We start from the raw sequence: 57293 nt of genomic DNA, 5'->3' as shown, positions 1-57293 counted from the left end.
CCATGTAGCCGATGGAATAGAGGTGCACGAGCGAGGACACGGTCGTCACCACCACCAGCATCACGGCCGTGAGCGTGTCGACGCGTAGCGTCCACCAGACCTGGAGGTCGCCGGAAAAGATGAAAGGCAGCAGCTGGATGCGGGCGTCATGATGCATGAAGCCGACGTCGACGAGCGTCATCCAGGACAGCGCCGCCGACACGAACAGCAGACCCGTCGTGATCAGCTCGGCGCCGCGCGAGCCCGCCGCCGGCGGCTCGACCGGGCCGTGGCCGTGGTCCTCATGGGCGTGATCGTCGTGGCCATGGTCGTCATGGGCGGCCGCGGCATGGGCATCGCCATGACCGTGATCGCCGTGATGCTCGACCTCGTCACCCGAGGGGTTGCGGGCATGCGCGCCGGCCAGGGCGATGAGCCCGGCCAGAATGGCGCCCAGCAGAGGCAGGAATACGATTGCCTGAACCATGACTGAGCTCAGCCCTTCATCAGATTGACGTCCTCAACCGCGATCGAGCCGCGGTTGCGGAAATAGACCACCAGGATGGCGAGACCGATCGCGGCTTCAGCGGCAGCGACCGTCAGCACCAGAAGCGCGAAGACCTGGCCGACGATGTCGCCGAGGAAGGTCGAGAACGCGACGAGGTTGATGTTGACCGAGAGCAGGATCAGCTCGATCGACATCAGGATGACGATGATGTTCTTGCGGTTCAGGAAGATGCCGAGGATGCCGAGCGTGAACAGGATCGCGCCGACCGCCAGATAGTGTCCGAGCCCGATCGTCATTTCACCCACTCCGCCGCGTCAGAGTCCTGGAGCCCCTGCCCCGGCGCCACCTTGCGCATCGCCATCGCCATGTCGGGCGTGCGCGCGTTCTGAACGTTGATGTCCTGCCGCTTCACGCTCGCCTTGTGCCGCAGCGTCAGCACGATGGCGCCGATCATGGCGACCAGCAGCACCATGCCCGAGAGCTGGAAGTAGTGGATGTACTTCGTATAGAGCACGAGCCCGAGCGCCTCGGTATTGGAGACGTTGGCCGGGATCGCCGCCGTGATCGTCTTGGCGACGCCGGGATTGATGACCCAGAAGCCGACGGTGAGCAGCAGCTCGAACAGGAAGATGCCGCCGATCACGAGGCCGACCGGCAGGTACTCGATGAAGCCCTCGCGCAGCTCGGTGAAGTCCACGTCGAGCATCATGATCACGAACAGGAACAGCACCGCGACCGCGCCGACATAGACGACGATCAGGATCATCGCCAGGAACTCGGCGCCCATCAGCACGAACAGGCCGGAGGCGTTGACGAAGGCCAGGATCAGGTACAGCACGGAGTGCACGGGATTGCGCGAGACAATCACCATCACGGCCGAGGCGACACAGACGCCGGCAAAGAGATAGAAGAACAGCGCGGGAAGGATCATGCCCTCACCTCACCGGTACGGCGCGTCGAGCTCGATCGCTTTCGCGATCTCGCGTTCCCAGCGGTCGCCGTTGGCGAGCAGCTTGGCCTTGTCATAGAACAGTTCCTCGCGGGTCTCGGTCGCGAACTCGAAGTTCGGACCTTCGACGATGGCGTCGACCGGACAGGCCTCCTGGCAGAGGCCGCAATAGATGCACTTCACCATGTCGATGTCGTAGCGCACGGTGCGGCGGGTGCCGTCGTTGCGACGCGGGCCGGCCTCGATGGTGATGGCCTGCGCCGGGCAGACCGCCTCGCAGAGCTTGCAGGCGATGCAACGCTCTTCGCCGTTCGGATAGCGGCGCAGCGCATGCTCGCCGCGGAAGCGCGGCGAGATCGGGCCCTTCTCGAACGGATAGTTCAGGGTCGGCTTCGGCTGGAAGAAATAGCGCATGGCGAGGAAGAACGCCGAGACGAATTCCGACAGCAGAAGCGAGCGTGCAGTGGCGTTGACGTTGATACCCATGACGGCCCTCACTTCGGCGCGATGCCGGCGAAATGCAGCACGCCGGCCACCACGACCACCATCGCCAGCGACAGCGGCAGGAACACCTTCCAGCCGAGGCGCATCAGTTGGTCGTAGCGGTAGCGCGGCACGATCGCCTTTGCCATCGCGAACAGGAAGAACATGAAGAAGACTTTGAGCGAGAACCAGATGATCCCCGGCACCCAGTTGAAGGGCGGCAGGTCGACCGGCGGCAGCCAGCCTCCGAGGAACAGGATCGTCGCCATCGCGCACATCGTGACGATCGCGACGTACTCGCCGAGCATGAACAGCAGATACGGGGTCGAGCCGTACTCGACCATGAAGCCGGCGACGAGCTCGGATTCGGCTTCCACGAGGTCGAACGGCGGGCGGTTGGTTTCCGCCAGCGCCGAAACGTAGAAGATCACGAACATCGGGAACAGCGGCCAGACGTACCAGTTCAGGATCGTGAGCTGCGGCAGCCCGATCAGGCTGGCAAGGCCGCGGACATGCTGGGCCTCGACAACGGCCGACAGGTTCAGCGTGCCGGCGCAGAGCAGCACCGTGATGATGACGAAGCCGATCGAGACTTCATAAGACACCATCTGCGCCGCCGAGCGCAGCGCGGCCAGGAACGGGTACTTCGAGTTCGACGACCAGCCGGCCATGATGATGCCGTAGATCGACAGCGACGAGATCGCGAAGATGAAGAGGATGCCGACATTGATGTCGGAGATCACCCAGCCGAGATTGGTCGGGATCACCGCCCAGGCGGCAAGCGCGAGCACGCAGGAGACCAGCGGCGCCAGCAGGAAGACGCCCTTGTTGGCGCCGGCCGGGATGATCGGCTCCTTCAGCACGAACTTCAGCAAGTCGGCGAAGGATTGCAGCAGGCCCCAGGGGCCGACCACGTTCGGGCCGCGCCGGATCTGCACCGCCGCCCAGATCTTGCGGTCGGCGAGCAGGATGTAGGCGATCGCGACCAGGAGGACGACGAGCACCAAGACGCTCTCCGCGACCATGATGATCAGCGGCCAGAGGAACCCGGTCCAGAATGCGCTTTCGAAGAATTCCATCAGATCACGCTCACTCCGCTGCGGTCAGCATGTGCCCGGAGGCGAGGCGCGAGCATTCCGCCATCACGGCGGACGCACGCGCGATTGGGTTGGTCAAATAGAAGTCCTCGACCAGCGGCTTGAACGGTGCCTTCTCGGGCGAACCGCCCTTCCCCGCCAGCTTCTTGATCTGGTCGGCCGAGCCGGCCTCGATCTGGTCAAGACGGATCAGGTGCGGCACGGCCTTGAAGATCGCCTGGCGCAGCGCCGAAAGCGAGTCATAGCCGAGCTTCTTGCCGAGCGCTTCCGACAGCGCCCGGACGATCGCCCAGTCCTCGCGGGCTTCACCCGGCGGGAACGCGGCGCGGCCCGTCATCTGAACGCGGCCTTCGGTGTTGACGTAGATCGCGGACTTCTCGGTGTAGGCGGCCGCCGGCAGGATCACGTCGGCGCGATGCGCGCCGCGGTCGCCATGGGTGCCGATATAAACGACGAAGGTACCGTCAGGCGCGTTGATCTCGTCGGCGCCGAGCAGGAACAGCAAGTCGAGCGTGCCGAACGTCGTCATCTGCGCGGCGTTCAGGCCGCCGCCGGTCGCGGAGAAGCCGATATCGAGCGCACCAACGCGCGAGGCGCTCTCGTGCAGCACGCCAAAGCCGTTCCAGCCGTCCTTGACCGCACCGACGTCGAGCGCGAGCTTGGCGGCGCTGGCGAGAATGGCGGCGCCGTCGTGACGCGAAGCCGCGCCCGCGCCGACCAGGATGATCGGGTGCTTGGCGTTCTTCAGCACGTCCATGAAGGAATGCTTGCCGGCCGCGAGATCACCGAGCGTCTCGGTGCCTGCGCCGAGGTGATCGTAATTGTAGGTCAGATCGACCTTGGCCCCGATCACGCCGACCTTGAAGCCGCCGGCACGCCAGCGCTTGCGGATGCGGGCGTTGAACACGGCCGCCTCTTTCCGCGGGTTCGCGCCGATGATGAGCAGCGCATCCGCCTGCTCCACCCCCACCAGCGTCGGGTTGAAGATGTAGGAGCTGCGGCCGAGCGCGGGGTCGAAGGCGTCGCCGCCCTGCACCGCCATATTGGTCGAGCCGAACTTGGCGAGCAGATCCTTCAGCGCGAACATCTCCTCGACGCCGGCGAGATCGCCCGCGATCGCGCCGATGCGCTTGCCGTCGGTGCGCGCCGCCTTGGCGGCGATCGCGGCGAAGGCTTCGGTCCAGCTCGCCGCGCGCAGCTTGCCGGCTTCACGGATATAGGGCCGGTCCAGGCGCTGGGTGCGCAGGCCGTCGACGACGTGGCGGGTCTTGTCGGAGATCCACTCCTCATTCACGGCCTCGTTGATGCGCGGCAGCACGCGCATCACCTCACGACCGCGGGTGTCGACGCGGATTGCCGAGCCGACGCCGTCCATCACGTCGATCGACTGGGTCTTGCCGAGCTCCCACGGGCGCGCCGCGAAGGCGTAGGGCTTCGAGGTCAGGGCGCCGACCGGGCAGATGTCGACGAGATTGCCCTGCAATTCGGAGGTCAGCGCGTGCTCGAGATAGGTCGTGATCTCCATGTCCTCGCCACGGCCCGTGGCGCCCATCTCGGGCGCGCCGGCGACTTCCGCCGAGAAGCGGACGCAGCGCGTGCACTGGATGCAGCGGTTCATCGAGGTCTTGACCAGCGCGCCGAGATATTTGTCCTCGACCGCGCGCTTGTTCTCGGCGAAGCGGCTGGTGTCGACACCATAGCCCATCGCCTGGTCCTGCAGGTCGCACTCGCCGCCCTGGTCGCAGATCGGGCAATCCAGCGGATGGTTGATCAGAAGGAATTCCATCACGCCTTCGCGCGCCTTCTTCACCATCGGCGAACGCGTCGAGATCTCCGGCGGCTCGCCCTTGGGGCCCGGACGGCAGTCGCGCACACCCCAGGCGCAGCTTGCGACCGGCTTGGGGCCGCCCTTCACTTCGACGAGGCACATCCGGCAATTGCCGGCGATCGACAGCCGCTCGTGATAGCAGAAGCGCGGAATCTCGGCGCCGGCCGCCTCGCACGCCTGAAGCAGCGTGTACTCGGCGGGCACATCGATCTCTTTGCCGTCGATGATGAGCTTGGTCATTCTTCTTACTCCGCCGCGACCATGTTCACGGGATCGCGGACGCCGATATCGTCGATGTCGGCCCTGTGCGAATATTGGTCGATGCGCGCTTCGATCTCGTGACGGAAATGCGCGATCAGCCCCTGGATCGGCCATGCCGCCGCATCGCCGAGCGCGCAGATGGTGTGGCCCTCGACCTGCTTGGTCACCTCGAGCAGCATGTCGATCTCGCGCTTGTGGGCGCGGCCCTCGGCCATGCGGGTGAGGACGCGCCACATCCAGCCCGTGCCCTCGCGGCACGGCGTGCACTGGCCACAGCTCTCGTGCTTGTAGAAATAGGAGATGCGGGCAATCGCGCGGATCAGGTCGGTGGACTTGTCCATCACGATCACAGCCGCGGTGCCGAGGCCCGAGCGCAGCTTGCTCAGACTGTCGAAATCCATCGGCGTGTCGATGATCTGCTCGGCCGGCACCATGCGCACCGACGAGCCGCCGGGGATCACGGCCTTGAGGTTGTCCCAGCCGCCGCGGATGCCGCCGCAATGCTTGTCGATCAGCTCACGGAACGGAATGCCCATGGCCTCTTCGACGTTGCAGGGCCGCTCGACATGGCCGGAGATGCAGAAGAGTTTCGTGCCGACATTGTTCGGACGGCCGATGCCGGCGAACCACGCCGCGCCGCGGCGCAGGATGTCCGGAGCAACGGCAATGGACTCGACGTTGTTGACGGTGGTCGGGCAGCCGAACAGGCCGACATTGGCCGGGAACGGCGGCTTCAGCCGCGGCTGGCCCTTCTTGCCCTCGAGGCTTTCGAGCAGCGCGGTCTCTTCGCCGCAAATGTAAGCGCCGGCGCCGTGCGCGACGTAGATGTCGAACGGCCAGCCGTTGACGTTGTCCTTGCCGACCAGCTTGGCCTCATAGGCCTGGTCGATCGCGGCCTGGAGATGCTCGCGCTCGCGGATGAATTCGCCGCGGACATAGATGTAGCAGGCATGCGCGTTCATCGCGCAGCTCGCGATCAGGCAGCCCTCGATCAGGAGATGCGGATCGTGCCGCATGATCTCGCGATCCTTGCAGGTGCCGGGCTCGGACTCGTCGGCGTTGACGACGAGATAGCTCGGCCGGCCGTCGGTCGATTCCTTCGGCATGAACGACCATTTCAGGCCGGTCGGGAAGCCGGCGCCGCCGCGGCCCCGCAGGCCCGACGCCTTCATCTCGTTGATGATCCAGTCGCGGCCCTTGTCGATGATGTTCTTGGTGCCATCCCAGGCGCCGCGGCGCCGCGCACCCTCGAGCCCCCAATCGTGGAGGCCGTAGAGGTTCTTGAAGATGCGGTCCTTGTCCTCGAGCATATCAGTGCTTTCCGATCAACGAATGGTCTGCTTGTAGGCAAGTCCGGCGGCGCAGACGGCGAAGGTCAGCGCCCAGAGCAGACTGGATTCCAGCGACGCGTTCAGGCTGAAACGCTGCAGCAGGAAAATGAAAGCGGCCGCCACGGCGGCGTGCAACGCGATGAAGCCCCACTTCTTCATGGCACCACTCCCCTGCACCGAAGGCTGCGAGAGACCACCCATCAGGTGCTCTCCTTCAGCGTGGTCGGCCCGGTGATCGGCGCCGAGAACTGGCGGCCGTTCTGCGGACCGGGCTTGGGCGGATTGCCCGAAGCGAAACCGTCGAGCACCTTGCCGAAGCTTTCCTTGGTGAGGTCCTCATAAGTGTCCTTGCCGATCAGCACCATCGGCGCATTCACGCAGGCACCGAGGCACTCGACCTCCTCCCAGCTGAAATTGCCGTCCTTGGACAGGTGGAAGGGCTCGTGATGGATGCGGTGTTCGCAGACGTGGATCAGATCCTCGGCGCCGCGCAGGCGGCACGGCGTGGTGCCGCAGACCTGGACGTGGGCCTTCTTGCCGACGGGGGCAAGCTGGAACATCGTGTAGAAGGTCGCGACTTCCAGCACGCGGATGTAGGGCATGTCGAGCATGTCGGCGATGACGCGGATCGCGGCTTCCGAGACCCAGCCGTCGTGCTGCTCCTGGGCACGCCAGAGGATGGCGATGACGGCGGAGGCCTGACGTCCCGCCGGATATTTCGCGATCTGCTGCTTGGCGAATGCGAGGTTCTCCTCCGTGAACGCAAAGCTCGCGGGCTGGACTTCCTTCGGTGCTAATCGGCGAACGGACATCTCTTCAATCTCTCACTGCATGCGGCGCGCTGTTTTCGCATTCAGGGCTTCGATCCTGTCCTGCCAAAATGCGCTTGCGGTGCCGAAAACGTTGTAGCCGACGTGGGTCGAGACCTTGATGCGGTCGAGGATCGACAGCTCGGTCACGGTCTCCATCCGGTTGCTGCGCGGATCGAACACGATCAGCTTCAGCGGGGTCTGCTCGAGGATGAAGCGCGACACCGCATGAGAGCGGTCGCTGCCGTGCTCCTCGCACATGATGACGCTGTCGGCCTGGAGCAGACGCGCGCCGCCCTTGATCGCCTCGATCTCGACGCCCTCGACGTCGAGCTTGATCAGGTACTTGCCGGTGCTTGCGACCTTGCCGTCCTCGATCAGATTGTCGAGTGCGATGACCGGCACCTCCTCACCGCCCGCGGAGGGATCGCCGGCGATGCTGAAGGCCTCGTGCTTGGTGCCTGACAGACGCGCGGTGCCGCGGCTGGCGCCGATCGCGCATTTCATGGTCTCGAAGCGATTACCGTTGACGCGGGCGTTGTTGGCGAGCTTCGGATAGTTCTGCCCCGACGGCTCGATCGCGATCGCCTTGTGCGAACCGAACGGCCTGCTCGACACCAGCACCGACCAATAACCGTAATTGGCGCCGCAATCGAGCAGCGTGTAGTCGACGTCGACGGAATCGGCGAACAAGAGCTCGAGCTCGTCCTCATAATTGTACGAGCGGTTGAGCAGCTTGCTCCAATAGCCGTCGCCGTAAGGGAATTCGAACACGGCGTCGGGATTGAGCCTGATCGCGATGTTGCGCTCGGGCAGCGTCTTCCGCAGCAAATTCGCGCAGGCGATGTAGCCCATATGCGAGAAGTGCGAGGAGATCTTCGATCCCGTCACCAGCGCCAAGGCAGCCGTCCGCTCCCACAGGTTGGCCCCTTCAAGGGCCCCCGAGGCGCGGTCAAACTGGATTGGCGCCTGCTGCCCCATCACCGATCGACCTCTCCGAACACGATGTCGAGCGAGCCGAGGATTGCCGAGACGTCGGCGAGCAGATGGCCGCGGCAGATGTGATCCATCGCCTGCAGATGCGCAAAGCCCGGCGCGCGGATCTTGCACTTATAGGGTTTGTTGGTGCCGTCGGAGATCAGATAGACGCCGAACTCGCCCTTCGGCGCCTCGACCGCGGCATAGACTTCGCCGGCCGGCACGTGGACGCCTTCGGTGTAGAGCTTGAAGTGATGGATCAGCGCTTCCATCGAGCGCTTCATCTCGCCACGGCGCGGCGGCGCGACCTTGTTGTCTTCGACGACGACCGGGCCCTTGCCTTCAGGCGCGTTCAGCTTCTGGATGCACTGCTTCATGATGCGGATGGACTGGCGCATCTCTTCCATGCGGATCAGATAGCGGTCGTAGCAGTCGCCGTTCTTGCCGATCGGAATGTCGAAATCCATCTCGGCGTAGCATTCATAGGGTTGCGACTTGCGCAGGTCCCAGGCCGCGCCCGAGCCGCGCACCATCACGCCGGAGAAGCCCCACTCCCAGGCTTCCTTCAGCGGGACCACGCCGATATCGACGTTGCGCTGCTTGAAGATGCGATTGGCGGTGAGCAACCGGTCGAGGTCGTCCACGACCTTCAGGAACGGATCGCACCAGGCCTCGATGTCGTCGACCAGCTTCTGCGGCAAATCCTGATGCACGCCGCCGACGCGGAAGAAGGCTGCGTGCATACGGCTGCCCGAGGCGCGCTCGTAGAACACCATCAGCTTTTCGCGCTCTTCGAAGCCCCACAGCGGCGGGGTCAGCGCGCCGACGTCCATCGCCTGCGTGGTGACGTTGAGCAGATGCGACAGGATGCGGCCGATCTCGCAATAGAGCACGCGGATGAGCTGACCGCGGCGCGGCACCTCGATGCCGAGCAGCTTTTCAGCCGCCATGCAGAAGGCGTGCTCCTGGTTCATCGGCGCGACGTAGTCGAGCCGATCGAAATACGGGATCGCCTGGAGGTAGGTCTTCTGCTCGATCAGCTTCTCGGTGCCGCGGTGAAGCAGGCCGATATGGGGATCGACGCGGGCGACGACTTCGCCGTCAAGTTCCAACACCAGACGCAGCACGCCGTGCGCCGCCGGATGCTGCGGACCGAAATTGATGGTGAAGTTGCGAAGCTGTTCGGGTTGCTCGTTCATGATCAGACCTTCGGTCCCGCTTTTTCATCCCCTGGAAGGACCGGATAATCGGCCCCCTCCCACGGAGACAAAAAGTCGAACTTGCGGAATTCCTGGTTGAGCCGGACGGGCTCGTACACAACCCGCTTCTCCTGGTCGTCGTAGCGGACCTCGACGAATCCCGTGGTCGGAAAGTCCTTGCGCAGCGGGTGGCCCTCGAACCCGTAATCGGTGAGGATGCGGCGCATGTCGGGATGGCCGACGAAGAACACGCCGTAGAGGTCGTAAGCCTCGCGCTCGAACCAGTCGGCGCCGGGGAACACCTCGATCAGCGACGGCACCTGCGTGGTCTCGTCGGCCTGGGCCTTGAGCCGGATCCGCGCGTTCAGGGTCGGGGACAGGAAGTGATAGATCACGTCGAAGCGCTTCTCGCGCGACGGATAGTCCGCGGCCGTGATGTCGGTGAAGTTGATGAAGCGGCAGTTCGGGTCGTCGCGGAGGTACTTGACCACCTCGACGATCTTGCTGGCTTCGACATCAACCGTCAGCTGGTTGAAGGCCACCGAATGACCGATGGCGGCGCCCGGAAGCGCGCTAACGATCGTCTGCCCCAGGGCGTCGAGCTTGGCGTCGTCCATGACGTAAAACCTTAGCGTTCGATGGTGCCGGTGCGCCGGATCTTCTTCTGCAGCAGCAGCACGCCGTAAAGCAGCGCTTCCGCCGTGGGCGGGCAGCCCGGCACATAGATGTCGATCGGCACGATGCGGTCGCAGCCGCGCACGACCGAGTAGGAATAGTGATAGTAGCCGCCGCCGTTGGCGCAGGAGCCCATCGAGATGACGTAGCGCGGCTCGGGCATCTGGTCGTAGACCTTGCGCAGCGCCGGCGCCATCTTGTTGGTCAGCGTGCCTGCGACGATCATCACGTCGGACTGGCGCGGCGAGGCACGCGGCGCGAAGCCGAAGCGCTCGACGTCGTAGCGCGGCATCGACACCTGCATCATCTCGACCGCACAGCAGGCGAGACCGAAGGTCATCCACATCAGGGAGCCGGTACGGGCCCAGGTGATGAGGTCGTCGGTCGCGGCCACGAAGAAGCCCTTGTCGGACAGCTCGGAGTTGACCTCGAGGAAGAACGGATCATTGGCCCCGACCGGCCGGCCGGTCGACGGATCCAGGATGCCCTTGGGGGCCGGCGCGATAGCCGGACCTGTGGACGACACGGGGTTCAATCCCATTCGAGTGCTCCCTTCTTCCATTCATAGGCGAACCCGACCGTCAGCACGGCGAGGAACACCACCATGGACCAGAAGCCGGTCGCGCCAAGCTTGCCGAACGCCACCGCCCAGGGAAACAGGAACGCCACCTCGAGATCGAAGATGATGAAGAGAATGGCGACCAGATAGAAGCGGACGTCGAACTTCATGCGCGCGTCGTCGAAGGCGTTGAAACCGCACTCATACGCCGACAGCTTTTCCGGGTCCGGCTGCTGGAACGCCACGACGAAGGGCGCAATCAGCAGCACGAGGCCAATGAGGCCCGCTACCCCTATAAAGACGACGAGTGGAAGATAGTTCTGCAGAATGCCGCTCATGGCGAGCCCTTTTTCCCGCAGCCTCGGGACAGCCACGGATTCGTCCGATTTGGAATTATTCTGAGCCTTAGCGCAGTGCACCAATGGGCGCAAGACACGCTCTTTTTAGGCCCTTTGCCGCCCCCAGAACGGTGAAAATCCCGGAATCACCCCGCGCTGGTATGGAGCAGATCGCCAAGGCCAGCAAGGGCGGCCACCGTTTTGCAGGGCAGCCGTTCTGAGATTGCGGCCGCGCGAGCCAAGGCAGCTTTTTGCCACGCATTGCACGAGAAAAGCACCTGGTTTTTTGGTGCGGCAGCGCACCCAAACCGAGCTGCGGCCGCCATTAGGCCCCGACTGACTGTCACCCCGGCGACATAATGCCGAGCGCCCCGGAGCAAAGACACCTATCCACAGGCGCAAGCGATCTGACGAGCCATGCATCGGGGCCGGACCGGGCCTGCCTGCTGCGAAGACAACTCGGGCTTGCGATATATTGCGGCCCGACCGGTCGCGAGCGCGGCGAGCGGCGACGTGGAGGGCCGTCGCGCGCGCCGCGCTCCGATGAGCTTCGGGCTGGGGGGCATAGCCCGGGTGCTCATCTATCTCGTGGTGGAGGACCGGCGGCACCAGATGTCAGCCGCCCTCACCTGTCCTCACCATTTGTAGGAAACGCTGGCGGTGACGCGCCGGCGGTCGCCGTAGAAGCAGGAGGTGGTCGACGCGCAACTCGCGACATACATCTTGTCGGTCACGTTGATCACGTTGAGCGCCGTCCGCCAGTTCTGCCATTCGTAATGGACCGCGAGATCGCCGAGCACCACCGCGGGAACCTCGAGGGTATTGGCAGTGTCGGCCCAGGACGCGCCGATGTAGCGAACGCCGCCGCCGAAACCAAATCCTTCCAGCGGTCCGTCCTTGAAGGTGTAGTCGGCCCAGCCCGAGACCAGGAGCTCAGGCGTGTTGGTCGGTGTCTTGCCGACGAGCGTCGGATCTAGATCCTTGCTGTTGAAGAGATGATAGGCCGTGAAGGAGCCGATGAACTTCAGCTCCTTCGTGGCATTGGCCACCGCTTCGAGCTCGATACCGCGCGAGGTCACCTCGCCCGTCTGGTTCTGCAGGACTGGAACGCTGCCCGGCAACGTCGTCGCGACGTTCTGACGGACCAGATCGAAAGCCGAGACCGTGAAATAACCGTCGAAGCCTTTTGGCGCGACCTTTACGCCGATTTCGGCCTGCTTGGCGGTCTCCGGCAGAAACAGCTGGTTCTGGGCGTTGAGCCCGATGATCGGATTGTAGCTCGTCGAATAGGAGACGTAGGGTGCGATGCCATTGTCGAAATTGTAGATCAGCCCGGCGCGGCCGCTGAACCTGCTGTCGTTGCGGCTCCCGACCGTGGCGCCGGTGTCACGCGTTTCCTGCGTCGTCTCGACCCAGTCATTGCGGCCACTCAGCACCAGCGTGAAGTTGCCGAGCTTCATCTGGTCCTGAAGATAAGTGCCGGCCTGCTTCTGAGTGATCAGGAAGTTCCGGAACGGAGCGGCCGGCAGTGCGACCTCGGCCGCCCCATAGGCGGGATTGAAGACGTTGATCGCGGGCACGCCACCCCCGAAGGCCTGGTAGTCGTCGATCTGGTATCCCTTCAGGTCGACGCCGAACAGCATCGTGTGCCTGACCGGGCCCGTATTGAAGCGATACTCGAGCTGGTTGTCGAGATTGGCCTGATTGGCAGTGTTCTTTGCATACCAATTGTACCGATTGAGCGTGGCCGTGTTGATATTGGCCCAATCGTTGCCGACATAGCCGCGGTAGGTAATGTCGACATGCGCAAAGCGGGCGTTCTGACGGAACGTCAGGTCCTCGGTGAGATTGCGCGCGAACTGATAGCCGAGCATCTCCTGCTCGCGCGTGAACTTGTCGACGCTGGGATCGCCGACGAAGAAGCTGGTCGGAATCTTGCCGAACGGTGCGTTGGTCACCGTGCCCTGGTAGGGCAGGAAGTTGATGCCGCGGGTGTCCTGCTTCGAGGCCGAGGCCAGCACCGTGAAGCTCGTGTCGGCGTCCGGCTTCCAGGTGAACGATGGCGCGATGAAGTAGTTGTTGTCGGGCGTGAAGTTGACCTGCGTGCCGCCGTTCTGGACCTGGCCGACCACGCGGGCGAACAGCTTGCCGTTCTCGGGGCTGGTCGCGACCGGCCCGCCGAAATCGAAGCTGACATAGGCGTTGCCGAAATTGTTGACGCCGGTCTCGACGTAGCGGATCGGCTCGGCGGGCGGCAACTTGCTGATGACGTTGACGATGCCGCTCGGGCTCGATCCACCGTAGAGCACCGCGGACGGACCGCGCAGCACCTCGACCCGCTCCATGTTCGGCGTCTGGAGCTTCCAGCTCGCATAGGAGGTGTAGAACAGCTGCATGCCGTCGAGGAACAGTCCGATGTCCTCGGACTTGAAGCCGCGGATCAGCCACCAATCGTTGCGGGTGTCCGTGCCAAACGTTCCCGCCCGCACACCGGCGGTGTAGCGCAGGACCTCATCGAGCTTGTTCGGCTTCTGGTCGCGGATCTGCTCGGCGCCGATGACGGACACCGACTGCGGCGTCTCGATGATCGGCGTGTTGGTCTTGGTGCCGGACGAGCTGCGACCCGCGACGTAGCCGTTCACCGGGCCGCGCGGCGTCTCGACGAAGCCGACGTTGCGCTGCAGCTGCGGCCTGTTCCTGTTGGCAGTCTGCTCCGACGACCGCGGCGCGCGGCGCTGAGGGGTCGTGGCGGCGCGGCGGCGCGCTTCCGGCGCGGTGACGGTCACCGGCGGCAGGCTCGCTGCGCCACCCTGCGCGGACGATTGTGCAAGCGATGCCTGCGGCATCAAAACCCAAGCGGACGCAGTCGCCAACACGGCCGACCGCAGCATTCCCAGACTGTTCAACGCGCCACCCCGAAGCTGCATGTTCGATGCGTCATGCCGCCTGTCCCCGGACGGCATGCGCTCACCGGCGACGCTTATGGGAGGGCGCGAGAATTCCCTAATTGAAAGCTTCTTAGAAGGACTCTTAGAAGGGATCCAACCTGTCGAGAGAGCGCTGCGAGATCAGCGTGCGTTCTTCTCGCTCTCGAGCATCTCGGCGGCGATCGCCGTGAGCCGATCGACTTGACCCAGCAGCGTGTGGAACTCGGCTTCGCTCAGCTGTTCCAGCAGGCGCCGGTTGCGCTCCTGCGCGCCGTCGACGATCGCATCATGCGCGGCGAGGCCCGCCGCCGTCAGCGAGATCAGCACTTCGCGGCTATCTTTCGGATTAGCCGATTTCACGATCAGCTTGCGCGAGAGCAGATTTGCCAGCGCGCGGCTGATCTGTCCCTTGTCCTGGCCGACGGCCTCGGCAAGCCGCGCCACGCTCATCGGCGGCCGGCGGCCGAGCGAGGCGACGAGACCGAACTCGACCGAGGACAATCCGGTGAGGCGCTTGTAGCGCAGGATCGCGCCACGCTTGAGCAGATTGGCAAGCACCATCAGCCGCGACGACAGCATCACGGTGATCGGGGCCGACGGTTCGTTCTCGTCTGCGGGCGACGTCGCCCCGCCCCTGCTCTCGGTCTGGCTCATGATCCACCTCTGCCAAGAAAGCCCGAGCCTGCCAAGTCCGAGCCTACAAGTCTGGGCCTGCAAGCCCGAGCCTGCCAAGCCCGGCCGGCCACCTCATCAAATGCGACTAAGACGCATTTGGAAGATCGTTGACATTGTCATCGAACTATCTTTCACTGGATCCAAGGCATCGAAAAGGCCCGGCCATCACGGCCAAAGCGGGAGGACCAGCATGACCATCACCCAGCGGGATCGCGATCTCGGCACGGCCTATGCGATGAAGCCGGCGCACACCCGCACCGAGCTGACCTCGGTCGTGCGCGGCACGCCGATGGGCGAACTGCTGCGCCGTTACTGGCACCCGGTCGGGCTCGTCGGTGACGCCACCGACACACCGAGGAAGGTCCGCGCACTGGGTGAGGATCTGGTGCTGTTCCGCGACAAGCATGGCCGCGCCGGCCTCTTGCACGCCCGCTGCTGCCACCGCGGCACTACGCTCTACTATGGCAAGGTCGAGGAGGACGGCATCCGTTGCTGCTATCACGGCTGGAAGTTCGACACCGAGGGCCACTGCCTGGAGCAGCCCTGCGAGCCCGATGGCGGTCAGTTCAAGGACAAGGTGCGCCAGCCCTGGTATCCAGTCGAGGAACGCTACGGACTGATCTTCGCCTATATGGGCCCGGCCGAGAAACGCCCGGTGCTGCCGGCTTACGAATGCCTGGAGACAATGGACGACGGCGAGTTGGTCGAGGCCGATGATTCCTCGATCGGCGGCGGTGGCCCCGCCATCATTCCGTGCAACTGGCTGCAGCATTTCGAGAACGTGGTCGATCCCTATCACGTGCCGGTGCTGCACGGCTCGTTCTCGGGCCCGCAATTCACCAACATGATGGCGTCGATCCCGGAGGTGACGTTCGAGAAATCGCCGCGCGGCGTCCTGGTCCGCTCCGAGCGCAAGCAGGACGACGGCAAGGTATTCTATCGCGTCAGCGAGGCTGCGCTGCCGACCTTACGCGTCGTGCCGAACCCGCGCGTCGCGCAGTTCGCGCGCGTCGAGTCGATCGGCTGGGTCCTTCCGATCGACGACGGCTCCTTCCGGATCTATGTCGCCGGCCGCGTCCAGGCTCCCGGCGACATCAGCCGCATGCGCTCGAAGTTCAACGGCAAGTTCTGGTGGGACATGACCGAGCAAGAGCACCAGCAATTTCCGGGCGATTACGAGGCCCAGGTCGGCCAGGGCGAGGTCACCGTTCATTCCGAGGAGCATTTCGGCCAGAGCGACCGCGGCATCCTGTTGATCCGGCGCATGCTGAGCGACCAGCTCGATGCGCTCGCCGCGGGCCGCGATCCGATCGGCGTCTCGTTCGATGCCGGCGCGCCTCCGGTCGCATTCGAAGCGGGGAATTACATCCGCGAAGGCTGATCTACCAGCTCCAAACGGAGCTGGACCGACAACGATAACAACGACAGATTGGGGGAAGCGATGGTCGATGTGACGTCACAGATGTCGGTGCAAACGGCTGCCGCGGCAAAGCCCCCGGCGCGGCGCTATTACGTGCTGGGGCTGCTCACCATCATCTACGCGCTGAACTTCCTCGACCGCACGATCTTCAACGTGCTGATCGAGCCGATCAAGAAGGAGTTCGCCCTCAGCGACACCATGATGGGCCTGCTCGCGGGCTTCGGCTTTGCGCTGTTCTATTCCCTGCTCGGCATTCCCATTGCGCGTGTTGCCGACCGGCTCAACCGCCGCAACATCGTGGCGTTGGCCTTTGCGTTCTGGAGCGCGATGACCGCGCTGTGCGGCGCGGCCACCAGCGTAACCTCGCTGGCGCTGGCGCGCATCGGCGTCGGCGTCGGCGAATCCGCGGGCTCGCCGGCCTCGCAATCGATCGTCGCCGACCTCTTCGCCAAGAATGAGCGCCCGCGCGCGCTCGGCATCTACGCCATCGGCACCTATCTCGGCGTCTTCCTCGGCTATTTCATCGGCGGCTACGTCAACCAGCACTATGGCTGGCGGATGGCCTTCTATGTCGCTGGCCTGCCCGGCATCCTGCTCGCACTGGTGCTGTGGCTGACGATCTCCGAGCCGAAGCGCGGCGCGATGCAGGAGAGTTTCGTGCCCGAGCCGCTCGGGCCGACGCTGCGCTTTCTCGCCTCGCAGCGCAGCTTCATCATCGTCCTGATCGGCTTCTGCCTCACCACCTACACGAACTACGCGACCGCGGCCTGGATCCCGCCGTTCCTGGCCCGCGTGCATCATCTGTCGAGCGCCGAGATCGGCACCTATGCCGGCACCTTCAAGGGCCTGGCCGGCATGGCCGGCACCCTGCTCGGCGGTTTCGTCGTGGCGCAGGTCAGCCGCCGCGACGACCGCTGGAAGCTGTGGGCGCCCGCGATCACCTCGGGACTCGCCGGGCCGGTGTTCGCGCTGTGCATGCTGACGCAGGATTTCGCGATGATGGTCGCCATGCTCGCGCTGACCTCGTTCCTGGTCGGCTTCCATCTCGGCCCGATATTCGCGATCGCGCAGACGGTGGCCAAGCCCAGCATGCGCGCGCTCGCCTCCGCGCTGATTGCGCTCACCGCCACCTGCTTCGGCCAGGGCGTCGGCCCGCTCGCGGTCGGCATGGTCAATGACGCGCTGAAGGGCAGTTATGGCGCAGAGGCCGTGCGCTATTCCCTGCTCTCGGCGGCGGTCACGACCACGCTCGGCGCACTCCTGTTCATCTGGGCCGCCCGCGCGATCCGGGACGACATCGGCCGTGCCGCGGCCTGAGACCGGCCCGGTTGGGCCCGCCCGGCGAAACAGGCCGGGCGGCGAGATGAAACCATTTTGCGGAACCCGCGAAACCATCCGGAAACAGATGGTCCTTAAGACATGAGCCCATAGACGGCGGCAAAGCCCGTCGGGAGGCTCAGATGAACCACTCAATTCACTCTGCTGATCGTGCGACCCACCTGAAGATCGTGGTGGTGGCGCTGGTGGCTGGCATCACAGTGGCGGCCTTCGGGATCGCAGCCCGCACCAATGCCGATTACAGCCAGTCCGCCCAGTCCACCCACGTGATCAAGGCCGGCAAGCCGGTGGTGGTGACGAGCGCCGGCACGTCCGAGATTCGCTGAAAGGTCCTCTTCCGGGCTGACCGATGGCCGCCTCCGGGCGGCCTTTTCGTTTTCCAGAGCAATGCTTAGCCGAGATACACCGTGCCAGCGCAACGTCCTTGACTTCACTCAGCCCCGCCTTTAATTCCCCCCTCGTTCCGCGCGCATCGAGCGAACCACGCGGGAGTAGCTCAGTTGGTTAGAGCGCCGGCCTGTCACGCCGGAGGTCGCGGGTTCGAGCCCCGTCTCTCGCGCCATTTTGGCAACCCCTTCATAGTCTTAGCTTGAACTTCTCGACTTCTGCCGCATCTGCGCCGGCGATTCCCTGCCGCTGGCGGGAACTCTCGGCATAGTCAGCCCGCGCCCGAATCGTCTACGTCTCAAAGGACTTAGAGGGATCCCCACACATTCTCGGCATTTCCAGGGATTCCCTGTCATTGGACAACCGGGGAGGCCAGTCATGGCTAAGAAGGATTCGGCCAAGAAGGATTCGGCGAAGAAGGCAGCCGCTCCCGCCACCATCACGCTCAAGCAGCTCGCCGCCGATATCGCCGAGAGCCAGGATCTGTCGAAAAAGCACGCCGAGGCGGTCCTGACCGACATGGTCGACTTGATCGCCAAGCACCTCAGGAAGGGCGACCGGGTCCGCATCGTCGGGCTCGGCATCCTCCAGGTCCGCAAGCGCGCCGCCCGAACCGGCCGCAATCCCGCCACCGGCGAGCCGATCCACATCAAGGCCAGCAAGAAGGTCACCTTCCGCCCGGTCAAGGAACTGAAAGAGGCGATCTGAGGCTACTCTTCGTTAAGCCTGATCCCACCTCCTTCCTGCCGCAACGCGGCCCGCTTTTCTGGTATACCGGCTGCTTCCCTGACCCCGGCGGTTTGACCAGAAATGTCCTCCCTCACCTTTTCGCATACCGTGACCGAGCGCTTCCTGCGCTACGTCACCATCGACACCCAGTCCGATCCGGAATCCCCTCACTCGCCCTCGACCGAGAAGCAGAAGGATCTCGGGCGCGTGCTCGCCGCCGAGCTGAAGGCCATGGGCGTCGCGGACGCGCATCTCGACGATTACGGCTACGTCTACGGAACGATCCCGGCCAACACCGACAAGAAGGTGCCGGTGATCTGCTTCTGCTCGCACATGGACACTTCGCCCGACGTCACCGGCAAGGACGTGAAGCCGCAAGTTCTGAGGAACTATCGCGGCGGCGACATCACCCTGCCGGGCGATGCCAGCCAAGTGATCCGCTTCAATGAGCATCCCGCGCTGAAGAACCAGATCGGCAACGACATCATCACTACCGACGGCACCACGCTGCTGGGCGCCGACAACAAGGCGGGCGTTGCCGAGATCATGGATGCAGCGCACTTCTTCATCAACAATCCCGATGTGAAGCACGGCACCATCAAGATCCTGTTCACGCCGGACGAGGAGATCGGCCGCGGCGTCGACAATGTCGACATCAACAAGCTGGGTGCCGATTTCGGCTACACCATGGACGGCGAAAGCGCCGGCTGCGTCGAGGACGAGACGTTCTCGGCCGACGGCGCCACCATCACCATCAACGGCGTCAGCGCCCATCCCGGCTACGCCAAGGGCAAGATGGAGCACGCGATCAAGATCGCGGCCGCCATCGTCGAGCGGCTGCCGAAGGAAGGCTGCTCGCCGGAGACGACCTCGGGCAAGCAGGGCTTTCTGCATCCGATCGGCATCGAGGGTGCGCTGGAACAGGCGAGGCTCTCGTTCATCGTCCGCGACTTCACCGAGGAAGGGCTGAAGGAGAAGGAGGTCCTGCTCGAGACCATCGTCAAGGACGTGATGAAGGACTATCCGCGCTCGACCTACACGTTCGAGGTGCGGGAGCAGTACCGCAACATGAAGCAGGTGATCGACCGTCACCCGCACGTGCTCGAATACGCTATCGAGGCGATCCGCCGCGCCGGCCTGCGCCCGATGCGCACCGCGATCCGCGGCGGCACCGACGGCTCGCGCTTGTCTTTCATGGGCCTGCCCTGCCCCAACATCTTTGCCGGCGAGCACGCGTTTCATTCGCGGCTCGAATGGGTCAGCCGCCAGGACATGGAAAAAGCCGTGCAGACCATCGTGCATCTCGCGATGATCTGGGAGGAGAAAGCCTGAAACTTCGTGCAGGCGTCCGTTATGGCCGGGCTTGCGCCCGGCCATTTGTTTTGGAACCTACGGCACCGGCATTGCGCGCGGGCTGCGGTGGAAGCGATTTGAGCTCGCCATCCAGTTCGGCAACGGCTCTCCGTCACGATGCCGTCCGCCAGCGACAGCCGCAGCCCAAGCCACCGCGGCGCCGATCAGGGTCGCGGCTGCGACCGAGAAGGCCACGATGATCGCGTTGCGCCGCGCGCGGTTGATGGCCGTCTTCGAGTCTGCGATCAGCACATCGACGCGCCGTTCGGCGTCAGGGGCCGCCAGTCCCGTTACTGCGGCAACCTGCTGCACGAGGTAGGTCCGGTCATCGGCGCTGACGCCGCTGTGGCTGGATGACGTCATGAGGACACGCCCCGCTTCGGCGCGGGCTTCCCTCAGATCCGTGTTTGGCGCGCGGCGAGGCGCGCGGAACAGCTTGTCGAGCTCATAGCTCAGCAGCGGCTCGGCTGCGGAGGTATTGCTCGCCGAGCTGCGCATCGGCGAACGGTCGATCGCAGCAGCGCCAAGAAGCGCCAGCAGAGCTGCGCCAGCCAGCACGGCCAATGCCCAGGCGGTCAGGCCATGCAGCCCGTCGCGCCGCTCGCCATCATCCTCGATCGTTGCAAGCGCAGGCGCCGGTCGCGTCGTCCGGCCAGCGATGTAGCCGCCGAGGCCGAAGCTGATGATCGCCTGGACGATCAGATAGAGCCCGGAGAGCAGCGCCAGCGCCGCCGAGGCATCGCGCCAGGTCGGCGAGGCCGAACTGACACCCAGGCCGACCGCAACACCGAAGCCGACCAGAATGAACGACATTGCGCCGGCGGCGAGAGCGCCTGCGAGCACCGAGCTCCACTGGATGGTCCGGCGGTCGTCGGCAGCCGTGGCACCGCGCTCCATCATGTTGTCGCGTACGAGGGTTTCCATTGCCGTTCTCTCAGCGCAGGCCGAAGAACGACAGGATCGCCATGACCACGACGATCAAGCCGATGAGATAAATCAGTCCGTCCATAGTCCCGTCCTCCTCAGTTTCTCCTGCTCGCTAAATCGCGAGATATGAGGAACGTTCCTAATTCGGCATCAATTGCGGAACGAACCGGCGAGACGGGCGTTGCCTGTTCGAGTCCCAAGGATGAAGATTGTGAGCACGAAGGCCTCAGCCGGTCAGCCCCGGGCTGGGGCCTTCCATTTGCGCTTCCTGTCCTATGTTAGCGACGCCGGCTCTGCGATCATAAAGGATGCCACCGGGGCGGAACCTCCGGATCGGGGAGAGCCGCGTGGACCGCAGAACGGCGTGCCTTCATCAGGCAGATGCATTTCGGGAAAAGGCGATCGCCGATCCCGAGCAGCACGACAGATGGGTCAATGAAGCCATCAAATGGCTGGAGCGGGCGATGGAAGCCGGCCGTTGCGCAATCGTCTCGGCCGAAGCCGGCGACACCGGCGATTTTCCAGAGGTGGCATGCGAAGCAGCAGCCGACGCTCAACTGGGCCTGATCACGCGCCAATGAGACGCGTGTTGGCGTTTGCGGCCAGCACTGCGGCAATTCTTCAAGGGACGTAACAATGTTGCAGGTCGACACTGTTCCCACCCCCATGCTAGGCCGGGCACAGACCGCAACCAGAGTGACGTCGTGCCCGCGAACCGCCAGCCCTCAGGAACTTGCCGCCGGCGCAACTGGCGCGGGCTGCTGTCTGTGCTGATCGCGGCTGTCTACCTGCTGGCGAGCGCGCTGCATGGCTCGCACGACATCGACGTCACCACGCCGGGCGGCGGCTCGGAGATCGCAGCGGTCCTCGATGGCCCCACGGGCCACAGCGACCACAAGGCCATCGGCGGACATCATTGCCATGGCTGCTTCTCGCTGACGGTGACACAGCCGGCGCCGGCGGCCGTTTCGGTCGCGCTTGCATCCGCATCCAGCCCGCAGCCTGCACCCCGGCTCGCCGGAATTACCCCCGATACCGATTCCCCGCCTCCCAAACATATTGCCTGAACGGATTGGTCGGGGCGTCCGCGCCCATTAGGTTCATCCTTCACAGGTCGGTTTTATGTTGCGCAGGAGAATGGCCGCGCGCCTGGCGTGCGCGGTGGCGTGTCTGATTGCTGGATCGGCGATTGCGCCGTCGCACGCCCAGACTTTGACGATGCGGAGCGCGCTGTCGCGCGCGCTGGCCGCGAGCCCACGGCTGACGGCGGCGGAGCGCGACGTCGGCATCGCCACGGGCCAGCGCATCCAGGCGGGCGCCCTGCTCAATCCGGAACTGTCCTACGAGCAGGACGATTCATTCGGCTCCGGCAAATATCGCGGGACCCGATCGGCCGAGACCACGCTCCAGATCAGCCAGGCCTTTGAGCTGTTCGGCAAGCGCGACGCGCGGATCGCGGCCGGCGCGGCCGGGATCGAGGTCGCCGCGATCCAGCGCAAGGCGGTCAGGCTGGAGGTGCTGTCGGAGACCGCGATCGCCTTCCTCAGCGTGCTCGGCGCGCAGCGACGCATCCAGATCCTCGACGAGCAGATTGCGGCGATCGACCGCTTGACGCCGCTCCTGCGCCGCCGCGTCGAGGCCGGCGCCTCCTCGCCGGCCGAGACTGGCCGCGCCGAAGTGGCCTCCGCCCTGGTGAAGGCCGACCGCGAACGCTTCAAGGCAACGCTGGCCAGCGCCCGGCGCGAGCTTGCCGTGCTGATGGGCGACGCATCCGCGAAATTCGGCGAGGTCTCCGGCCGTCTCGACACCATGGGCAAGCCGCCGACGTTCCAGTCGGTGGTCGCCGCCATCGATGCCAATCCGCAGTTGGTGCGCTGGACCGCCGTCTTCGCCCAGCGCAATGCCGAGCTGCTGCTGGCCCGGCTCAAGCCCTATCCGGACGTGCGGATCGCCGCCGGCTGGCGCCACTTCAACGAGACCAATGACGATGCGGTGCGGCTCTCCCTCTCGGTGCCGATCCCCGTGTTCGACCAGAACCAGGGCAATATCCTCTCGGCGCAGGAAAGCCTCGCCAAGACCAAGGCCGAGCGCGAGGCCAACCGCAACACCTTGATCGTGATTGCCGGCCGCGCCTACGACTCGTTGCAGGGCTCGCTGCGCGAGCTCGCCGTGCTGCGTGAGACCGCCATTCCCAAGGCCGTCGAGGCGTCCGAGGCGATTTCGCAAGGCTACGGCCAGGGCCGCTTCACCCTGCTCGAGGTACTCGACGCCGAGGCGAGCGTCACCCAGGCGCGGCTGCGCGAGCAGGAGGCGCTTCAGAATTTCCACGCAGGCGTTGCGACCATCGAAGGTCTCGTCGGCAATCCCTTCACGCTGGCGCGGGAGAGCGCACGATGAAGACGTCCTCCACCATTCTCGTCGCCATCGTTGCCGCCGCGCTCGGCGCTTACGGCTATTCCCTGCTCGCGCCGGCCACGCCCGCGCATACCGAGCACACTGAGCATTCCGAAAAGAAGCCGAACGACCATGTCGAGCAGGATGAGCATGGTGCCGACCGCATCCGCATCTCCGACGTCAAGCTGGCGGCCGCGGGCGTCACGCTCGCCGAGGCCGCGAGCGCGACCCTGACCGACACGCTCGCCTTCAATGGCATTCTGCGTGCCAACCAGGAAGCCGTGGTGCAGGTGACGCCGCGCTTTCCGGGCCTCGCCAAATCGATCCAGAAGCGCATCGGCGACAAGGTCGGCAAGGACGATCTGCTCGCCGCGATCGAGAGCAACCAGAGCCTCACCGTCTACGAGCTGAAAGCTCCCATTGCCGGAACCATCATCGAGCGACAAATCTCGCTCGGCGAATATGCCTCCGAACAGAAGCCGGCCTTCGTCGTCGCCGACCTCTCGACCATCTGGGTCGACCTGTCGATCTATCGGCAGGATCTCCGGCGCGTCCACCTCAACGACGAGGTGCTGATCGATCCCGACGATGGCCGCGGCGAGATCAAGGGCACGATCTCCTACATGGCGCCGATCGGCTCCAGCGAGACCCAGACAGCGCTTGCACGCGTGGTGCTGCAAAATCCGGATGGCCGCCTGCGGCCCGGCCTGTTCGTCACGGCGAGGCTGATCCTCGCCGCGCGCAACGTCGCGGTCGCCGTACGCCGCAGCGCGATCCAGACGCTGGAGAACCGGACCATCGTGTTCGTCCGCGAGGACGGCGACAAGATCGAGGCACGCCCGGTTGAAACAGGGGATTCCGATCCGCGCCATGTCGAGATCAAGGCCGGCCTGTCGGCCGGCGAGCACTACGTCGCCGAGAACAGCTTCGTCGTGAAGGCGGAGATGGGCAAGGGCGAGGCCGAACATGATTGAGCGCCTCATCGCCGTCTCGCTGCATCAGCGCTGGCTGGTCCTCCTGTTGGCGCTCGGCGCCATTGCTTTCGGGGCCTGGAATTTCCAGCGCCTTCCGATCGACGCGGTGCCTGACATCACCAACATCCAGGTCCAGATCAACACCCGCGCGCCCGGCTATTCGCCGCTCGAGACGGAGCAGCGCATCACCTTCCCCGTCGAGACCGCGATGGGCGGCCTGCCCAAGCTCGACTATACCCGCTCGCTGTCGCGCTACGGCCTCAGCCAGGTGACGGTCGTCTTCAAGGACGGCACCGACATCTTTTTCGCCCGCCAGCTCGTCGGCGAACGCATCCAGCAGGTGAAAGACCAGCTTCCGGCTGGCGTCGAGGTCGCGATGGGCCCGGTCTCGACCGGGCTCGGCGAGATCTTCATGTACACCGTGGAAGTCAAGACGGGCGCGAAGACGCAAGGCGGTCACGACTATTCGTTGACCGATTTGCGCACCGTGCAGGACTGGATCATCAAGCCGCAGCTTCGCAACGTGCCAGGGGTGATCGAGGTCAACACCATCGGCGGCTTCGAGCGGCAATTCCATGTGCTGCCGGACCCGGGCAAACTGATGGCCTACCGGCTCGGCTTTCGCGACGTCATGACGGCGCTCGCCGCCAACAACGCCAATGTCGGCGCCGGCTATATCGAGCGCAACGGCGAGCAATATCTGGTTCGCTCCCCCGGCCAGGTCGGCAATATCGGCGAGATCCAGGACATCGTCATCGGCTCGCGCGGCGGAAATCCCGTCAGGATCAGGGATGTCGCGACCGTCACGGAAGGCCGCGATCTGCGCACGGGCGCGGCGACGCGCGATGGCGAGGAGACCGTGCTCGGCACCGCCATGCTGCTGATCGGCGAGAACAGCCGCACGGTGGCCCGCCGCGTCGCGGCCCGGCTCGAGGACATCGCCAAATCGCTGCCCGATGGCGTCGTGACGCGAACCGTCTACGACCGCACCGATCTGGTCGAAGCCACCATCCGTACCGTCAGGAACAACCTCCTCGAAGGCGCCGCCCTGGTGGTGGCGGTGCTGTTCCTGATCCTCGGCAACATCCGCGCCGCCCTCGTGGTGGCCTGCGTCATTCCGCTGTCCATGGCGATGACGATCACCGGCATGGTCGAGACGAAAGTCAGCGCGAACCTGATGAGCCTCGGCGCGATCGACTTCGGCATCATCGTCGACGGTGCCGTGATCATCGTCGAGAATTGCCTGCGCATGCTGGCCGCGGCCCAGCGCGAGAAAGGCGGCCTGCTCACGACCTCTGAGCGGCTCCGTGCGATCCTGCGCGGGTCCAGCGAGGTGATCAAGCCGAGCCTGTTCGGAACGCTGATCATCGCCGTGGTCTATCTGCCCGTGCTGACGCTGACGGGCGTCGAGGGCAAGATGTTCACGCCGATGGCGCTGACCGTGCTGATGGCGCTGGGCGCCGCGGTGCTGTTCTCCATCACCTTCGTGCCGGCGGCCGTCGCCATCTTCGTCACCGGCAAGGTGTCCGAGCACGAAAACCTGTTCATGCGCATGGCCAAGCGCGCCTACCTCCCCCTGCTCCGCTTTGCCATCGACAACCGGCTCGCGGTCGCCGTCATGGCCGCATTCATCGTGGTCGCAAGCGGCATCGCCGCTTCGCGGATGGGCGGCGAGTTCATTCCGAGCCTGGACGAAGGCGACGTCGCGCTGGCCTCGATCCGGATTCCCGGCACCAGTCTGACGCAATCGCTGGACCTGCAGAAGGCGCTGGAAAAGCGCATCACGCAGATTCCGGAGGTGAAGGAGTTCTTCACCCGCATCGGGACCGCCGAGATCGCGACCGATCCGATGTCGCCGGCGCAGACGGATGGCTACATCATGCTGAAGCCGCGCGCCGAATGGCCCGACCCGGGCAAATCGAAATCGGAGGTGATCGAAGCGATCGACAAGGCCGCCGACGACATTCCCGGCAGCGCCTATGAGATCTCCCAGCCGATCCAGTTCCGCGTCAACGAGCTGATCTCGGGGGTGCGCAGCGACGTCGGCGTCAAGATCTTCGGCGATGACCTCGACATCCTGCAAGGCGCCGCCAAGCAGGTCGAGGCCGCGATCCGCGGCGTCCGCGGCGCCAGCGACGTCAAGATCGAGCAGGTCGCAGGGCTTCCGATCCTCACCGTCCGCCTCGATCGCCAGGCGCTCGCCCGCTACGGCCTCAGCGTCGGTGAGGTGCAGGGCATCGTCGAGATCGCCGTCGGCGGCAAGTCGGCCGGCAAGCTGTTCGAGGGCGACCGCCGCTTCGAGATCGTGGTTCGCCTGCCGGAGCATCTACGCGGCAATCTCGAGGCGATCCGGGCGATCCCGATCCCTCTGCCGCCCGGCGAGGACGCAGCAACCGGCACGGCCGTTCGCACCGCGCTGTCCGCCTCCCCGCTCACCCAGATGCGCTATGTGCCGCTGTCGTCGGTCGCAACCGTGGATGCCACGCCCGGCCCGAACCAGATCAGCCGCGAGAACGGCAAGCGGCGCATCGTCGTCACGGCCAATGTCCGCGCGCGCGACCTCGGCTCCTTCGTGGCCGAAGCCGAGACGGCGGTCGCGGAGAAGGTCAAGCTGCCACCCGGCTACTGGATCGGCTGGGGCGGCCAGTTCGAACAGTTGGTCTCCGCGACAAAACGGCTGATGATCGTGGTGCCGGTGGCGCTGCTGCTGGTGTTCCTGCTGCTGTTCATGGGCATGGGGTCGGCGGCGGACGCAGCGCTGGTGTTTTCCGGCGTGCCGCTGGCGCTGACCGGCGGCGTCGCCGCGCTCTTGCTGCGCGGTATTCCGCTTTCCATCAGCGCCGGCGTCGGCTTCATCGCGCTGTCGGGCGTCGCTGTCCTCAACGGCCTCGTCATCATCGCCTTCATCGAGCGCCTGCGCAGCGAGGGGCGGCCCATCGCGGACGCCGTGCGCGAGGGGGCGCTGACGCGGCTGCGCCCGGTGCTGATGACCGCGCTGGTCGCCTCGCTCGGCTTCGTGCCGATGGCGCTCGCGACCGGTGCCGGCGCCGAGGTGCAGCGGCCGCTGGCGACCGTGGTGATCGGCGGCATCATCTCCTCGACCGTGCTGACATTGCTGGTGCTGCCCGCGCTCTACGTGCTGTTCCGCCGTGACGTCGCAAACGAAACGCCTACAATGGCAGCTGATTTGGCGACGTCCGGGGAGCGCTAGAATTGGGCAGCCACGACCATCACGGTCATCATCACCATGATCACGCCGACCATGGTCCTGGTCATGGTCACGACCACGGTCACGGCCATGTCCATGCGCCCGCCAATTTCGGCAAGGCGTTCGCGATCGGCATTTCGCTCAACGCCGCCCTCGTCGTGGCCGAGGCGGTCTACGGCTATCTCGGCAATTCCACCGCCCTGCTCGCGGACGCCGGCCATAATTTGTCCGACGTGCTCGGACTGGTCGTGGCCTGGGGCGCCTCGATCGCGGCACGGCGCGCGCCGAGCGGACGCTTCACCTACGGTTTTCGCGCCTCCACCATTCTGGCGGCACTGGCCAATGCGGTGTTCCTGCTGGTCGCAACCGGCGCAATCGGCTGGGAGGCGATCCTGCGCCTGCGCGAGCCGGAGCCGGTCGCGGGCGTCACGGTGATGGTGGTCGCCGGCATCGGCATCCTCATCAACGGCTTCACGGCCATGCTGTTTGCGAGCGGCCGCAAGGACGACATCAACGTCGAAGGCGCCTATCTGCACATGGCCGCCGACGCAGCGGTCTCGCTTGGCGTCGTGGTCTCGGCGGCGCTGATCATCTGGACCGGCTGGCTCTGGCTCGACCCCCTCACCAGCCTCGTCATCTGCGCCACCATCCTGTGGAGCACGACCAGCCTGTTGCGCGGCTCCATCGACATGTCGATGGCGGCAGCGCCCAAGGGCACCGACCTCGCCGCGATCAGGTCGTTCTTGCTCGCGCGTCCCGGCGTGTCCGCGATCCACGATCTCCATGTCTGGCCGATCTCGACCACCGAGACGGCGCTGACCTGCCACCTCGTCATGCCCACTGGGGCCGGCGATGCCTTCCTGATGGAGACGGCGCAGCTCCTGAAGACGGCCCATCGCATCGGCCACACCACGCTTCAGGTCGAGACCCATCCGGACAATGGCTGCGCGCTGGCACCGGATGATGTGGTGTGACCGCGTCTATGCCTCGCCGCCGCCGGCCCGGCCGGCCTTGGCCCTGGCTCCGGCCCTGAGCCAATCGAACAGCACACTCCCCAGGATCGCGCTCGAGCCGGCGAGGAAGGGAATGACGTAGTACGCGTAGCGATTGAGCCCATAAACGAGGAAGGTCGGAAACGCGGCGCTGGCCATCGCCAGCAGGATCATCAATGTGCCACCGGCAACGAGGCGGCCGGTCGGCCACCGCACCAAACCCGCATGGCTCGCAGGGACGCCAATCAGAAGCACGAGAGCGAGGCCGAGTGTCGCCGCGGACAGCCACCAGATCGGACCCGGGAAATCGTCGTATTCGGTCGAAACCTGCAACCCGCAGCACAGCGCGACCAGCTCCGAGTTGGGCGCGTAGCCACGCGCAAAAAGGCGGTTCAGGGTGAGCTGAAGCCGATCCGCGGAGAGCAGCCGCGACAGTGGCCACCAGGGTTTGTAGTAGTCGTGAACCAACTGTCCGGACTTCAACCCGGTCGGGCTGCCAAAGAACGGGAACCTGTCGCGGTCCATGAAATATTCGTAGCCCTGCGGATTGGGCGTCCGCCGCGCAACCGAATTTGCGTCGAACAGCAGGAAGTACATTTCCCGGAGAAAGTGCTTCGTGAGGTGTCGATAGAGCGTCGACGGCGTCGTCAGCGTTTCGATGAAGATGTCACGCACGACCCGCTCGATATCCACTTCGCTGTCGCCGGGCTTCGCCAGCCGGTGTATCGCGCCGAACGGCCACTGATAGACACCGGTGTCGGGCCATCCCTGAGGAGTGTCCGCAGCTCGCATCTGCTCGACGTATCCCCGCGCCTGCGCCTTCCGGTCGAGATGAACGCCGTGCTCGAAATCGCCGGAATAGCCGACCACGAAGGCCATCGCGGCCACGATCTCGTTGCCGGCGGGGCGTTTGCCGATCGCCAAGTTGATCGCCGCCGGCGTCAGGTAGACGGCCGAAGCGAAAAAGCCTGCCAGTGCAAGCACGCCAAGCCGGCGCAGGAGCCCTGCGTCCAGCACCACCACCAGCCACAACAGAATGACCCCGGCCTGACCTATCGCCGCCGACCGGCATGTCATCACGGCGCCGAGCGTCAAGCCCACGGCCGCTGCGGCCGGCAACGCCGGCCATTTCCTCAATGCGACGCCCGCGGCGATGAAGGCCGCAAGACTGACCAGGAAGTTGGAGATCGTCTCCGCACCAATCGTGTTGTCGTAGTGGACGATGCGGCCGTGCAACGTCGCAAGACAAAAGGCCAACAGCGCGAAGAAACGCGGCGCGCCGGCAAAACGCACGATCCCTGCAACGAAAAGCGCAGTGCCGATGCTCATCAGGTGCTGCGCGATGACGAAGACGAGGATGTGCGGGCCGAACAGTTTTGACAGCAGCACAAGGAAGGCGGCCACGCCGTACGGCCGCTTCATCATATCCTCGAGATATTGTCCTCTCAGGATGGATTCGGCCTGTATGATATAGGCCGCGCTGTCCTCATGGATGAAGTGATCCGGCCAGTTCATCAGGAAAGCAAGATGAACCATCAAGGCCAGGCCGATTGCGCAAACCCAGACCCAGAACCACGCAATAGAGACTGCCCACCGGGGCAAGGCGGACCAAAGACCAGTGCGCTGGCTCAGTGCTGGATTCATCTTCAATGCTCGCAACCGGGAGTTGGGGGCGACTACGTCGCCTTCGCGGTCACGATCCAGATCGCGCCCTGCAACGCGACGCTCTGCTCCTTCTGGAACGGCGCGAGCATCTCGCGGATCGAGGCTTTTGCGGCCGCATACGTCTCCGGCGGGTGTCCCTGCAGCGCGCGGCTGGCGGGACCGATCTGCAGGGCACCGTCAACCGCGGCATCGAGGCCGCCACCGATCGCGACATCCATCTCCAGATTATGCGGCTCCATCGCCATGTCGACGAAACCCGCTCCCTTCAGGATGCGCATCACACGCTCCTCCGAGGCGAACGCGAACGGGCCCGGCTCCTCCGGCCCGACCGGCGGCATCTTCGGCACGTGCTTGTAGACCGCCATCAGCGGCGCCATCATCCACGGGTTTTCCTTTGGCTCGCGCCAGCAGGCGAAGGCGAGCCGCCCGGTCGGCTTCAACGCGCGCCGCAAGTTGCTGAAGGACGCAATGGGATCGGCAAAGAACATCACGCCGAAGCGCGAGGCCAAAAGATCGAAGCTCGCCGGCTCGAACGGATGCACCGTTGCATCCGCCAGCACGAAATCGAGCGGCAGGCCTTTTGGCGCGAACGCGCGCGCCTGGGACAGCATCGGCTCGGACACATCGAGGCCGAGCGCAAACCCATCGGGCGCCACCGCCTTGGCGAACGCGAACGTCGTCGCACCGGAGCCGCAGCCGACATCGAGGACGCGCTCCCCGGGCCTCGGCTTGGCGCGGTCGATCAGCGCCGCGGCAATCGGTCCGAGCAGGCTCTCCTGCGCCGCATGGCGATCGGCCCAGCGCTGGCCGCTCGGGCCGTTCCAATAGGCGATCTGGTCGGCGTTTTGCTCGTGTCCGCTCGGCTGCTGCATGGTGTTCCCGGTCATTCCCATTCGCGATGCCCATCCCGTCGGTTTTGCAACCGCACAGGGGCGATACCACGTCGGGATGGCGGGCGCACCCCTTCAAGGAGTCAAGGCGGGTCGCGCGCCGGGCCCGGAATTACGAGATTGCGATGGTCGAACGGCCTCGGCTCATGCGACGCGCTTCGCGCAGGCACGCCCGGCAGACATGTCGGTAGATGAGATCCAGCAGAGCACACATTGGCCAACCCTCCGTTGTGACTTGCGGGCGGACATTGGCCTATTGCCCGCACGGGCGCCTGTGATGTTCGTCACATTAGGCGTCTTTGCCTCCAGGGCATACTCCGACTACTCTGATCACATTGCGATTTGGGGCTGCAATGGGCACGATTCGGATTCTATTTTTTCTGACGATATTCTGCCTGGGCTGCGGATCGGCGCACGCTGAAAAGCGCGTGGCTCTCGTCATCGGCAATTCCGCCTACAAGAGCGTGCCCCGGCTGACCAATCCGGTGAACGACGCCTCGCTGGTCGGAGGCATGTTCAGGAAGGCCGGCTTCGACACCGTGGACGTCAAGCTCGACCTGAGCGTCGTCGACATGCGCAAGGCCCTGCGCGAGTTCGGCGGCAAGGCGCGCGAGGCCGACGTCGCCGTCATCTATTATGCCGGCCACGGGATCGAGCTGGACGGCAACAATTATCTCGTTCCGACCGACGCCGCGCTGGAAACCGATACCGATGTCTTCGACGAGGCTTTCCCGCTCGATCGGCTGCTGTTCGCCATCGAGCCGGCCAAGCAGCTTCGCCTCGTCATTCTCGATGCCTGCCGCGACAATCCCTTTGCCAAGACCATGAAGCGCACGATCGCCGCGCGCGCCATCGGCCGCGGCCTCGCCAAGGTCGAGCCGACCAGCCCGAACACCATGGTCGCCTTCGCGGCGAAGGCGGGCTCGACCGCTTCGGACGGCGACGCCAAAAACAGCCCGTTTGCCGCAGCGCTGGTCGAACGCCTGCCGACGCCGGGGCTCGACCTGCGCAAGGCCTTCGGCTTCGTGCGCGACGATGTCCTCAAGAACACCGGCTACAAGCAGGAGCCCTATGTCTATGGCTCGCTGGGCGGCGACGACGTGCCGCTGGTTGCGACGAAACCGGTCGTCGCCGGCCCCCAGGCCAACCCCGACAGTGAGATCCGGCGCGACTACGAACTGGCGCTTCAGCTCGGTACGCGTGACGGCTGGACAGCCTTCCTCAACCGCTTTCCGAGTAGCTTCTATACCGATCTTGCCAAAGGCCAGTTGAACAAGATCGCTGCCGAAGAAACCCGCGCGACCACGGCGGACAAGGCTCGGCAGGCGGAAGAGGAGAAGGCCCGGCTCGCAGCCGAGCGCGCCACCAAGGCCGAGCAGGAGAAGGCGGCGGCCGCGGCCAAGGCGGCCGAGGAGAAGCGTCTTGCGGCCGAGAAGGCCAAGCAGGTCGAGGAAGCCAAGGCCGCCGCAGCCGAGCAGCGCCGGAAGGACGCCGAGGCGGCAGCGGCGAAGGCCCTCGCCGAGAAGCTGGCCGCGGAGAAGGCGCTCGCCGAGAAGCTGGCGAACGACAAGGCCACCGCCGAGACGGCCGCCAAGCTGGCCGCGGAGAAACAAGCCTCTGCCAGCGCGGAGCAGAAGGTCGCAGCGATAGCGCCCTCTTCGACCCCGCCGACAATGTCGCCGCAGGAAACGACGAAGCTGGTTCAGTCGGAGCTCCGCCGTGTCGGCTGTCTGACAGCTTCCGCAGAGGGCGATTGGAATGCCTCATCACAGCGTTCGCTGGCGCTGTTCAACAAATATGCCGGCACCAAATTCGACGCCAAGCTTGCAAGCTTCGATGCGCTGGACGCGATCAAGGCGAAGCCCGGCCGCGTCTGTCCGCTGATCTGCGACCGCGGCTTCAGGGCAGACGGCGACACCTGCACCAAGATCGCCTGCCGCGCCGGCTACCGCGTCAATGACGACAATGAATGTGAGAAGGTGCAGGACAAGAAGCCGGTCGCGACGCGCGAGGACGCCAAGAAGCGGGATACTGAGCGCAAGCAAACGGAAGCCAAACCATCCAAGCCTCAGGCAAGCGGGCAGCTTATATGCGGCAACGCAGGCTGTCGTCCGGTCAAATCGGGATGCCGGGTCGAGAGTGGGAGCTCGTCGGGTGCGGGATCGGTCGGATACAGGGAAGTGTGTCCCTAACTCTTCGGCAGCTTCAGGAGTTTAGCCGGGTCGAATTTTTCGGCCCCAGAGTTGGCTGTTCTTCACTTTCGGTCACGGAATCGAACCGCGGACCCTCTCGGTGTAAACGAGATGCTCTAACCAGCTGAGCTAACCCCTTGCCGTAGACATCACCAGACCCGGCGCAGCCGGTCTCATCCGTGCGCATTACGGCCGCATTGGTTTCACCGAACGGCCACATCGGAATCAGATGCCAACCAGATTTCGTCGATAGGTTTCGCCGTTCCTCAAACTGGAAAAGGCATGACCATGCGCAGCTTCACGGCATCCGTCATCGTTGCAGCTCTCTGTCTCGGAACACCGGCTCTGGTGCAGGCACAGGGCGCATCGTCGCAACCCGGCGCGGAACAGCCGTCCACGCAGTCCAGCACCGAGATCCGGAGCATACAGGTTGTGGACGTCAAGGAATTGCAGCCGGCCGTGCGCGCGAAGGTCGATGAACTCGTGGCGCACACAAGCGACAAGGACATCCAGTCGCTCCGGCAGTCCATCGACGCCACACCGCAAGCAGCCTCCGTGCTCAAGGCCAAGGGCTTGAGCTCGTCACAAGTCGTCGCGATCAACATCGCCGATGGTGTCCTGACGATGTTCACCAAGACAGCCTGACAATCAGGCGGGGTTCCGGGCCGAGGCGTTGCGCAGCGGCGGCGAGCACGATCGCCGCCTTCTCGGGCGCGCTCGGCCCTTGCTCCGACACCCGCCGAGGCGCTAAAGAGGCGCCGTGGGGCGGTTAGCTCAGCTGGTTAGAGCATCTCGTTTACACCGAGAGGGTCCGCGGTTCGAATCCGTGACCGCCCACCAGCCTTCGCTCGCTTCGCGAGCTTCGGCTGGGCAAGCCGGCAACTCGGCAGGCCAGCATTCGTGCTCGTGGCGCGAAGTGAGCGAAGGCTGCCGCGCCGAAGCCCAACGGGCGAAGGCGGGCTTTGAGCCGCGAGCTTCGGCTCGGCAAGCCAACCTCAATCCTGCGGCCTCCCCGGCAGCAGCGGCACCGCGTCGATCCATACCGCCGCCGACTGGCACCAGATCTGCCTGACGGGGGCGCAATTTGTCGCGCTGGCGGATAGAGCCCCAGCGGATGCCCCAATCGTCGGCCTCATCGCCCTCGCCGCTGGTGAACAGCGGGGAACCACAATCGGCGCAGAAGTGCTGGAAGCGCATCCGGCCGTTGTCGCCGCGCTTGCCGTAGACCTTGGGCGTGCCGCCGGTCAGGCGGACATCAACGCCGGAGCAGACGGCCGTCACCCGGAACGGCGAGCCGGTCAGCGTCTGGCAATCGGTGCAGTGACAGACCGAGACCTCCTCCGGATCGACCTCGGCCTCGAAGGTGATTGTCCCGCAATGGCATTGCCCGTCGACGTGCATCGCCCTCCTCCCCTTGCCCCCAAAACAAAAACGGCGCCCGAAGGCGCCGTTCTATCATCTTTTCGCTGAACCTCAGTGAGCGGTCAGGCCGCCGGCGGCTTCATCGCCGTCCGGCTTCACCGTCACCTTGGTGTCCTCTTCCCAGACGATCGGCACCGGCTTCTTCACCAAAGCCTTGGCGACGACGTCGTCGAGGCGCGAGACCGGGATGATCTCCATGCCGCCCTTGATCGCATCGGAAATCTCCGTGAGATCCTTGGCGTTGTCCTCGGGGATCAGCACCGTCTTGATGCCGCCGCGGGCCGCAGCCAGCAGCTTCTCCTTCAGGCCGCCGATCGGCAGCACGCGGCCGCGCAGCGTGATCTCGCCGGTCATCGCGACATCGTGGCGGACCGGGATGCCGGTCATGACCGAGATGATCGCGGTGGCCATGGCGACGCCCGCGGACGGGCCGTCCTTCGGCGTCGCGCCCTCAGGCACGTGCACGTGGATGTCACGGCGGTCGAACATCGGCGGCTCGATGCCGTAGTTGATCGCACGCGAGCGGACGTAGGACGCCGCCGCCGAGATCGACTCCTTCATCACGTCGCGCAGATTGCCCGTGACCGTCATCTTGCCCTTGCCGGGCATCATGACGCCTTCGATGGTGAGCAGCTCACCGCCGACATCGGTCCAGGCAAGGCCGGTAACGATGCCGACCTGCGGCTCGCTCTCGATCTCGCCGAAGCGGTACTTCGGCACGCCGAGCAGCTCTTCCAGAGTCTTCTCGGTGACCTTGACCGACTTCTTCTTGGAGATCATCAGCTCCTTCACCGCCTTGCGGGCGAGTGTGGAGAGCTCACGCTCCAGATTACGCACGCCCGCTTCGCGGGTGTAGCGGCGGATCAAAAGCAGCAGCGCGTCGTCGTCGATCGAGAACTCCTTGGAGTCCAGGCCATGCTTGGACACCGCGTTCGGGATCAGATGCTTGCGCGCGATCTCGACCTTCTCGTTCTCGGTGTAGCCCGCGATCCGGATGATCTCCATGCGGTCCATCAGCGGCCCGGGAATATTGAGCGTATTCGCGGTCGTGATGAACATCACGTTGGATAGATCGTAGTCGACCTCGAGATAGTGGTCGTTGAAGGTGCCGTTCTGCTCGGGGTCGAGGACCTCGAGCAGAGCCGAGGACGGATCGCCGCGGAAATCGGCGCCCATCTTGTCGATCTCGTCCAGCAGGAACAGCGGATTGGACGACTTCGCCTTGCGCATCGACTGGATGATCTTGCCGGGCATCGAGCCGATATAGGTGCGGCGGTGACCGCGGATCTCGGCCTCGTCGCGCACGCCGCCGAGCGAGACGCGCACGAATTCGCGCCCCGTCGCCTTCGCGATCGACTTGCCGAGCGAGGTCTTGCCGACGCCGGGAGGCCCGACCAGGCACAGGATCGGGCCCGTGAGCTTGTTGGCGCGCGATTGCACGGCGAGATACTCGACGATGCGCTCCTTGACCTTCTCCAGCCCGTAGTGATCGGAGTCCAGGATGGCCTGCGCCGATTCCAGGTCCTTCTTCACCTTGGACTTCTTGTTCCACGGGATCGACAGCAGCCAATCCAGATAGTTGCGCACGACGGTCGCTTCCGCGGACATCGGCGACATCTGGCGCAGCTTCTTCAATTCATGCTGCGCCTTCTCGCGCGCTTCCTTGGAGAGCTTGGTCTTGGCGATCTTCTCTTCGAGATCGGCGAGCTCGTCGCGACCGTCGTCGTCGCCGAGTTCCTTCTGGATCGCCTTCATCTGCTCGTTGAGATAGTACTCGCGCTGGGTCTTCTCCATTTGTCGTTTGACACGAGAACGAATCCGCTTCTCGACCTGCAGCACCGAGATCTCGCTCTCCATCAGGCCCAGCACCTTCTCAAGGCGCGTGGTGACGGACAGCGTCTCCAGGATACCCTGGCGATCCGCGATCTTGACGGCGAGATGCGAGGCAACGGTGTCGGCGAGCTTGGCGAAATCGGTGATCGCCTGCACGACGCCGACGACCTCGGCCGAGATCTTCTTGTTGAGCTTCACATAGCTCTCGAAGTCGGACACGACCGAGCGCGACAGCGCTTCCGCCTCGACCGACTTCGCATCGGTGTCGGCCAGCGCAATGGCGGTCGCTTCGTAATAGTCGGCGCGATCGGTGTATTTCTGCACGCGCGCACGCTCGAGCCCTTCGACCAGCACCTTCACGGTGCCGTCGGGAAGCTTCAAGAGCTGCAGCACGCTGGCAAGCGTACCGGTCTCGTAAATGGAGTCGGGCGCCGGATCATCGTCGGACGCGTTCTTCTGCGTCGCGAGCATGATCAGCGCGTCGTTCTTCATCACCTCTTCGAGCGCGCGGATCGACTTCTCGCGACCGACGAAGAGCGGAACGATCATGTGCGGGAAGACGACGATGTCGCGCAGCGGCAGCACGGGATAGGCGTGCGTTTCGCCATGAACGATGGTTGGCCTGGGTTTTGGATTAGTCATGGCCTTTTCCTTTTGCTTTGCCCCCTTGCACGCAGCCCGCCATGCTCATGCGCAACCGCCACAAGGTGCCGAGGTGATCCGCAAAACCGATCGGTCCGTTTTTCGCGTTGGACCGGCTCGCCGGATCGGAACTGAGGCGAATCCGGAAGAGAATTTTCGCTCGCCGCCGACATTAGGTGGCTATCGACCCGGGGGGTGTCAAGTCATTGAAAAACGCGCGCCATCAGGCGCTTACGCAACGCGGTAAGCGACGCAACATCGGCTGCGGAGATACACTTCCGCAGCCCACTTTGAAGATACAATTGGAGCGTTCCAGCGCCGAAAGATCAGGCGCTGGCATTCTCGACGGCGCGATCGGACCGATCGGCGTAGATGTAGAGCGGACGCGCCGTTCCTTCCACGACTTCGCGCGAAATCACGACCTCTTCCACACCTTCCAGGCCCGGCAGATCGAACATGGTCTCGAGCAGGATCGCCTCGAGGATCGAACGCAATCCGCGCGCACCGGTCTTGCGCTCGATCGCCTTGCGGGCAACCGCGCCAAGCGCCTCGTCGGCGAAGGTCAGCTCGATGTTCTCCATCTCGAACAGCCGCTGGTACTGTTTCACCAGCGCGTTCTTCGGCTCGGTGAGGATCTTCTTCAGCGAGGTCTCATCGAGGTCCTCGAGCGTCGCCACGACCGGCAGACGGCCGACGAACTCGGGGATGAGGCCGTACTTCAGGAGGTCCTCAGGCTCGACGTGACGGAAGATCTCGCCGGTCCGGCGGTCTTCCGGCGCCATCACCTGGGCTGCGAAGCCGATCGAGGTCGACCGTCCGCGCGCCGAGATGATCTTCTCGAGGCCGGCGAAGGCACCCCCGCAGATGAACAGGATGTTGGTGGTATCCACCTGCAGGAACTCCTGCTGCGGATGCTTGCGGCCGCCCTGCGGCGGGACCGAAGCCACCGTGCCTTCCATGATCTTGAGCAGCGCCTGCTGCACGCCCTCACCCGACACGTCGCGCGTGATCGAGGGATTGTCGGACTTGCGGCTGATCTTGTCGATTTCGTCGATGTAGACGATGCCGCGCTGGGCGCGCTCGACGTTGTAGTCGGCGGCCTGGAGCAGCTTCAGGATGATGTTCTCGACGTCCTCACCGACATAGCCGGCCTCGGTCAGCGTCGTCGCATCGGCCATGGTGAACGGCACGTCCAGGATGCGGGCGAGCGTCTGCGCGAGCAGCGTCTTGCCCGAGCCGGTCGGACCGATCAGCAGGATGTTCGACTTCGCGAGTTCGACGTCGTTGTGCTTGGTCTGGTGGTTGAGGCGCTTGTAGTGATTGTGCACCGCGACCGACAGGACCTTCTTCGCATGGCTCTGGCCGATCACGTAGTCGTCCAGGACCTTGCAGATTTCCTTCGGCGTCGGAATGCCGTCGCGCGACTTGACCAGCGAGGATTTGTTTTCCTCGCGGATGATGTCCATGCAGAGCTCGACGCACTCGTCGCAGATGAAGACCGTGGGACCCGCGATCAGTTTGCGGACTTCGTGCTGGCTCTTGCCGCAGAACGAGCAATATAGCGTGTTCTTGGAGTCGCTCGTGCCGACCTTACTCATTCATGTCTCCGTCCGCGGTTCGATCCCGTTCCGCTCGATCGCTCCATTCCGACACGATGGTCGGCATGAAGCTTAAGTAGAGCAAATTCCGTACCAAAAAAGACCCTACGCGTTACATCCCGTGCGAATCACGGTCACTCGATTCTCCGCGATCATAGCCGATCATTCGTAGCCAACCATGCTGTCACCCGACTATCAAGAATTCGCTAATCGGGGTCGCCGGCTACCCGTGACAATACCGTGATTTCCGGTCTTGGCACGGGCGAAGTGATCGAAATCACCCCGGCGTTGCTGGATTGCCACGAAAAACAAGCACGAAAGCGGAACCTTCTGCTTGCCGCAGGGCGCAAAATACCGTTTTGCGACGCGCACACGCGTCCTAAACGTGAACGCCGCCCTGATGGTGCCCGGCGATGCCCGAGGGTCGAGTAAGGGATCGCCGCAGCCCCAGTAGTGCTACGGGGTCTTCGCCGCCGCCGGTTCCTCGGCACGCTTGTCGATGACCCTGTCGACCAGGCCGAACTCCTTGGCGTCGTTCGCGGTCAGGAACTTGTCGCGTTCCAGCGCGTCCTCGATCGCCTTGTAGGTCTGGCCGGTGTGCTTCACGTAGATCTCGTTGAGCCGCTTCTTCAGGTTCAGGATTTCCTGCGCGTGCAGCATGATGTCGGTGGCCTGGCCCTGGAAGCCGCCGGAGGGTTGATGCACCATGATGCGCGCGTTCGGCAGCGAGAAGCGCATGTCCTTCTCGCCGGCGGCGAGCAGCAGCGAGCCCATCGAGGCCGCCTGCCCCGTGCACAGCGTCGAGACCGGCGGGCGGATGAACTGCATGGTGTCGTAGATCGCAAGGCCCGACGTCACCACGCCGCCCGGCGAGTTGATGTACATCGAGATTTCCTTCTTCGGATTTTCCGCCTCGAGGAACAACAACTGTGCGACGACCAGCGTCGACATGCCGTCCTCGACCGGACCGGTCAGGAAGATGATGCGCTCCTTCAAGAGGCGCGAGAAGATGTCGTAGGCGCGCTCGCCACGGTTGGTCTGCTCGACCACCATGGGCACGAGGTTCATGTAGGTTTCAACCGGATCGCGCATGAGTCACCTAGGGTTTTTAAGAGGCGGACATCGCCAGTCTTGACTGCCAGTTTGGGCTGGATCTGCTGAAGGCCGATGGACGTCCCGTGATGCAGGAACTTGGTAGAGGTAGAAGGCGTACCGACAGATATAGCCCAATTCGCACCTGACAAGTGCGGAGCGCATTAAGGCTTAATCCGCGGGGCAGTTGAAGCTGATTCGTACGAAGAGGCCCAGCCGGCCATCTGGCTAGCTGGGCCTCTTTGCCGATCATCCTTAATGGATGGCTGCCTCAGAGCCCCATTCCGATGGTATCGAAACGGGCCTCAGGCTGCGGTCTTTTCCGCCTCGTCGTCCTTGTAGAGGTCCTCGCGCGAGACCTTCTTCTCGGTCACGTTGGCGAGCTCGAGGATGAAGTCGACGACCTTGTCCTCATAGATCGGTGCACGGAGCTGGGCCAACGCCTGGGCGTTGCTGCGGTAATAGTCCCAGACTTCCTTCTCGCGGCCGGGCATCGAGCGGGCGCGCTCGATCACGGCGCGGCCGACCTCGTCGTCGGTCACGGTGATCTTGTTCTTCTCGCCGATCTCGGAGAGCACGAGACCGAGCCGCACGCGGCGGTCGGCGATCTTGCGGTACTCTTCCTTGGCGGCGTCCTCAGTGGTGTCCTCGTCGGCAAAGGTCTTGCCTGCGGAGTCCATCTCGGCCTTGACCGAGTTCCACATGAGATTGAACTCCTCGTCGACCAGCGAGGGCGGCGCCTCGAAGCGATGGGCTTCGTCGAGGCGGTCGAGCAGCGCGCGCTTGACGCGCTGGCGCGTCGCGCCGGCGAACTCGACGTTCAGACGCTCGCGCGCGGCTTCCTTGAGCTTGTCCAGCGATTCGAGGCCAAGCGTCTTGGCGAACTCGTCGTCGATCGCGATGTCCTGCGGCGCCTCGATCGAGGTCGCGGTGGTCTCGAACTCGGCGGGCTGGCCGGCGAGCTTGTCGTTCATGTAGTTCTTCGGGAACGACACCTTCAGCGTGCGGGTCTCGCCCGCGCCGATGCCGGTCAGCTGCTCCTCGAAGCCGGGAATGAAGGTGTTGGAGCCGATCACGACCTGGATGCCTTCGCCGGTGCCGCCCTCGAAGACTTCGCCGTTGATGGAGCCCTTGAAGTTGATGGTGACGCGGTCACCCGACTCGGCCTTGGCGCCCTCGGCCTTCGCGGCATAGCCGCGGTTGGTATCAGCGATGCGCTTGATCGCCTCGTCGACGTCGGCGTCGGTGACGTCGGCCACGGGCTTCTCGACCTGGAAGGTCTTGAAGTCGGCGAGCGCGATCGCCGGCACCACCTCGATCGCGACCGTGTAGGTCAGATCGGTCTTGCCGCTCAGCAGCTCCTCGACCTCGGCCTGCTCGCTCGGCATGGTGATCTTCGGCTCGGTCGCAAGGCGGAAGCCGCGCTCGGAGAACAGCTGCGTATTGGTGTCGCGGATGGTCTGGTCGATGGTCTCGGCCATCACCGAGCGGCCGTAGACCTTCTTCAGGTGAGTGACCGGCACCTTGCCGGGGCGGAAGCCGTTGATGCGGACCTTGTCCTTGAGGTCGACGAGCTTGGCGCCGGCCTTGGCGTCGAGATCAGACGCGGGAACGCTGATCTTGAACTCGTGCTTCAAACCTTCCGAGAGGGTTTCTGTGACCTGCATGGCGTCCAATCTTCTTCCCGTTCGGTCCCGGCGCGCATGCGTCGGGACGCTGTCATTAATCGATCCGGCGCGAGGCAAACGCCTCAACGCCGGTGCTTCATCGAACCGGCTCCCGGCGGACAAACATCCGCGCGAAAGCAGGTCTCGTAATCCGTGCAAACGCGATAAGCGCTTGGTGCGGGCGGAGGGACTCGAACCCCCACAACTTTCGTCACTGGAACCTAAATCCAGCGCGTCTACCAGTTCCGCCACGCCCGCGTAAATTTGCATCAAGACCGGCCGCGATGCCGCGGGCGGCCGGGCTTATAACATGTGCCTGACTGTTCGCAGCAAAAAAATGGCCCGATGGAGGCAGGCTTTACGTAGGCACGACGGCTGGACTTATCCAGCGTAGCGTGGTCCGGATCGGCCCATGAAAACGCGGTTCTTCGACCCGACCCGACGTGAGCTTTTGGCCGGCCTTGCCGCCGGGCTTGGCACCGGGCTTGGCGCCTCGGCGGCCGGGTTGGTCGCCAGCAGTGCCGCCCCGGCCCTGACCGCCCAGCTTTCCCTTCAGGCAAGGCCGCAAACCCTGGCTCTGAGGCCGGGTCAGCCAGCTACACCAATCTGGGAGCTGGCCGCCGTAAGCCACCTCGGGAGCGTCCGTCTCAAGCGCGGCGACCGCTGCGAGGTGGTGTTTCGCAACGACCTGCCTGTCCCACTTGCCCCAGCCTGGTACGGCCTCAATGGCCCGGCCACGGCCGACCCGCTGCGCGGGCGCGCGCCCGCTCCCCCGGGCGCGACCGAAACCTCAATTATTTCAGTACCAAGCGCGGGAACCCTGCTGGCGGACTTCCGCCTCTTCGAGGACGTCCTGACGCGGCCTGCGCGCCCGCTTCCGGTCATCGCGCAGGAGGCAAACGCTGGCGCGGTCGATCGCGACGAGGTCCTGCTGATCGAGGAGTGGCGGTTGCGGCCGGACGGCACCGCACTCCCCCCGGGACAGGCCCCAAAAGACGTGACGCCGCTCTATACGCTTAACGGACAGACTTCATTTGAACTCTCAGCTGCAGCTGGCGAGCGTTTGCGGCTGCGCTTCATCAACGGCTCCCAACGCACTGTTCTGGCGATCAAATTGGAAAACCACGACGTCCGGGTAATGGCCCTGGACGGACAACCAGCCGAACCGTTCCCGGCGCGCAACGGTGCTCTGGTCCTAGCCCCGGGCGGGCGTGCCGATGCCATTGCGCATGCGGCCAGCTCGGCCCCGATTCTGCTCCATGACGGCAAGGAGGCGCACCGGATCGGCTCGCTTGCGGTCTCCGGCAGACTGGAGCGCCGCGCGCCGCTGTTGCCGCCGCAGCCGCTCCCTTCCAACGACCTGCCCGACAAGCTGGATCTCCGAGGCGCCCTGCGGTTCGATGTCGCGCTCGGCGCAGCCGACGCTGGATGGGCACGGTGTGCCGACTTCTCCAGATCCTCCGCCCCGGCCCTCCGCGCCAAGGCGGGCCGCACCGTCGTGCTGGCCCTCAAGAACACAGGCCCGGTGACGACCGTCTTCCACCTCCACGGCCACCACTTCCGCCTGCTCGACAAGCTCGACGACGGCTGGAAGCCGTACTGGCTCGACACGCTCGCCATCGAGCCCGGCCAGACCCAGCGCATCGCCTTCGCGGCGACCTCCCCCGGTCAATGGCTGATCGAATCCGTCGTCACGGACTGGACCGCGCCGCGGCTGGTGCGGTGGTACGCGGTGGAGTGATCTCTTGTAAGATCGGTTTCGCTGCACCCTACCCGTCCTACCCGCCGTAGCGAACAGCTCAGTACTCCACCCCCAGCGCATCATAGATCCGCCGGTGCACAGCCGGCAGCGTCTCGGTGAGATCCTCCGCGATCAGGCCCGGCCCGGCTTCTCGTCCCGCCTCGCCATGCATCCAGACGCCGATGCTGGCGGCTTCGAAGGCCGGCACGCCTTGCGCCAGCAGGCCGGCGATGATGCCGGCGAGCACGTCGCCGGCGCCGGCGGTGGCGAGCCAGGGCGGCGCGTTGGCAGCGATGGTGGCGCGGCCGTCGGGGGCGGCAATGGTGGTGTCCGGGCCCTTCAGGAGCACCACCGCGCCGGAGCGTTCGGCGGCGTCGCGCACGCGCTCCAGCTTGGAGCGGCCCGGGTGCTTGTTGCTGAGGTCCGAGAACAGGCGCGGAAACTCGCCCTCGTGCGGGGTCAGCACCACCGCGTTGTCTTGCGATGACTTGATCGATTCGAACAGGCGCTCGGGGGTTGCGGCAAAGCTCGTCAGGGCATCGGCATCGAGCACCAGACGACGCTGCGCGCCGAGCGCGGTGTGGACGAGATCGCAGGTGCGCTCACCGATGCCGGCGCCGGGGCCGATGATGCAGGTGTTGTAGCGCTTGTCGCCGAGCAGCTCGCCGAACTCGACGACGGTGTCGACGGGGCGAACCATGACCGCCGTGAGCGCGGCCGCATTGATCGCGAGCGCATCGCGCGGGCTTGCCAGCGTCACAAGGCCCGCCCCTGCCCGCAGCGCGCCGCGCGCGGCGAGCCGCGCAGCGCCGGTCGCCGCCGCATCGCCGGAGACTGCCAGCACATGCCCCCGCGCGTATTTGTGGCCATCGATGCGCGGCACCGGAAAAGCAGCGCCCCAGACATCCGGATCGTCCTCGAACGTCTGCGGCGCGATCTCGTCCAGCACCTGCGCGTCGATACCAATGTCGGCGACGCGCACGCGGCCGCAATGCATCCGGCCGGGCAGCAAGAGATGCGCCGGCTTCTTGCGGAAGAAGGTGACGGTTTCGGTGGCGTTCACCGCCGCGCCCATCACCGCCGCGCTGGTGCCGTTGATACCGCTCGGCAGGTCGACCGCGAGCACCGGGGCGCCGTTGGCGTTGATCGCCTCGATCATCGCGCGCGCCTCGCCATCGACGGGACGGCTGAGGCCTGCGCCGAACAGCGCATCGATGATCAGCGCCGGGCGTCCGATCGCCTGTGGATTGAATGGCAGCACCGGATGCTTCCAGCCGCGCGCCGCGGAGGCCGCGTCGCCCTGGAGCTGGTCGCGCTCGCACATCAGGATGACCGAGACCTCCCGCCCCTGCGCGGCGAGCTCGGCGGCTGCGACAAAACCGTCACCGCCATTGTTGCCGGGGCCGGCCACGATCAGGATCGGCCCCTCCTCCACCAGCGCCTGGGCGGCCTCGGCGACGGCCTGGCCCGCGCTCAGCATCAGCTTGAAACCGGGCGTGCCGGCCGCGATGGTGAGCTGGTCGGCGCGCTGCATTTCAGCGGTGGTCAGAACTTCCATGCCACTTCCCTGGTCCAAACGCCTTTTCAACAGGCACATGCCGCGCCGCCCCACCCTGGGGAACATCGATCTGCACACTTATTGAACCGTTTGCCTATTTCGTAGTCTTCGGTATTTTGTGCAGGTCGGCACCACTACTCAGAGATGCTCGTTAAAAGGCTGATAACGCTCCAACAATCAGGACATGTGCAACTTGGCATAGACCCTGCTTTCGAGGAAGCCGCTTCGGTTCGTCGTGCTCACTGGCATCTATCAGGGTGTGGCCGGCCGTTGTTGCCGGACTGGTCAGGGTTTCAGGCATAGCGAAGACAAGATCGTGCGTTAAGAAAAGCGCATCCTGACGAAGACGTTGCTATTTGATCGAAAGGCCGGAGGCGCGCAGTGAAGAAAATCGAAGCCATCATCAAGCCATTCAAGCTCGACGAGGTGAAGGAAGCGCTTCAGGAAGTCGGCCTTCAGGGCATCACCGTCACCGAAGCCAAGGGTTTTGGCCGGCAGAAGGGGCACGCCGAGCTCTACCGCGGCGCAGAATACATCGTCGACTTCCTGCCCAAGGTGAAGATCGAGATCGTGATCGGCGACGATCTGGTCGAGCGCGCCATCGACGCGATCCGCCGCGCCGCGCAAACCGGACGCATTGGCGATGGTAAGATCTTCGTCTCCAACATCGAAGAGGCGATCCGCATCCGAACCGGCGAATCCGGGCTGGACGCTATCTGAGCCGGGTGCTATCCCGAATTTTGCGACACTCCGACTAGAAAGAAGGCTGCTTCGGCGGCCTGATTTCGTTTGTGCGGTCGCGCAAAACTCGCCCGAGCGAGAATAATTTTGCTCATCTGGAAACCGACCCGCAGAGCCAAAAGGGGTATGCATGAAGACCGCCAAAGACGTCCTGAAATCGATCAAGGACAACGACGTCAAGTACGTCGACCTGCGCTTCACCGATCCGCGCGGCAAGTGGCAGCATGTGACGTTCGACGTCAGCATGATCGACGATGACATCTTCGCCGAAGGAACGATGTTCGACGGCTCCTCGATCGCCGGCTGGAAGGCGATCAACGAGTCCGACATGTGCCTGATGCCCGATCCGGTCACCGCGACGATCGACCCGTTCTTCGCCGAGACCACCATGGTCATCACCTGCGACGTGCTCGAGCCGACCACCGGCGAGCCCTACAACCGCGACCCCCGCGGCATCGCCAAGAAGGCCGAGGCCATGGTGAAGTCGATGGGCGTGGGCGACAGCGTGTTCGTCGGCCCCGAGGCCGAGTTCTTCGTGTTCGACGACGTGCGCTATTCGGCCGAGCCCTACAAGACCGGTTTCCGCCTCGACTCCTCGGAGCTGCCGACCAACTCCGACACCGAATATGAAGGCGGCAATCTCGGCCACCGCATCCGCACCAAGGGCGGTTACTTCCCCGTCCCGCCGCAGGACTCGGTGCAGGACATGCGCTCGGAGATGCTGGGCGCCATGGCCAAGATGGGCGTCAAGGTCGAGAAGCATCACCACGAAGTCGCTTCCGCCCAGCACGAACTCGGCATGAAGTTCGACACGCTGACGCTGATGGCCGACCACATGCAGATCTACAAGTACTGCATCCACCAGGTCGCGCACATCTACGGCAAGACCGCCACCTTCATGCCGAAGCCGATCTTCGGCGACAACGGCTCGGGCATGCACGTGCACCAGTCGATCTGGAAGGACGGCAAGCCGGTGTTCGCCGGCAACAAATACGCCGACCTCTCGGAGACCTGCCTGCACTACATCGGCGGCATCATCAAGCACGCCAAGGCGATCAACGCCTTCACCAACCCGTCGACCAACTCCTACAAGCGCCTGGTCCCGGGCTATGAGGCCCCCGTGCTGCTCGCCTACTCCGCGCGCAACCGCTCGGCCTCCTGCCGCATCCCCTACACCGCTTCGCCGAAGGCCAAGCGCGTCGAGGTGCGCTTCCCCGATCCGATGGCCAACCCGTATCTCGGCTTCGCCGCGATGCTGATGGCCGGCCTCGACGGCATCAAGAACAAGATCGATCCGGGTCCGGCGATGGACAAGGACCTCTACGACCTGCCGAAGGAAGAGCTGAAGCAGATCCCGACCGTCTGCGGTAGCTTGCGCGAGGCGCTCGAGAACCTCGACAAGGACCGCGGCTTCCTCAAGGCCGGCGGCGTGTTCGACGACGACTTCATCGACGCCTATATCGAGCTGAAGATGACCGAAGTCGCCCGCTTCGAAATGACCCCGCATCCGGTCGAGTTCGAGATGTACTATTCGGGCTAAGCAGCCCGGAAGGTATCCGACAAGCAAAAGGCGCTCCGCAAGGAGCGCCTTTTCGTTTGAATCGTAGGGTGTACGACCTGCCCGCTACCACGTCGCCGTAAAGGCCTTCTGCAGCTCTGCCGGCGCGGTCACGCCGCCCGCGATCAGCAATTGCGTGAGCACCCGCGCCTTCTGCGGATTGAGGTCTTCGGACACGACGAACCCGTTCTTGTCGTCGTCGACCTCGACGTTCCTCGTCACGAAGCCCGACCGAACCCGCGTCGAGCGAACCACGATGACGCCCTTCTTCGCCGCAGCTTCGAGCGCATCGAGCGCCGGCTTCGAGGTGTTGCCGTCGCCGACGCCGGCCAGCACGATGCCCTTGGCGCCGTGCGAGATGGCGTCCTCGATCGGAACGGCGTCCATGTTGGCGTGCGAGTACACGATCGCGACGCGCGGCAATTGCTCGCCGGCTGGAAGCTGATAGGTCGCGCGCTTGAGACCTTGAGCCTGCGCCATGAAGCGAATGCCGCCGGCGCTGTCGACATAGCCGACCGGCCCGTCATTGGCCGAGCTGAACGTCTCGATGCTGGTGGTGTTGGTCTTGGTGACCGAGCGTGCGCCCTGAATCTTGTCGTTCAGCACCGCCAGCACGCCGCGCCCGCGCGAGCGCGGGTCGGCCGCCACCTGCACGGCCTCGTAGAGATTGCCGGGGCCGTCCGCGCTGACGGCCGTCGCCGGCCGCATCGAGCCGACGATCACCACCGGCTTGTCGCCGCGCACCACGTTGTCGAGGAAGAACGCGGTCTCCTCGAGCGTATCGGTGCCATGGGTGATGACGACCGCATCGGCCTCGTTCTTGTCGAAGGCCTCCTGGATGCGACGAGCCAGCGCAAACCAGACCTTGTCGTTCATGTCCTGGGACCCGATCGACGAGATCTGCTCGGCGTTCAGCCTTGCGAGCTTGTCCAGGCCCGGCACCGATTGCATCAGCTGCTCGCCCGTGATCTGGCCGGATTTGTAGGCGCCGGTCGCACGCGCGTCGGCCTGGCCTGCGATGGTGCCGCCGGTCGCAAGCACGAGAATGCGCGGCAGGCCGGCAGCCATCGCGTCCTTGCCCGATTCCGCGGCCTGCGCCGCGGCGATCCCCCACGACCAAAGTGCGAGGGCGATCAGCGGAGCGGCGAGGATCGACGGCCGATTTCGGCGGTGGATTGCGGGTCTGGCGGCATGCTGCGTCATCGAATTCTCCTCCCGTTCAAGTTGGGATCGACATTCGATACGCCCAATGGGGCCGAAGATGGGTCGGCCTGTTCTTGTCGCTAAGGATTGTCCCGCCGCGGCATAAAATGGTCGAGCAGGCCCGTCGGCAGCGGAAAGACCACGGTCGACGACCGTTCGCCCGCGATATCGTGCAGGGCCGCGAAATAACGCAGCTGCATCGCCTGAGGCTCCTGCGCGAGAATCCGGCCGGCCTCGACGAGCTTTTCGGCAGCCTGCTGCTCGCCCATCGCATTGATCACCTTGGCGCGCCGCAACCGTTCCGCCTCGGCCTGTTTGGCAATCGCGCGCACCATGGTTTCGTTGATATCGACGTCCTTGATCTCTATGCCGGTCACCTTGATGCCCCAGACGTCGGTCTGCTTGTCGAGGATCTCCTGGATGTCGGCGTTCAACCTGTCGCGCTCGGCCAGCATCTCGTCGAGCTCGTGCTTGCCGAGCACCGAGCGCAACGTGGTCTGCGCGAGCTGGCTGGTGGCGGCCATGTAATCGCCGACCTTGATGATGGCACGTTCGGGGTCGACGATGCGGAAGTACAGAACGGCGTTGACCTTGACGGACACGTTATCCCGCGAAATCACGTCCTGCGGCGGCACGACCTGCACCATCACGCGGAGGTCGACCTTGACGAGTTGCTGCACGACCGGAATGAGGATGATGAGGCCCGGGCCCTTCACGCCGGTAAAACGGCCGAGCGTGAAGATGACGCCACGCTCGTATTCGCGCAGGATCCGAATGGCCTGGGATAGAAACATGATGACGAGCAGCAGAAGCGCCGCATAGGTCAGATATTCCAGCATCATGATGTACCTCCCTCACCGGTCCTGGCCGGTGCGCGCCGTATCAGCAGCGTCAGGTCGACGACGTTCGCGACTTCGACCGTCTCTCCGGGCTTGAACGTTTCGGCGCCACGCGCCTGCCAGCGCTCGCCATGGGCGAAGACGTGACCTTCGCTCCCACTCCAGTCGAGAACCTCGGCGGGCAAACCTCGCATCGCCTGCGCGCCGACCCGTTCCGGAGCCCGGGCGGCACGCCGAAGCGAACCGAGCACGACCAGAGCAAAGCCGGCGAACACGGCTGCCGTGATGCCGATCACCCACCACGACAGGTGGTAGCCGGGCGCCTCGACCCTGAAGAGCATCAGCGCTCCCAGCACGAAAGCGATGATGCCCCCGAGACCGATCACCACCGTCGGATTGAAGGCTTCGACGGTGAGAAGCACGATGCCGACCAGCATCAGGGCAAGGCCGGCATAGTTGATCGGCAGCAAATTGAGCGCATAGAGACCGATCAGCAGGCAGATCGCGCCGACCACGCCGGGAGCGACGGCTCCGGGAGACATGAACTCGAAGATCAGGCCGTAAATGCCGACCATCAGGAGAATGAACGCCACATTCGGATCGGTGATGACCGCCAGGAAGCGGGATATCCATCCGGGGTCGATGGCTTCGACGACCGCATCCTTGGTCGCGAGACGTTGCGTCTTGCCACCTGCAACCTCGACCACACGGCCATCGAGCTGCCTCAGCAATTCAGCCTGATCGCGCGCGACCAGCTCGATGGCGTGGGCCTGCAGCGCGCCGTTGGCAGAGAGAGTGGCGGCCTCACGGACCGCTTTCTCCGCCCAGTCCACATTGCGGCCACGCAGCTCCGCAAGGCTGCGGATGAAAGCAACCGCATCATTGGTCACCTTTGCCGTCATCGCATCCTTGGGCTGATCTCTGGGCTGATCCTTCTCGCTCTGCTGGTCGCCGTCCTTCTTGTCTTTGCCGCCCTTGTCCGGTGTACCGCCCGGCAGCCCCGGCAGCGGTCCGCCAATCTGCACCGGCGTTGCCGCACCGATATTGGTGCCCGGCGCCATCGCCGCGATGTGGGTCGCATAAAGGATATAGGTCCCCGCGCTCGCCGCGTGGGCGCCGGAGGGGGCGACGTAACCGACGACGGGCACGGGCGAGGCCAGCACATCCGCAATGATCTCGCGCATGCTGGTATTGAGGCCGCCGGGCGTGTTGATTCTCAGAAGCACGACCTCGGCGCGCCGTTCGCTTGCCTTGGCCAAGGCCTCCTTCACGTAACTGGCCGACGCAGGGCCGATGGCTCCGTCGATCGACACAATCAGTGCAAGACGGCCGTTCTCCTCCGCTGAACTGGGAAGGAGGCAGCAGATCAAAGCCACGACGCCAATCGCCGCAACGAGGGCCGCCTTCATGGTCTGCACGGCAGGGCTCCCTTGCAGAGCATATGGTGTTCGCCTCTCGAACCTCAATGCAGCCGTGTGCTGGTGTAGGCCCTTGTCCTGATTGTGCGATGCAATGGAAACCGCCCCGTAGATCGGTTGAGCACGGGGCGGTGGCGGGCGGACCATGCCTTGAGCTGATCCGCCCACGCATTCCGTGCTGCTAGCGCCGCGCGATCCGCACCCCGTCCGTCCCGATCGGGCCGAACGTGCTCGCGATGATCTCAGCTGTCGGCTGCATGCCGCCGAGCGACCAGTGCGAGGGCTCCTGCTCCTCGATCCTGACCCAGACGTTGCGGCGGAAATCCGGGCTGCCCTGCCCTTCGACCTCGACCAGGAGGTCGGTGACGCGTTCGAGCAGCGTCTTCTTCTGCGCGGCATCCAGAATGCCGCGGACGGTGGAAATGGTGACGTAAGGCATGTCTCTCTCCAATCATGTCGGTTGACGACGGCGGCAGATTGGACCGGACGCTCTCCGCAAGGCAGTGGCGGATAAGACAGAGATCAGGCAATTTCCGCCACGCGCCCGCGGACCCCATCGGATAGGATCGCGGCGTCAACCCCGGGGGGTCTCATGAAGCTCGCAATTCTGGCACTGGAAGGCTGCATGCATTCGGCGATCGCCGGCGTCGCCGACATCCTGTCGCTGGCCAATCACGTCATGCAGCAGAGCGGCGCAAAATCCCGCTTCAGCTGGCAGACGCTTTCGCTCGACGGCAAACCCGTGCGCGCCGGCGGCGGCCGGATGGTCGTGGTCGATGGCGGGATCGGGCAACGCGCTCGCTTCGACGCGATCCTCGTCCCCGGTAACCTCGTCGATCACGTCACGGCCGAGCGCCTGCAACCGCAATATGCCCGGGCCGGCGCCTGGCTCCGGCAGCAACACGCGAACGGCCGGCTGATCGGCGCGTTCTGCAGCGGCGTGTTCCTGCTGGCCGGCGCCGGCCTGCTCGACAACCGCCGCGCCACCATCACCTGGTGGCTGCAGGGCGAACTGCGGCAGCGTCATCCCACCATCGACCTCGCCGCCGACGCCGTCATCACGGTTGCGGACCGCATCGTCTGCGCAGCCGGCCCGATGTCGTGGGTCGACCTGCTGCTCAGGCTGATCGAGCTGGTCGAGGGCAAGGAGACCGCAAAACTATGCGCGGACTACGTCGTCATCGATACCGCGCAGCGCACCCAGTCGATCTTCATGCCCGTCGGCTATCTGCTCTCGCAGGACCCGCTGCTGACCAGGGCCGACCTCCTGGTTCGCCGCACCGGCAAGGCTCCCATGACGGTCAAACGGCTTGCCGGCGCGCTCGGCCTCAGCGAGCGGACGCTGAACCGGAAGTTTCAGGAGCTCACGCACGAGCCGCCGCAGGCCTTCATCATGCGCCGCCGCGTCGAGCACGCGCGCACGTTGCTGGAGACGACGACACAGCCGATCAAGGCGATCGCACGCACGACCGGCTATGAAGACGAGAGCAGCTTTCGCAAGGCGTTCCGCAAGCTCACTTTGATGTCACCGCAGGCCTATCGCGCGCGACGGATGGAGCGGACGATGTGACACGCCTTCGAGCCGTCCGCTTTCGTTCCGCATCCGACTCCACTTCGTTCTCAAAGAACAAATCAGAGCCGCAAAAATCAGGGCGGACCAATTCCTACTGATTGGTTTACGTAGGGCGGATTAGCCGAAGGCGTAATCCGCCGACTGCTCGCGACGCTCACGCGCGTTCGCCAAAGTCACCGTCCGTGCTGCTCTCTCCTGCCCAATCCTCAGGAAACAGGCCCGCCTCGACATCTCGGTGGAACGACGAATGCGGCCAGTCCAACACGCGGGTCACATAACCATGCTTCACGGGATTGATGTAACAATACTCGACATGGCGTGCGTAGTCGGTTTCGTCGCGGATGAGGTGCTCCCAGAATCGGTTCTGCCATATGCCACGCTCCCGTCCTGCGATCTGTACCGCGGTCAAAGGCTCCGTCTTCGGCAAGGTCTTCGCGAAGCGCGTCTTGATCAATCTCCACCGCATGGAAAAATCGGCATCGCCGTCCGGAAGCGTCCAGACTGCATGAAGGTGGTCCGGAAGAACGACAAACGCATCGATCGCGAAAGCATAGTCCCGACGCGTCGCTGCAACAGCCGCGCGCAGCGCTGCGATGTGCTCGACGAGCAGCCTCTGCTTGCGGTCGAGAAGATTGACCGTGAAGAACCAGCAACCACCCGCAACAAATGCACGGCGATAGTTTGGCATTGAAGCTGCCCAATCAAGACAAGATGGCGGATTACGCCTTCGGCTAATCCGCCCTACGGCCCGCTCTGGGCGAATGCGGAGGATGCGAGCAGGAGAAGGACCGTGACGGTGGCGCTGCGCTTCATCGCTGCCCTTAGCGAACAACGCCAGCCGCGTCGTCCGTGCTCGGGATCAGCCAATCGAGCCCGATCAGGCACACTTCGAGGACAACGAACGCGACAATGCCGCCGACCCAGCCGAAGAAGACGATGGAAAAGGTCCCGAGCAAGATTGCGCAAAACAGGTCGGCAAGCACCTTGCAGACGCGGAAGTCTCGGTCGTGTCCAGACGGGAAATACGGCATCGGGCGCCCCTTTCGCTGCTCTGGGCCCGGACTTAGCCACAGCGCGAGGCGACCGTCTACTCCGCCAGCCTGCTGATCAGTTGCGACGTCGCAATCGAGATCCGCCGCTCCCCGTGCAAGGGCAGCGTTCGCAGGTCACCGGCAGCCCTCCAATATCTTTGGATCAATCCCCGGGCGGAGATACTTCCTCAATTCTTCGGCTGGCCGAAATCAAGCGGCGGCGGCAGCTCGATGTCCGGAATTTCGATCTTGATCTTGTCCAGATCCACCTTCCTCGGAGCATCCAGCAGCCCCGTGACCGTGATCGGGAATGCGATGACGACCGCAACCATGATCGCCTGCAGGCCGATCCAGGGCATAGCGCCCCAATAGATGTCCGAGCTCTTGACCTCCTTCGGCGCAACACCCCGCAGGTAGAACAAGGCGAAGCCGAACGGCGGATGCAGGAAGGAGGTCTGCATGTTGACGCAGAGCATGACACCGAACCAGATCAAGGCAGCATCCGCCCCGACGACGGGAGTGAGCAGCTTCTGCGCGATCGGCGCGATCATCGGGATGATGATGAAGGCGATCTCGAAGAAGTCGAGGAAGAAGGCGATGAAGAAGATGAACAGGTTCATGAAGATCAGGAATCCCCAGACCCCGCCCGGCAGCGATGTCAGCATGTGCTCCAGCCAGACACCACCGTTGCAACCGAGAAAGACGATCGAGAAGCAGGTCGATCCGATCAGGATGAACGTCACCATGCAGGTGATGCGCATCGTGGTCTCGTAGCCCTGCTTGACCAGGGTGCGCAGGTCCGGAATCCTGACCGCCTCGATGCAGACCCAGGCGACGGCGAGATAGGCAATCGCGAAGGCGATCTTGAACGGCAGATTCGGCGTGAAGTAGATCCCGATGATGGTGCCGACACCCGCCGCCGCAACGCCGACGAGCAATATCTTGCGGCCAGCCAGGCTGAAATCCTTGTGATGGATGACGGCAAGGACGATCGCGCCGACGGCGCCCATCGCGCCTGCTTCGGTCGGGGTGGCGAGGCCCAGCATCATCGTGCCGAGCACCACGAAGATCAGGACAGCGGACGGAATGATGCCCAAAAGGCATTTGCGCCAGAGCGCCCAGCCAGTGAGCGTCCTTGCTTCCTTGGGCACGGCCGGAACGTGGCCCGGCTTGATCACGCTCAGCGCAAACGTGTAGCCGGCGAACAGTGCGATCTGGAGGATCGAGGGGCCCCAGGCGCCCAGATACATATCGCCGACCGACTTCCCGAGCTGGTCCGCGAGCACGATCAGAACCAGCGAGGGAGGCACCAGCTGGGTAATGGTGCCGGAGGCTGCGAGCACGCCGGTGATGTAGCGCATGTTGTAGCCGTACCGGATCATCACCGGCATCGAGATCAGCGCCATCGCGATGACCTGCGCCGCCACGGTGCCCGTGATGGCGCCGAGGATGAAGCCGACGATGATCACGGAATAGCCGAGGCCGCCGCGAATGGGACCGAACAATTGCCCCATTGAATCCAGCATATCCTCGGCGAGGCCGCATCGTTCGAGGATCGAGCCCATGAACGTGAAGAAAGGAATTGCCAGCAGCAGCTCGTTGGCCAGAACGCTGCCGTAGATGCGCTCCGGGATGGCCTGGAGGAAGCTGAACCCGAAAAATCCCTCGTGAATCGCGAGAAATCCGAACGAAAGCCCGAGAGCGGCCAGCGTGAAGGCGACCGGAAATCCGATCAGCATGGCCAGGACCAGCCCGCCGAACATCATCGGCGGCATCATTTCAATCGTGATCATTGGGTCGGCCGCTCGTATTTCGCATCGATCGTGACTTCACCACGCAAGGCCGCAATGCGTTTGATGGCCTCCGAGACGCCTTGCAAAGCCAGCATGAAGAATCCCGCAGGCAGGACAAATTTGATCGGCCACCGGAGGAGGCCGCCGGCATTGTTGGACATTTCGCCGATGATGAACGAGTTGTGGAACATCGCCCATGAGAGGTAGCTGAGGAGCAGGCACGCCGGGACGAGGAATACCAATGTCCCGATCAGGTCGAGCCACAGCTGGCCGCGCTCGGAAAGCATGAGGTACATGATTTCGACGCGCACATGCTCGTTACGCTTGAAAGTATAGGACGAGCCGAACATCACGACGACGGCGAACATATACCACTGCGTCTCGAGCCAGCTGTTGGAGCTGTAACTGAAGGCATAACGGATCATCGCATTTGCAGCGCTGACCACGCAGGCCGCGAGCACCAAAACGTTGCAGACGTTGCCGACTTTTTCATTCAGCCAGTCGATAGCCGTACTTACCGCCAACAATGGGCGCATCGATGCCTTTTCCCCGCTCGCTGAGTGCTACCCCCCAGGCGAGCAGGACCATGGCGCTGCAGCAGCAGCCTTCCATTTCTGCGCGGGAGCTAGTTCCCCTCCTGATGCTTCCGCCCGTTCTTGTTTTGGGCAAGACAAGACATGTTCAGGTCTCGCCAGCCGCGTGAAGCGAGGCCACCATTACCGTCGCCCAATTCCGGGTCAACAGGAAAATTGGACAGTTTGCCGCAGCGGGGTCTAAAACATCGTCGCAGTGCTTAACGGGTTGACCTGCGGGGCATGGTCGAAGCGCGGGCGCGCCTACCCTTCCACGTCGTACTGCTTGCAGAGGTGATCGCCGATCTGGACCAGCATGGCAACGCATTCAGGGTAGCCGGGCCGGTCCGAGGTGGCCTGGTCCGCGCTGGCTCGAAACTCCCAGGAAGTACCATCTCGGAGGATCGAGATTGTCATTCCATCGGGACAATCGGCGTGGACCTTCAACTCGGCCTTCGCCATGGCGATCAGTTCGCTTTCCGTCTTCACAGGTCTGCTCATGAAGGTCATCCTCCGTCTTGGGGCAGAACTTTAGTTGTATCTGCCAAATCCACCAAACAAGTCTTCCCGATAAAGCAGCTACCGGCATTGGGATAGCGCAATCCCTTCCGGTCCGCTCGGTCAGCGATGGGGATCACTCCCCGAGACGCGTCGGGCAAAACACCCGGTCAAGTCCTTGGCGCAAAAATATTCCGCTTTCCCGAATTTCGGATTTGTGGCATACCCTCGCCCATCCCGGCCCCTGCCAAAGGGGCGCTTCGCGATCGTCACGAGATGCGGGCCGGGTGGCGGTGGACGCGGTAGCGCCGGCGCGGCTCGGCATGATGACAGGGCGGGCAACCGTGAGTCCTCAGGCCACGCGATACGACACGGCGCGGTCACAGCGGTTTCGTCGATGCCAGAGGGCGAGCACACGCAAGCCTTCCGGGATTTCGGCGGGATCGTCCGCGGACGGAGAAGTCGTGTGGTCCTGACGCCCGGGGTCTGTGCGTCAAGGCTTGCGGTGATGCGGCGGCCCGACCGGGCACGCGCATCGATCATCCCGCAAGGCGACGGGGGCAATAGTGCATCGCTCCCCGAGGAGAGCACGAAGGACACCGTTAAAACCAGCCGCGCAGGGAAGGCCGGGCGACCGGCATCACCTGTGGTCCACCCCGTGTGCATCTTCGTCGCGCACGGACTTGCGGGTGCCGCCGGCGCCCGGCCTTCCCTGCGCCCTTTGGTCTTCAAGGAGCGCGAACGACAGCAAGCCTCGGGCGAAACGCGCCGCGAGAGCGCGAAGGCGTGTCTGCGAGTTGCGCTGAGAGCGTGGAGATGCCGACGATGCACCTTGCTCCGTTATTGCGAGGAGCTCTTGCGACGAAGCAATCCAGAATCCCACCGCGGAAAGATTCTGGATTGCTTCCGCCTTCGCCAAGGCTTCGGCGGACAAGTCGCTACGCTTGCAATGACGGTGGGAGAAAGCGCCTCAGCCGCCTCTCGTGCCCCGGACGCAGCGCAGCGCCCCTTAGCGGTGCGCTGCAGAGCCGGGGCCCACGTCACAACGGTGCGCGGTGCGGCGCTGGGTCCCGGCCCTGCGCCGCAACGCATACGCGTTGCAGCTTGTCCGGGACACGAGAGTACCCTACGCCGCCGCGCGTTGCCGCGCGACCAGGGCCTCGCCAAAGGCTTCGAACAGCTTGCGGTTGACCGGATTGCGCTGGGGATCGTATTCGGCGTGCCATTGCACGCCGAGCGCGAAGGTCGGGGCTTCCGCGATCCGGATCGCCTCGATGGTGCCGTCCTCGGCGACGCCCTCGACCAGCACGCGCTTGCCGGGATCGAGGATGCCTTGGCCATGCAGCGAATTGACCCTGATCTTCTCGCAGCCGAGCAGTTTTGCGAACGCCCCGCCCGGCGTCAGTTCGACGTCGTGACGGTCGGCGAACACCACGGTCGGATCGGGGT

Annotated in this window: 51 protein-coding genes, 3 tRNA genes and 1 pseudogene (2 of these 55 cut by a window edge); 19 read left to right on the top strand and 36 right to left on the bottom strand. The window is 64.4% G+C overall.

Annotation, left to right across the window (positions count from 1 at the left end; all coding sequences use genetic code 11):
• The 16 genes from nuoL to XH81_RS07735 form a co-directional block, all read right to left on the bottom strand.
• Positions 1-466, bottom strand: the start of a protein-coding gene (gene nuoL, locus XH81_RS07810; RefSeq protein WP_028141463.1) for an NADH-quinone oxidoreductase subunit L. Its footprint begins 1613 nt before the window's first position; 466 of the gene's 2079 nt are visible here — the first part of the coding sequence; the start codon lies at positions 464-466; its stop codon lies off the left edge, out of view.
• Between the two features lie 8 nt (positions 467-474).
• Entirely contained in the window at positions 475-783 is a 309-nt protein-coding gene (nuoK, locus tag XH81_RS07805) for an NADH-quinone oxidoreductase subunit NuoK (RefSeq protein WP_008547737.1), read from the bottom strand.
• Positions 780-1418, bottom strand: a complete 639-nt coding sequence (locus XH81_RS07800; protein ID WP_018320150.1) for an NADH-quinone oxidoreductase subunit J — start codon at positions 1416-1418, stop codon at positions 780-782. Before XH81_RS07800 ends, nuoK begins: the two co-directional genes overlap by 4 nt.
• Positions 1419-1427: 9 nt before the next feature.
• Positions 1428-1922, bottom strand: coding sequence for an NADH-quinone oxidoreductase subunit NuoI (gene nuoI / locus XH81_RS07795; protein ID WP_191093171.1), 495 nt, complete (start codon positions 1920-1922; stop codon positions 1428-1430).
• An 8-nt stretch (positions 1923-1930) separates the two neighbouring features.
• Positions 1931-2998 (bottom strand): NADH-quinone oxidoreductase subunit NuoH, encoded by a 1068-nt coding sequence (nuoH, locus tag XH81_RS07790; protein ID WP_038948735.1) that lies wholly within the window; start codon positions 2996-2998, stop codon positions 1931-1933.
• A 10-nt stretch (positions 2999-3008) separates the two neighbouring features.
• Positions 3009-5084: an NADH-quinone oxidoreductase subunit NuoG gene (gene nuoG, locus XH81_RS07785; protein ID WP_028141461.1), complete on the bottom strand. Its 2076-nt coding sequence runs from the start codon at positions 5082-5084 to the stop codon at positions 3009-3011.
• Positions 5085-5089: 5 nt separating this feature from the next.
• Complete coding sequence (gene nuoF, locus XH81_RS07780) at positions 5090-6415, bottom strand: NADH-quinone oxidoreductase subunit NuoF (protein ID WP_028141460.1); 1326 nt, start codon at positions 6413-6415, stop codon at positions 5090-5092.
• Between the two features lie 15 nt (positions 6416-6430).
• On the bottom strand, positions 6431-6637 hold the full coding sequence (locus XH81_RS07775; RefSeq protein WP_028141459.1) for a hypothetical protein: 207 nt from the start codon (positions 6635-6637) through the stop codon (positions 6431-6433).
• Positions 6637-7248, bottom strand: a complete 612-nt coding sequence (gene nuoE, locus XH81_RS07770) for an NADH-quinone oxidoreductase subunit NuoE (protein ID WP_018320144.1) — start codon at positions 7246-7248, stop codon at positions 6637-6639. Before nuoE ends, XH81_RS07775 begins: the two co-directional genes overlap by 1 nt.
• A 12-nt stretch (positions 7249-7260) precedes the next feature.
• Positions 7261-8226 carry an FkbM family methyltransferase gene (locus XH81_RS07765; protein WP_028141458.1) on the bottom strand — a complete coding sequence of 322 codons (966 nt, stop codon included), beginning with the start codon at positions 8224-8226 and terminating at the stop codon, positions 7261-7263.
• The gene (locus tag XH81_RS07760; RefSeq protein ID WP_028141457.1) at positions 8226-9422 is read right to left on the bottom strand and encodes an NADH-quinone oxidoreductase subunit D; all 1197 of its coding nucleotides are present in this window, start codon (positions 9420-9422) and stop codon (positions 8226-8228) included. Before XH81_RS07760 ends, XH81_RS07765 begins: the two co-directional genes overlap by 1 nt.
• 2 nt (positions 9423-9424) lie before the next feature.
• Positions 9425-10039, bottom strand: coding sequence for an NADH-quinone oxidoreductase subunit C (locus XH81_RS07755; RefSeq protein ID WP_028141456.1), 615 nt, complete (start codon positions 10037-10039; stop codon positions 9425-9427).
• Between the two features lie 11 nt (positions 10040-10050).
• The gene (locus XH81_RS07750; RefSeq protein ID WP_026202310.1) at positions 10051-10638 is read right to left on the bottom strand and encodes a NuoB/complex I 20 kDa subunit family protein; all 588 of its coding nucleotides are present in this window, start codon (positions 10636-10638) and stop codon (positions 10051-10053) included.
• Positions 10629-10994 carry an NADH-quinone oxidoreductase subunit A gene (locus XH81_RS07745; protein WP_018320139.1) on the bottom strand — a complete coding sequence of 122 codons (366 nt, stop codon included), beginning with the start codon at positions 10992-10994 and terminating at the stop codon, positions 10629-10631. Before XH81_RS07745 ends, XH81_RS07750 begins: the two co-directional genes overlap by 10 nt.
• A 635-nt stretch (positions 10995-11629) precedes the next feature.
• Entirely contained in the window at positions 11630-13885 is a 2256-nt protein-coding gene (locus XH81_RS07740; protein WP_028141455.1) for a TonB-dependent siderophore receptor, read from the bottom strand.
• A gap of 177 nt (positions 13886-14062) precedes the next feature.
• Entirely contained in the window at positions 14063-14575 is a 513-nt protein-coding gene (locus XH81_RS07735; RefSeq protein ID WP_028141454.1) for a MarR family winged helix-turn-helix transcriptional regulator, read from the bottom strand.
• Positions 14576-14786: 211 nt separating this feature from the next.
• Between XH81_RS07735 and XH81_RS07730 the strand changes: the two genes are divergently transcribed.
• From XH81_RS07730 to pepT, 6 genes are all read left to right on the top strand, one after another.
• Positions 14787-15977, top strand: coding sequence for an aromatic ring-hydroxylating dioxygenase subunit alpha (locus XH81_RS07730; protein ID WP_028141453.1), 1191 nt, complete (start codon positions 14787-14789; stop codon positions 15975-15977).
• Positions 15978-16037: 60 nt separating this feature from the next.
• Positions 16038-17333 carry a spinster family MFS transporter gene (locus XH81_RS07725; RefSeq protein WP_028141452.1) on the top strand — a complete coding sequence of 432 codons (1296 nt, stop codon included), beginning with the start codon at positions 16038-16040 and terminating at the stop codon, positions 17331-17333.
• Between the two features lie 143 nt (positions 17334-17476).
• Positions 17477-17680: a hypothetical protein gene (locus XH81_RS07720; RefSeq protein ID WP_028141451.1), complete on the top strand. Its 204-nt coding sequence runs from the start codon at positions 17477-17479 to the stop codon at positions 17678-17680.
• Between the two features lie 159 nt (positions 17681-17839).
• Positions 17840-17916: transfer RNA gene (locus XH81_RS07715), tRNA-Asp, on the top strand.
• A 203-nt stretch (positions 17917-18119) separates the two neighbouring features.
• A complete protein-coding gene (locus tag XH81_RS07710; RefSeq protein WP_028141450.1) occupies positions 18120-18449 on the top strand; it encodes an HU family DNA-binding protein in 330 nt (109 codons plus the stop codon).
• 102 nt (positions 18450-18551) lie between these two features.
• Positions 18552-19802, top strand: coding sequence for a peptidase T (gene pepT / locus XH81_RS07705; protein WP_028141449.1), 1251 nt, complete (start codon positions 18552-18554; stop codon positions 19800-19802).
• Positions 19803-19859: 57 nt separating this feature from the next.
• Here the strand turns inward: pepT and XH81_RS07700 are convergent, their stop codons facing one another.
• Positions 19860-20747 carry a hypothetical protein gene (locus XH81_RS07700; RefSeq protein ID WP_028141448.1) on the bottom strand — a complete coding sequence of 296 codons (888 nt, stop codon included), beginning with the start codon at positions 20745-20747 and terminating at the stop codon, positions 19860-19862.
• 350 nt (positions 20748-21097) lie between these two features.
• Between XH81_RS07700 and XH81_RS07695 the strand changes: the two genes are divergently transcribed.
• The 6 genes from XH81_RS07695 to XH81_RS07670 all read left to right on the top strand — a co-directional run bounded on the left by XH81_RS07695 (position 21098) and on the right by XH81_RS07670 (position 28300).
• A complete protein-coding gene (locus XH81_RS07695; protein WP_028141447.1) occupies positions 21098-21331 on the top strand; it encodes a hypothetical protein in 234 nt (77 codons plus the stop codon).
• Between the two features lie 123 nt (positions 21332-21454).
• Complete coding sequence (locus tag XH81_RS07690) at positions 21455-21817, top strand: hypothetical protein (protein WP_028141446.1); 363 nt, start codon at positions 21455-21457, stop codon at positions 21815-21817.
• A 55-nt stretch (positions 21818-21872) separates the two neighbouring features.
• Positions 21873-23147 (top strand): divalent metal ion exporter subunit IhpA, encoded by a 1275-nt coding sequence (gene ihpA / locus XH81_RS07685; protein ID WP_028141445.1) that lies wholly within the window; start codon positions 21873-21875, stop codon positions 23145-23147.
• Positions 23144-24118 carry a divalent metal ion exporter adaptor subunit IhpB gene (gene ihpB / locus XH81_RS07680; RefSeq protein ID WP_028141444.1) on the top strand — a complete coding sequence of 325 codons (975 nt, stop codon included), beginning with the start codon at positions 23144-23146 and terminating at the stop codon, positions 24116-24118. Before ihpA ends, ihpB begins: the two co-directional genes overlap by 4 nt.
• Complete coding sequence (locus XH81_RS07675) at positions 24111-27329, top strand: efflux RND transporter permease subunit (RefSeq protein WP_028141443.1); 3219 nt, start codon at positions 24111-24113, stop codon at positions 27327-27329. Before ihpB ends, XH81_RS07675 begins: the two co-directional genes overlap by 8 nt.
• A gap of 2 nt (positions 27330-27331) precedes the next feature.
• The gene (locus tag XH81_RS07670; RefSeq protein ID WP_028141442.1) at positions 27332-28300 is read left to right on the top strand and encodes a cation diffusion facilitator family transporter; all 969 of its coding nucleotides are present in this window, start codon (positions 27332-27334) and stop codon (positions 28298-28300) included.
• Positions 28301-28306: 6 nt separating this feature from the next.
• Here the strand turns inward: XH81_RS07670 and XH81_RS07665 are convergent, their stop codons facing one another.
• Complete coding sequence (locus XH81_RS07665) at positions 28307-29854, bottom strand: hypothetical protein (RefSeq protein WP_028141441.1); 1548 nt, start codon at positions 29852-29854, stop codon at positions 28307-28309.
• Between the two features lie 140 nt (positions 29855-29994).
• On the bottom strand, positions 29995-30855 hold the full coding sequence (locus XH81_RS07660) for a class I SAM-dependent methyltransferase (protein WP_028141440.1): 861 nt from the start codon (positions 30853-30855) through the stop codon (positions 29995-29997).
• A gap of 371 nt (positions 30856-31226) precedes the next feature.
• Between XH81_RS07660 and XH81_RS07655 the strand changes: the two genes are divergently transcribed.
• From XH81_RS07655 to XH81_RS07645, 3 genes are all read left to right on the top strand, one after another.
• A complete protein-coding gene (locus XH81_RS07655; protein WP_095425434.1) occupies positions 31227-33065 on the top strand; it encodes a caspase family protein in 1839 nt (612 codons plus the stop codon).
• A 282-nt stretch (positions 33066-33347) separates the two neighbouring features.
• Positions 33348-33710 carry a hypothetical protein gene (locus tag XH81_RS07650; protein WP_018320121.1) on the top strand — a complete coding sequence of 121 codons (363 nt, stop codon included), beginning with the start codon at positions 33348-33350 and terminating at the stop codon, positions 33708-33710.
• A gap of 118 nt (positions 33711-33828) precedes the next feature.
• A tRNA-Val gene (locus XH81_RS07645) sits at positions 33829-33905 on the top strand.
• A 155-nt stretch (positions 33906-34060) separates the two neighbouring features.
• Here the strand turns inward: XH81_RS07645 and XH81_RS07640 are convergent.
• From XH81_RS07640 to XH81_RS07615, 6 genes and pseudogenes are all read right to left on the bottom strand, one after another.
• Positions 34061-34466 (bottom strand): annotated as a pseudogene (locus tag XH81_RS07640) (GFA family protein).
• Positions 34467-34538: 72 nt separating this feature from the next.
• Positions 34539-36962: an endopeptidase La gene (gene lon / locus XH81_RS07635; protein ID WP_028141439.1), complete on the bottom strand. Its 2424-nt coding sequence runs from the start codon at positions 36960-36962 to the stop codon at positions 34539-34541.
• Positions 36963-37288: 326 nt separating this feature from the next.
• Positions 37289-38560, bottom strand: a complete 1272-nt coding sequence (clpX, locus tag XH81_RS07630) for an ATP-dependent Clp protease ATP-binding subunit ClpX (RefSeq protein WP_018320118.1) — start codon at positions 38558-38560, stop codon at positions 37289-37291.
• Between the two features lie 456 nt (positions 38561-39016).
• The gene (locus tag XH81_RS07625; protein ID WP_028141438.1) at positions 39017-39652 is read right to left on the bottom strand and encodes an ATP-dependent Clp protease proteolytic subunit; all 636 of its coding nucleotides are present in this window, start codon (positions 39650-39652) and stop codon (positions 39017-39019) included.
• Between the two features lie 305 nt (positions 39653-39957).
• Positions 39958-41319 carry a trigger factor gene (gene tig / locus XH81_RS07620; protein ID WP_028141437.1) on the bottom strand — a complete coding sequence of 454 codons (1362 nt, stop codon included), beginning with the start codon at positions 41317-41319 and terminating at the stop codon, positions 39958-39960.
• A gap of 173 nt (positions 41320-41492) precedes the next feature.
• A tRNA-Leu gene (locus XH81_RS07615) sits at positions 41493-41577 on the bottom strand.
• A gap of 154 nt (positions 41578-41731) precedes the next feature.
• Between XH81_RS07615 and XH81_RS07610 the strand changes: the two genes are divergently transcribed.
• Positions 41732-43060 (top strand): multicopper oxidase family protein, encoded by a 1329-nt coding sequence (locus XH81_RS07610; protein ID WP_271596093.1) that lies wholly within the window; start codon positions 41732-41734, stop codon positions 43058-43060.
• A 58-nt stretch (positions 43061-43118) separates the two neighbouring features.
• Here the strand turns inward: XH81_RS07610 and XH81_RS07605 are convergent, their stop codons facing one another.
• A complete protein-coding gene (locus XH81_RS07605; protein WP_028141435.1) occupies positions 43119-44618 on the bottom strand; it encodes a bifunctional ADP-dependent NAD(P)H-hydrate dehydratase/NAD(P)H-hydrate epimerase in 1500 nt (499 codons plus the stop codon).
• A gap of 381 nt (positions 44619-44999) precedes the next feature.
• Here XH81_RS07605 and XH81_RS07600 point away from each other — a divergent pair, with 381 nt between their 5' ends.
• Positions 45000-45338, top strand: coding sequence for a P-II family nitrogen regulator (locus XH81_RS07600; RefSeq protein ID WP_007603495.1), 339 nt, complete (start codon positions 45000-45002; stop codon positions 45336-45338).
• A 151-nt stretch (positions 45339-45489) separates the two neighbouring features.
• Positions 45490-46899: a type I glutamate--ammonia ligase gene (gene glnA, locus XH81_RS07595; protein ID WP_018320110.1), complete on the top strand. Its 1410-nt coding sequence runs from the start codon at positions 45490-45492 to the stop codon at positions 46897-46899.
• A gap of 84 nt (positions 46900-46983) precedes the next feature.
• On the opposite strand, the gene XH81_RS07590 is transcribed toward glnA, so the two are convergent.
• The 4 genes from XH81_RS07590 to XH81_RS07575 form a co-directional block, all read right to left on the bottom strand.
• Complete coding sequence (locus XH81_RS07590) at positions 46984-48120, bottom strand: asparaginase (RefSeq protein WP_038974915.1); 1137 nt, start codon at positions 48118-48120, stop codon at positions 46984-46986.
• Between the two features lie 80 nt (positions 48121-48200).
• Entirely contained in the window at positions 48201-48962 is a 762-nt protein-coding gene (locus XH81_RS07585; RefSeq protein ID WP_018320108.1) for a slipin family protein, read from the bottom strand.
• Positions 48959-50377 (bottom strand): NfeD family protein, encoded by a 1419-nt coding sequence (locus tag XH81_RS07580; RefSeq protein WP_028141433.1) that lies wholly within the window; start codon positions 50375-50377, stop codon positions 48959-48961. Before XH81_RS07580 ends, XH81_RS07585 begins: the two co-directional genes overlap by 4 nt.
• Before the next feature lie 181 nt (positions 50378-50558).
• A complete protein-coding gene (locus XH81_RS07575) occupies positions 50559-50816 on the bottom strand; it encodes a tautomerase family protein (protein WP_028141432.1) in 258 nt (85 codons plus the stop codon).
• Positions 50817-50969: 153 nt separating this feature from the next.
• Here XH81_RS07575 and XH81_RS07570 point away from each other — a divergent pair, with 153 nt between their 5' ends.
• A complete protein-coding gene (locus XH81_RS07570; protein ID WP_028141431.1) occupies positions 50970-51947 on the top strand; it encodes a GlxA family transcriptional regulator in 978 nt (325 codons plus the stop codon).
• A gap of 157 nt (positions 51948-52104) precedes the next feature.
• Here XH81_RS07570 and XH81_RS07565 read toward each other — a convergent pair whose 3' ends face one another.
• From XH81_RS07565 to XH81_RS07540, 6 genes are all read right to left on the bottom strand, one after another.
• A complete protein-coding gene (locus XH81_RS07565; protein ID WP_028141430.1) occupies positions 52105-52638 on the bottom strand; it encodes an REP-associated tyrosine transposase in 534 nt (177 codons plus the stop codon).
• Positions 52639-52771: 133 nt separating this feature from the next.
• The gene (locus XH81_RS07560) at positions 52772-52933 is read right to left on the bottom strand and encodes a hypothetical protein (RefSeq protein WP_162832275.1); all 162 of its coding nucleotides are present in this window, start codon (positions 52931-52933) and stop codon (positions 52772-52774) included.
• A gap of 236 nt (positions 52934-53169) precedes the next feature.
• Positions 53170-54774: a TRAP transporter large permease gene (locus XH81_RS07555; protein ID WP_028141428.1), complete on the bottom strand. Its 1605-nt coding sequence runs from the start codon at positions 54772-54774 to the stop codon at positions 53170-53172.
• A complete protein-coding gene (locus XH81_RS07550; RefSeq protein ID WP_028141427.1) occupies positions 54771-55310 on the bottom strand; it encodes a TRAP transporter small permease subunit in 540 nt (179 codons plus the stop codon). The genes XH81_RS07555 and XH81_RS07550 overlap by 4 nt, the downstream gene beginning before the upstream one ends.
• A 300-nt stretch (positions 55311-55610) precedes the next feature.
• Positions 55611-55847, bottom strand: a complete 237-nt coding sequence (locus tag XH81_RS07545; protein WP_028141426.1) for a hypothetical protein — start codon at positions 55845-55847, stop codon at positions 55611-55613.
• 1123 nt (positions 55848-56970) lie between these two features.
• Positions 56971-57293 carry the 3' portion of a gamma-glutamyl-gamma-aminobutyrate hydrolase family protein gene (locus XH81_RS07540; protein ID WP_028141424.1) on the bottom strand. The gene runs 451 nt beyond the window's last position, so 323 of the gene's 774 nt are visible here — the last part of the coding sequence; the start codon falls outside the window, past its right edge; its stop codon occupies positions 56971-56973.

The sequence above is a fragment of the Bradyrhizobium sp. CCBAU 25360 genome (genome assembly GCF_028128695.1).
Lineage (GTDB): Bacteria > Pseudomonadota > Alphaproteobacteria > Rhizobiales > Xanthobacteraceae > Bradyrhizobium > Bradyrhizobium ottawaense.
This window is presented reverse-complemented; position numbering and strand designations above follow the sequence as displayed.

Excerpts from the sequence above, each read along its gene's own strand:
- nuoK (WP_008547737.1), bottom strand. The coding sequence starts at position 783 with ATGACGATCGGGCTCGGACACTATCTGGCGGTCGGCGCGATCCTGTTC.
- XH81_RS07800 (WP_018320150.1), bottom strand. The coding sequence starts at position 1,418 with ATGATCCTTCCCGCGCTGTTCTTCTATCTCTTTGCCGGCGTCTGTGTC.
- nuoI (WP_191093171.1), bottom strand. The coding sequence starts at position 1,922 with ATGGGTATCAACGTCAACGCCACTGCACGCTCGCTTCTGCTGTCGGAA.
- nuoH (WP_038948735.1), bottom strand. The coding sequence starts at position 2,998 with ATGGAATTCTTCGAAAGCGCATTCTGGACCGGGTTCCTCTGGCCGCTG.
- nuoG (WP_028141461.1), bottom strand. The coding sequence starts at position 5,084 with ATGACCAAGCTCATCATCGACGGCAAAGAGATCGATGTGCCCGCCGAG.
- nuoF (WP_028141460.1), bottom strand. The coding sequence starts at position 6,415 with ATGCTCGAGGACAAGGACCGCATCTTCAAGAACCTCTACGGCCTCCAC.
- XH81_RS07775 (WP_028141459.1), bottom strand. The coding sequence starts at position 6,637 with ATGGGTGGTCTCTCGCAGCCTTCGGTGCAGGGGAGTGGTGCCATGAAG.
- nuoE (WP_018320144.1), bottom strand. The coding sequence starts at position 7,248 with ATGTCCGTTCGCCGATTAGCACCGAAGGAAGTCCAGCCCGCGAGCTTT.
- XH81_RS07765 (WP_028141458.1), bottom strand. The coding sequence starts at position 8,226 with ATGGGGCAGCAGGCGCCAATCCAGTTTGACCGCGCCTCGGGGGCCCTT.
- XH81_RS07760 (WP_028141457.1), bottom strand. The coding sequence starts at position 9,422 with ATGAACGAGCAACCCGAACAGCTTCGCAACTTCACCATCAATTTCGGT.
- XH81_RS07755 (WP_028141456.1), bottom strand. The coding sequence starts at position 10,039 with ATGGACGACGCCAAGCTCGACGCCCTGGGGCAGACGATCGTTAGCGCG.
- XH81_RS07750 (WP_026202310.1), bottom strand. The coding sequence starts at position 10,638 with ATGGGATTGAACCCCGTGTCGTCCACAGGTCCGGCTATCGCGCCGGCC.
- XH81_RS07745 (WP_018320139.1), bottom strand. The coding sequence starts at position 10,994 with ATGAGCGGCATTCTGCAGAACTATCTTCCACTCGTCGTCTTTATAGGG.
- XH81_RS07740 (WP_028141455.1), bottom strand. The coding sequence starts at position 13,885 with ATGCTGCGGTCGGCCGTGTTGGCGACTGCGTCCGCTTGGGTTTTGATG.
- XH81_RS07735 (WP_028141454.1), bottom strand. The coding sequence starts at position 14,575 with ATGAGCCAGACCGAGAGCAGGGGCGGGGCGACGTCGCCCGCAGACGAG.
- XH81_RS07730 (WP_028141453.1), top strand. The coding sequence starts at position 14,787 with ATGACCATCACCCAGCGGGATCGCGATCTCGGCACGGCCTATGCGATG.
- XH81_RS07725 (WP_028141452.1), top strand. The coding sequence starts at position 16,038 with ATGGTCGATGTGACGTCACAGATGTCGGTGCAAACGGCTGCCGCGGCA.
- XH81_RS07720 (WP_028141451.1), top strand. The coding sequence starts at position 17,477 with ATGAACCACTCAATTCACTCTGCTGATCGTGCGACCCACCTGAAGATC.
- XH81_RS07710 (WP_028141450.1), top strand. The coding sequence starts at position 18,120 with ATGGCTAAGAAGGATTCGGCCAAGAAGGATTCGGCGAAGAAGGCAGCC.
- pepT (WP_028141449.1), top strand. The coding sequence starts at position 18,552 with ATGTCCTCCCTCACCTTTTCGCATACCGTGACCGAGCGCTTCCTGCGC.
- XH81_RS07700 (WP_028141448.1), bottom strand. The coding sequence starts at position 20,747 with ATGGAAACCCTCGTACGCGACAACATGATGGAGCGCGGTGCCACGGCT.
- ihpA (WP_028141445.1), top strand. The coding sequence starts at position 21,873 with ATGTTGCGCAGGAGAATGGCCGCGCGCCTGGCGTGCGCGGTGGCGTGT.
- ihpB (WP_028141444.1), top strand. The coding sequence starts at position 23,144 with ATGAAGACGTCCTCCACCATTCTCGTCGCCATCGTTGCCGCCGCGCTC.
- XH81_RS07675 (WP_028141443.1), top strand. The coding sequence starts at position 24,111 with ATGATTGAGCGCCTCATCGCCGTCTCGCTGCATCAGCGCTGGCTGGTC.
- XH81_RS07665 (WP_028141441.1), bottom strand. The coding sequence starts at position 29,854 with ATGGTTCATCTTGCTTTCCTGATGAACTGGCCGGATCACTTCATCCAT.
- XH81_RS07660 (WP_028141440.1), bottom strand. The coding sequence starts at position 30,855 with ATGCAGCAGCCGAGCGGACACGAGCAAAACGCCGACCAGATCGCCTAT.
- XH81_RS07655 (WP_095425434.1), top strand. The coding sequence starts at position 31,227 with ATGGGCACGATTCGGATTCTATTTTTTCTGACGATATTCTGCCTGGGC.
- XH81_RS07650 (WP_018320121.1), top strand. The coding sequence starts at position 33,348 with ATGACCATGCGCAGCTTCACGGCATCCGTCATCGTTGCAGCTCTCTGT.
- lon (WP_028141439.1), bottom strand. The coding sequence starts at position 36,962 with ATGACTAATCCAAAACCCAGGCCAACCATCGTTCATGGCGAAACGCAC.
- clpX (WP_018320118.1), bottom strand. The coding sequence starts at position 38,560 with ATGAGTAAGGTCGGCACGAGCGACTCCAAGAACACGCTATATTGCTCG.
- XH81_RS07625 (WP_028141438.1), bottom strand. The coding sequence starts at position 39,652 with ATGCGCGATCCGGTTGAAACCTACATGAACCTCGTGCCCATGGTGGTC.
- tig (WP_028141437.1), bottom strand. The coding sequence starts at position 41,319 with ATGCAGGTCACAGAAACCCTCTCGGAAGGTTTGAAGCACGAGTTCAAG.
- XH81_RS07610 (WP_271596093.1), top strand. The coding sequence starts at position 41,732 with ATGAAAACGCGGTTCTTCGACCCGACCCGACGTGAGCTTTTGGCCGGC.
- XH81_RS07605 (WP_028141435.1), bottom strand. The coding sequence starts at position 44,618 with ATGGAAGTTCTGACCACCGCTGAAATGCAGCGCGCCGACCAGCTCACC.
- glnA (WP_018320110.1), top strand. The coding sequence starts at position 45,490 with ATGAAGACCGCCAAAGACGTCCTGAAATCGATCAAGGACAACGACGTC.
- XH81_RS07590 (WP_038974915.1), bottom strand. The coding sequence starts at position 48,120 with ATGACGCAGCATGCCGCCAGACCCGCAATCCACCGCCGAAATCGGCCG.
- XH81_RS07585 (WP_018320108.1), bottom strand. The coding sequence starts at position 48,962 with ATGATGCTGGAATATCTGACCTATGCGGCGCTTCTGCTGCTCGTCATC.
- XH81_RS07575 (WP_028141432.1), bottom strand. The coding sequence starts at position 50,816 with ATGCCTTACGTCACCATTTCCACCGTCCGCGGCATTCTGGATGCCGCG.
- XH81_RS07570 (WP_028141431.1), top strand. The coding sequence starts at position 50,970 with ATGAAGCTCGCAATTCTGGCACTGGAAGGCTGCATGCATTCGGCGATC.
- XH81_RS07565 (WP_028141430.1), bottom strand. The coding sequence starts at position 52,638 with ATGCCAAACTATCGCCGTGCATTTGTTGCGGGTGGTTGCTGGTTCTTC.
- XH81_RS07555 (WP_028141428.1), bottom strand. The coding sequence starts at position 54,774 with ATGATCACGATTGAAATGATGCCGCCGATGATGTTCGGCGGGCTGGTC.
- XH81_RS07550 (WP_028141427.1), bottom strand. The coding sequence starts at position 55,310 with ATGCGCCCATTGTTGGCGGTAAGTACGGCTATCGACTGGCTGAATGAA.
- XH81_RS07545 (WP_028141426.1), bottom strand. The coding sequence starts at position 55,847 with ATGAGCAGACCTGTGAAGACGGAAAGCGAACTGATCGCCATGGCGAAG.